Annotated in this window: 37 protein-coding genes and 1 pseudogene; 14 read left to right on the top strand and 24 right to left on the bottom strand. The window is 73.9% G+C overall.

Features of this window, described 5'->3' with window-relative positions; genetic code table 11:
- The 5 genes and pseudogenes from ACIQGV_RS39085 to ACIQGV_RS39065 form a co-directional block, all read right to left on the bottom strand.
- Positions 1–241: pseudogene (locus ACIQGV_RS39085) on the bottom strand (glucose-6-phosphate isomerase); the annotation flags it as partial.
- Positions 234–1,169 carry a glucose-6-phosphate dehydrogenase assembly protein OpcA gene (opcA, locus tag ACIQGV_RS39080; protein ID WP_402504108.1) on the bottom strand — a complete coding sequence of 312 codons (936 nt, stop codon included), beginning with the start codon at positions 1,167–1,169 and terminating at the stop codon, positions 234–236. The gene opcA and the pseudogene ACIQGV_RS39085, both read right to left, overlap by 8 nt.
- Positions 1,166–2,758, bottom strand: coding sequence for a glucose-6-phosphate dehydrogenase (zwf, locus tag ACIQGV_RS39075; protein WP_402504106.1), 1,593 nt, complete (start codon positions 2,756–2,758; stop codon positions 1,166–1,168). Before zwf ends, opcA begins: the two co-directional genes overlap by 4 nt.
- Positions 2,755–3,891 carry a transaldolase gene (tal, locus tag ACIQGV_RS39070; RefSeq protein ID WP_402504103.1) on the bottom strand — a complete coding sequence of 379 codons (1,137 nt, stop codon included), beginning with the start codon at positions 3,889–3,891 and terminating at the stop codon, positions 2,755–2,757. The genes zwf and tal overlap by 4 nt, the downstream gene beginning before the upstream one ends.
- Positions 3,892–4,295: 404 nt before the next feature.
- On the bottom strand, positions 4,296–4,565 hold the full coding sequence (locus ACIQGV_RS39065) for a hypothetical protein (RefSeq protein WP_402504101.1): 270 nt from the start codon (positions 4,563–4,565) through the stop codon (positions 4,296–4,298).
- Between the two features lie 146 nt (positions 4,566–4,711).
- Here ACIQGV_RS39065 and ACIQGV_RS39060 point away from each other — a divergent pair, with 146 nt between their 5' ends.
- On the top strand, positions 4,712–5,614 hold the full coding sequence (locus ACIQGV_RS39060; protein ID WP_402504098.1) for a helix-turn-helix domain-containing protein: 903 nt from the start codon (positions 4,712–4,714) through the stop codon (positions 5,612–5,614).
- A gap of 84 nt (positions 5,615–5,698) precedes the next feature.
- On the opposite strand, the gene ACIQGV_RS39055 is transcribed toward ACIQGV_RS39060, so the two are convergent.
- Together ACIQGV_RS39055 and ACIQGV_RS39050 are read right to left on the bottom strand one after the other, a co-directional pair.
- Positions 5,699–7,090 carry a glycoside hydrolase family 16 protein gene (locus tag ACIQGV_RS39055; RefSeq protein WP_402504095.1) on the bottom strand — a complete coding sequence of 464 codons (1,392 nt, stop codon included), beginning with the start codon at positions 7,088–7,090 and terminating at the stop codon, positions 5,699–5,701.
- A 334-nt stretch (positions 7,091–7,424) separates the two neighbouring features.
- Positions 7,425–9,524, bottom strand: coding sequence for an MMPL family transporter (locus tag ACIQGV_RS39050; RefSeq protein ID WP_402504093.1), 2,100 nt, complete (start codon positions 9,522–9,524; stop codon positions 7,425–7,427).
- A 228-nt stretch (positions 9,525–9,752) separates the two neighbouring features.
- On the opposite strand from ACIQGV_RS39050, the gene ACIQGV_RS39045 reads away from it, so the two are divergent.
- Positions 9,753–10,199 carry a VOC family protein gene (locus ACIQGV_RS39045; protein ID WP_402504090.1) on the top strand — a complete coding sequence of 149 codons (447 nt, stop codon included), beginning with the start codon at positions 9,753–9,755 and terminating at the stop codon, positions 10,197–10,199.
- Here the strand turns inward: ACIQGV_RS39045 and ACIQGV_RS39040 are convergent.
- The 4 genes from ACIQGV_RS39040 to ACIQGV_RS39025 form a co-directional block, all read right to left on the bottom strand.
- A complete protein-coding gene (locus ACIQGV_RS39040; RefSeq protein ID WP_402504087.1) occupies positions 10,196–10,864 on the bottom strand; it encodes a response regulator in 669 nt (222 codons plus the stop codon). The two genes, ACIQGV_RS39045 and ACIQGV_RS39040, sit on opposite strands and share 4 nt — an antisense overlap.
- The gene (locus ACIQGV_RS39035; RefSeq protein WP_402504084.1) at positions 10,861–12,060 is read right to left on the bottom strand and encodes a sensor histidine kinase; all 1,200 of its coding nucleotides are present in this window, start codon (positions 12,058–12,060) and stop codon (positions 10,861–10,863) included. The genes ACIQGV_RS39040 and ACIQGV_RS39035 overlap by 4 nt, the downstream gene beginning before the upstream one ends.
- Before the next feature lie 128 nt (positions 12,061–12,188).
- Positions 12,189–13,871: a carbohydrate binding domain-containing protein gene (locus ACIQGV_RS39030; RefSeq protein WP_402504082.1), complete on the bottom strand. Its 1,683-nt coding sequence runs from the start codon at positions 13,869–13,871 to the stop codon at positions 12,189–12,191.
- 347 nt (positions 13,872–14,218) lie between these two features.
- On the bottom strand, positions 14,219–15,343 hold the full coding sequence (locus tag ACIQGV_RS39025; protein ID WP_402504079.1) for an ATP-grasp domain-containing protein: 1,125 nt from the start codon (positions 15,341–15,343) through the stop codon (positions 14,219–14,221).
- Positions 15,344–15,617: 274 nt separating this feature from the next.
- On the opposite strand from ACIQGV_RS39025, the gene ACIQGV_RS39020 reads away from it, so the two are divergent.
- The gene (locus ACIQGV_RS39020) at positions 15,618–16,481 is read left to right on the top strand and encodes a metallophosphoesterase family protein (protein WP_402504077.1); all 864 of its coding nucleotides are present in this window, start codon (positions 15,618–15,620) and stop codon (positions 16,479–16,481) included.
- Between the two features lie 46 nt (positions 16,482–16,527).
- Here the strand turns inward: ACIQGV_RS39020 and ACIQGV_RS39015 are convergent, their stop codons facing one another.
- The 3 genes from ACIQGV_RS39015 to ACIQGV_RS39005 all read right to left on the bottom strand — a co-directional run bounded on the left by ACIQGV_RS39015 (position 16,528) and on the right by ACIQGV_RS39005 (position 18,120).
- On the bottom strand, positions 16,528–16,764 hold the full coding sequence (locus ACIQGV_RS39015; protein WP_402504074.1) for a hypothetical protein: 237 nt from the start codon (positions 16,762–16,764) through the stop codon (positions 16,528–16,530).
- A gap of 133 nt (positions 16,765–16,897) precedes the next feature.
- Entirely contained in the window at positions 16,898–17,428 is a 531-nt protein-coding gene (locus ACIQGV_RS39010; RefSeq protein ID WP_402504110.1) for a toxin-antitoxin system, toxin component, read from the bottom strand.
- Positions 17,429–17,460: 32 nt separating this feature from the next.
- Positions 17,461–18,120: a helix-turn-helix domain-containing protein gene (locus ACIQGV_RS39005; protein ID WP_402504071.1), complete on the bottom strand. Its 660-nt coding sequence runs from the start codon at positions 18,118–18,120 to the stop codon at positions 17,461–17,463.
- Between the two features lie 223 nt (positions 18,121–18,343).
- Between ACIQGV_RS39005 and ACIQGV_RS39000 the strand changes: the two genes are divergently transcribed.
- Complete coding sequence (locus ACIQGV_RS39000; RefSeq protein WP_402504069.1) at positions 18,344–19,012, top strand: hypothetical protein; 669 nt, start codon at positions 18,344–18,346, stop codon at positions 19,010–19,012.
- A 290-nt stretch (positions 19,013–19,302) separates the two neighbouring features.
- A complete protein-coding gene (locus ACIQGV_RS38995) occupies positions 19,303–21,354 on the top strand; it encodes a phosphocholine-specific phospholipase C (RefSeq protein ID WP_402504067.1) in 2,052 nt (683 codons plus the stop codon).
- A gap of 75 nt (positions 21,355–21,429) precedes the next feature.
- Here ACIQGV_RS38995 and ACIQGV_RS38990 read toward each other — a convergent pair whose 3' ends face one another.
- Together ACIQGV_RS38990 and ACIQGV_RS38985 are read right to left on the bottom strand one after the other, a co-directional pair.
- Entirely contained in the window at positions 21,430–22,560 is a 1,131-nt protein-coding gene (locus tag ACIQGV_RS38990; protein WP_402504065.1) for a hypothetical protein, read from the bottom strand.
- A complete protein-coding gene (locus tag ACIQGV_RS38985) occupies positions 22,557–23,357 on the bottom strand; it encodes a phosphatase PAP2 family protein (protein ID WP_402504062.1) in 801 nt (266 codons plus the stop codon). The genes ACIQGV_RS38990 and ACIQGV_RS38985 overlap by 4 nt, the downstream gene beginning before the upstream one ends.
- Before the next feature lie 240 nt (positions 23,358–23,597).
- Here ACIQGV_RS38985 and ACIQGV_RS38980 point away from each other — a divergent pair, with 240 nt between their 5' ends.
- Positions 23,598–24,209 carry a TetR/AcrR family transcriptional regulator C-terminal ligand-binding domain-containing protein gene (locus ACIQGV_RS38980; RefSeq protein ID WP_402504060.1) on the top strand — a complete coding sequence of 204 codons (612 nt, stop codon included), beginning with the start codon at positions 23,598–23,600 and terminating at the stop codon, positions 24,207–24,209.
- Between the two features lie 174 nt (positions 24,210–24,383).
- Here the strand turns inward: ACIQGV_RS38980 and ACIQGV_RS38975 are convergent, their stop codons facing one another.
- Positions 24,384–25,463 carry a DUF2510 domain-containing protein gene (locus tag ACIQGV_RS38975; RefSeq protein WP_402504058.1) on the bottom strand — a complete coding sequence of 360 codons (1,080 nt, stop codon included), beginning with the start codon at positions 25,461–25,463 and terminating at the stop codon, positions 24,384–24,386.
- Positions 25,464–25,758: 295 nt separating this feature from the next.
- Between ACIQGV_RS38975 and ACIQGV_RS38970 the strand changes: the two genes are divergently transcribed.
- On the top strand, positions 25,759–28,440 hold the full coding sequence (locus ACIQGV_RS38970) for an ATP-binding protein (RefSeq protein ID WP_402504055.1): 2,682 nt from the start codon (positions 25,759–25,761) through the stop codon (positions 28,438–28,440).
- A 10-nt stretch (positions 28,441–28,450) separates the two neighbouring features.
- Here the strand turns inward: ACIQGV_RS38970 and ACIQGV_RS38965 are convergent, their stop codons facing one another.
- Positions 28,451–29,440: a DUF3048 domain-containing protein gene (locus tag ACIQGV_RS38965; protein ID WP_402504053.1), complete on the bottom strand. Its 990-nt coding sequence runs from the start codon at positions 29,438–29,440 to the stop codon at positions 28,451–28,453.
- 188 nt (positions 29,441–29,628) lie between these two features.
- On the opposite strand from ACIQGV_RS38965, the gene ACIQGV_RS38960 reads away from it, so the two are divergent.
- Complete coding sequence (locus tag ACIQGV_RS38960; RefSeq protein WP_402504051.1) at positions 29,629–30,819, top strand: zinc-dependent alcohol dehydrogenase; 1,191 nt, start codon at positions 29,629–29,631, stop codon at positions 30,817–30,819.
- A 211-nt stretch (positions 30,820–31,030) separates the two neighbouring features.
- Complete coding sequence (locus tag ACIQGV_RS38955; RefSeq protein ID WP_402504048.1) at positions 31,031–32,086, top strand: LacI family DNA-binding transcriptional regulator; 1,056 nt, start codon at positions 31,031–31,033, stop codon at positions 32,084–32,086.
- A 339-nt stretch (positions 32,087–32,425) separates the two neighbouring features.
- Here ACIQGV_RS38955 and ACIQGV_RS38950 read toward each other — a convergent pair whose 3' ends face one another.
- Positions 32,426–33,214, bottom strand: coding sequence for a VOC family protein (locus ACIQGV_RS38950; protein ID WP_402504046.1), 789 nt, complete (start codon positions 33,212–33,214; stop codon positions 32,426–32,428).
- Positions 33,215–33,397: 183 nt separating this feature from the next.
- Between ACIQGV_RS38950 and ACIQGV_RS38945 the strand changes: the two genes are divergently transcribed.
- The gene (locus ACIQGV_RS38945; RefSeq protein WP_402504043.1) at positions 33,398–33,643 is read left to right on the top strand and encodes a WhiB family transcriptional regulator; all 246 of its coding nucleotides are present in this window, start codon (positions 33,398–33,400) and stop codon (positions 33,641–33,643) included.
- A 44-nt stretch (positions 33,644–33,687) separates the two neighbouring features.
- Here the strand turns inward: ACIQGV_RS38945 and ACIQGV_RS38940 are convergent, their stop codons facing one another.
- The 3 genes from ACIQGV_RS38940 to ACIQGV_RS38930 form a co-directional block, all read right to left on the bottom strand.
- The gene (locus tag ACIQGV_RS38940; RefSeq protein ID WP_402504040.1) at positions 33,688–34,662 is read right to left on the bottom strand and encodes an acyl-ACP desaturase; all 975 of its coding nucleotides are present in this window, start codon (positions 34,660–34,662) and stop codon (positions 33,688–33,690) included.
- A gap of 215 nt (positions 34,663–34,877) precedes the next feature.
- Positions 34,878–35,654, bottom strand: a complete 777-nt coding sequence (ddaH, locus tag ACIQGV_RS38935) for a dimethylargininase (RefSeq protein WP_402504037.1) — start codon at positions 35,652–35,654, stop codon at positions 34,878–34,880.
- A gap of 107 nt (positions 35,655–35,761) precedes the next feature.
- The gene (locus ACIQGV_RS38930) at positions 35,762–37,375 is read right to left on the bottom strand and encodes an ABC-F family ATP-binding cassette domain-containing protein (protein ID WP_402504035.1); all 1,614 of its coding nucleotides are present in this window, start codon (positions 37,373–37,375) and stop codon (positions 35,762–35,764) included.
- Between the two features lie 343 nt (positions 37,376–37,718).
- On the opposite strand from ACIQGV_RS38930, the gene ACIQGV_RS38925 reads away from it, so the two are divergent.
- On the top strand, positions 37,719–38,555 hold the full coding sequence (locus ACIQGV_RS38925) for an isocitrate lyase/phosphoenolpyruvate mutase family protein (protein ID WP_402504033.1): 837 nt from the start codon (positions 37,719–37,721) through the stop codon (positions 38,553–38,555).
- 18 nt (positions 38,556–38,573) lie between these two features.
- On the opposite strand, the gene ACIQGV_RS38920 is transcribed toward ACIQGV_RS38925, so the two are convergent.
- Positions 38,574–38,990, bottom strand: a complete 417-nt coding sequence (locus ACIQGV_RS38920; protein WP_402504031.1) for an SsgA family sporulation/cell division regulator — start codon at positions 38,988–38,990, stop codon at positions 38,574–38,576.
- Between the two features lie 207 nt (positions 38,991–39,197).
- Here ACIQGV_RS38920 and ACIQGV_RS38915 point away from each other — a divergent pair, with 207 nt between their 5' ends.
- From ACIQGV_RS38915 to mmpA, 3 genes are all read left to right on the top strand, one after another.
- Complete coding sequence (locus tag ACIQGV_RS38915) at positions 39,198–40,388, top strand: WD40/YVTN/BNR-like repeat-containing protein (protein ID WP_402504029.1); 1,191 nt, start codon at positions 39,198–39,200, stop codon at positions 40,386–40,388.
- 288 nt (positions 40,389–40,676) lie between these two features.
- Positions 40,677–41,372 carry an endonuclease V gene (locus ACIQGV_RS38910; protein WP_402504026.1) on the top strand — a complete coding sequence of 232 codons (696 nt, stop codon included), beginning with the start codon at positions 40,677–40,679 and terminating at the stop codon, positions 41,370–41,372.
- A 108-nt stretch (positions 41,373–41,480) separates the two neighbouring features.
- On the top strand, positions 41,481–41,627 hold the full coding sequence (gene mmpA, locus ACIQGV_RS38905) for a morphogenic membrane protein MmpA (RefSeq protein WP_402504024.1): 147 nt from the start codon (positions 41,481–41,483) through the stop codon (positions 41,625–41,627).
- Between the two features lie 15 nt (positions 41,628–41,642).
- On the opposite strand, the gene ACIQGV_RS38900 is transcribed toward mmpA, so the two are convergent.
- The gene (locus ACIQGV_RS38900; RefSeq protein ID WP_402504022.1) at positions 41,643–42,824 is read right to left on the bottom strand and encodes a saccharopine dehydrogenase family protein; all 1,182 of its coding nucleotides are present in this window, start codon (positions 42,822–42,824) and stop codon (positions 41,643–41,645) included.
- Between the last annotated feature and the right edge of the window lie 350 nt (positions 42,825–43,174).

Genomic DNA, 43,174 nt, shown 5'->3' with positions numbered 1-43,174 from the left:
TCGCGTCCCGCAGCCCCGCCACATCCGTCGCCGCCGCCAGCTCCTGCAGCAGCGCGAGCGTCTCGTCGGTGATCAGATGCTTGGAATAGTCGATGCGCAGGTCGCCCACGCGTACGACGTACCGCTCCGCGCGCCCGGGGTCCGCGGAGAACAGCTCGCGCAGAGAGGGCTGCCCCTCGGCGCGGTGGTCCTCCAGGGCGATCCACTCCGGGCGCCGCGTCAGCTTGGGGGAGTCAGACATGGGTGGGGGTCTCCTTGCCGGCCTCGCCGCGCAGGGCGATGGCGTACATCTCGTCGGCGTCGAGGCGCCGCAGCTCCTCGGCGATCAGTTCGGAGGTCTGTCGCACCTTCAGGGCGAGGGTGCGCGAGGGCTGGCCGGGCAGCGACAGCGTGGCCAGCGGGCCCTCGGGACGGTCGATGACGATCTCGCCGTGCTGCGTGCCCAGCTTCACGGCGGTGACGACGGGACCGGCCGTGACCACCCGGTCGACCCGCACGCCCAGGCGTGCCTCCAGCCAGCGGGCGAGCAGCTCGGCGCTGGGGTTGTCCGCCTCGCTCTCCACGGCGGCCGAGGTGATCTGCTCGCGGGCCTGGTCCAGGGCGGCGGCCAGCATCGAACGCCACGGGGTCAGCCGTGTCCAGGCGAGGTCGGTGTCGCCCGGGGCGTAGGACCGCACGCGGCTCTCCAGCGCCTGGAGCGGCCGCTCGACCGCGTACATGTCGGTGATCCGGCGCTGCGCCAGCGCGCCCAGGGGGTCCTTCGCGGGCACGTCGGGGGCGTCCACCGGCCACCAGACGACCACGGGGGCGTCCGGCAGCAGCAGCGGCAGCACGACGGAGTCGGCGTGGTCGGACACCTCGCCGTAGGTGCGCAGCACGACGGTCTCGCCGGTGCCCGCGTCGGCGCCCACCCGGACCTCGGCGTCCAGCCGGGAGGCGGTGCGGTCGCGCGGGGTGCGGGCGTGCCGCTTGATGACGACCAGGGTGCGCGCGGGGTGCTCGTGCGAGGCGTGCTCGGCCGCCTTGATGGCGTCGTAGGCGTTCTCCTCGTCCGTGACGATGACCATCGTCAGGACCATGCCCACGGCAGGGGTGCCGATGGCTCGGCGACCCTGCACCAACGCCTTGTTGATCTTGCTTGCCGTGGTGTCGGTCAGGTCGATCTTCATGGCCTGCGCCAGCTCCGTCCGTCTCGTGCGAGCATCTCGTCGGCTTCCCCGGGGCCCCAGCTGCCCGACGCGTACTGCGCCGGCCGGCCGTTCGTCGCCCAGTGCTCCTCGATCGGGTCGAGGATCTTCCAGGACTCTTCCACTTCCTGGTGACGGGGGAACAGGTTGGCGTCCCCGAGGAGGACGTCCAGGATGAGGCGCTCGTAGGCTTCCGGGCTGGACTCGGTGAACGACTCGCCGTAGGCGAAGTCCATCGTCACGTCCCGGATCTCCATCGAGGTGCCCGGCACCTTGGAGCCGAAGCGGACCGTCATGCCCTCGTCCGGCTGCACCCGGATGACGATGGCGTTCTGGCCGAGCTCCTCGGTGGCGGTGGAGTCGAAGGGGGAGTGCGGGGCGCGCTGGAAGACGACCGCGATCTCGGTCACCCGGCGGCCCAGCCGCTTGCCGGTGCGCAGGTAGAACGGCACGCCCGCCCAGCGGCGGTTGTCGATGTTCAGCTTGATCGCCGCGTAGGTGTCGGTGGCGGAGGCCGGGTCGATGCCGTCCTCCTGGAGGTAGCCGCGCACCTTCTCGCCGCCCTGCCAGCCCTGCGCGTACTGGCCGCGCACGGTGTGCCGGTCCAGGTCCTGCGGCACCTTCACGGCCTTGAGGACCTTGAGCTTCTCGGTGAGCAGCGAGCCCGCGTCGAAGGAGGCCGGCTCCTCCATCGCGGTGAGCGCCATCAGCTGGAGCAGATGGTTCTGGATGACGTCACGCGCCGAGCCGATGCCGTCGTAGTAGCCGGCGCGGCCGCCGATGCCGATGTCCTCTGCCATGGTGATCTGCACATGGTCGACGTACGACCGGTTCCAGATCGGCTCGAACATCGTGTTGGCGAAGCGCAGCGCCAGGATGTTCTGGACCGTCTCCTTGCCCAGGTAGTGGTCGATGCGGAAGACCTGCTCCGGGTCGAACACGTCGTGCACGATCGCGTTCAGCTCGTGCGCGCTCCTCAGGTCGCGCCCGAAGGGCTTCTCGATGACCGCGCGCCGCCAGGAGCCCTCCGGGGCGTCCGCCAGCCTGTGCCTCTTCAGCTGCTGGACGACCTTCGGGAAGAACTTCGGCGGCACGGAGAGGTAGAACGCGTAGTTGCCGCTGGTGCCGCGGACCGCGTCGAGCTGCTCGACCGTGTCGTGGAGCGTCTTGAACGCCGTGTCGTCGTCGAAGTCGCCCGGGATGAACCGCATGCCCTCCGCGAGCTGCTGCCAGACCTCCTCCCGGAAGGGGGTGCGGGCGTGCTCGCGCACGGCGCTGTGGACGACCTGCGCGAAGTCCTGGTCCTCCCAGTCGCGGCGGGCGAAGCCCACCAGGGAGAAGCCCGGCGGCAGCAGACCGCGGTTGGCCAGGTCGTAGACGGCCGGCATCAGCTTCTTGCGGGACAGGTCGCCGGTGACGCCGAAGATGACGAGCCCTGAGGGGCCCGCGATCCGGGGGAGCCGGCGGTCGCGTGCGTCCCGCAGCGGGTTGGACCAGTCCGCAGGCCGGGACGGCAGGCCCAGGGCCGCCGGCACCGCCTCGGTCACCTGTTCGGGACTCTCCTTGCTCATTCCCCGTCAACTCCCTTGCTCATAAGGGACTTCGTCACGGTGTCCAGCAGGTCCTGCCAGGCCACCTCGAACTTGGCAATGCCCTCGGCCTCCAGCCCGGCCACGACCTCGTCGTAGGAGATGCCGAGCCGCTCGACGGCCGCCAGGTCCGCCCGGGCCTGGGCGTAGCCGCCGGTCACGGTGTCGCCGGTGATCCGGCCGTGGTCGGCGGTCGCGTTCAGCGTGGCCTCCGGCATGGTGTTGACCGTGCCCGGCGCCACCAGCTCGTCGACGTACAGGGTGTCCTTGTACGCCGGGTCCTTCACGCCGGTGGACGCCCACAGCGGGCGCTGCTTGTTGGCGCCGGTGCCGGCCAGGGCCAGCCAGCGGTCACCGGCGAAGACCTCCTCGTACGCCTCGTAGGCCAGCCGGGCATTGGCCAGCGCCGCCCGGCCCTTGAGCGCCAGGGCCTCGTCGGTGCCCAGCGCGGACAGGCGGCTGTCGATCTCGGTGTCGACGCGCGACACGAAGAAAGAGGCCACGGACTGGATGCTAGACAGATCGAGGCCCGCGGCCTGCGCCTTCTCCAGCCCGGCGATGTAGGCGTCCATGACCTCGCGGTAGCGCTCCAGCGAGAAAATCAAGGTCACATTGACGCTGATGCCCTGGGACACCACCTCGGTGACGGCCGGAAGGCCCGCCTTCGTCGCCGGGATCTTGATCATGACATTGGGGCGATCCACCAGCCAGGCCAGCTGCCTGGCCTCGGCGATCGTGGCCCCGGTGGCGTGCGCCAGCCGGGGGTCGACCTCGATGGAGACCCTGCCGTCCCGGCCGCCCGTGGCCTCGTGCACCGGCCGCAGGACGTCGGCGGCGGCCCGTACGTCGGCGGTGGTCATCATCCGCACGGCCTCTTCGGTCGTGACCCCCCGCACGGCCAGATCGGCGAGCTGTTCCTCGTAGCCCTCGCCGGAGCCGATGGCGGCCTGGAAGATGGACGGGTTGGTGGTCACGCCCACGACGTGCTTCGTCCCGACCAGCGAGGCGAGGCCGCCGGTCGTGATCCGCCTGCGCGACAGGTCGTCCAGCCAGATGGAGACACCCTCGTCGGAGAGGCGCTTCAGGGCTCCCGCGGCGGCGGTTGCTTCGGTCATTTCGCGATCATCTTCTTTCTGGCGGTCGGACCAACCGCGCGCGGCGGCCGGCGATTCCCGGGCCGCTGCGGCGACGTTCTCGGCGGTGAGGCCGTACTCGGCGGGCAGGGGCTGTGTGCCGGCGGAGGCGCCGGGGCGGTCGAGGGGGACGATGCGTCCTGCGTCACCTACCAACCGGTACCCCGCCGGGCCGATCCCGGTCCCCACCGCGCCGCGGGCTCGCACGGACGGCGGAAGGCCCCGGCCGCGGCAGACGCGCGGCTGCTCCCCGGACCATTCCACGGGCGGCCGTTCCACGGGCGGCCGCTCCTCGGACGGCAGGGACACCGCCCGCGCCGGCCTCCCGGCGGCCCGGAGCGGCTCGCGCGTCCCGGCGGGGAGGCGCGCATCGGCCCCGGTCGCGCTCAGCACGGCCTGCGGGTGCCCGCCCTCGGCCCCGGCAGGCGGCCGGGGGAGGGCACGAACCGGTCGTGGCCGGTCCGGTCCGGGTCCGCCGGGGCATGACGCGTCACCTTCTGAAAAGTCGTGTACGCGGCCGGGGCCGGGCCTGCCGCGGTGCCGGGGCGGCCGCTGCCCGCCTTCCGCACGGCATCGGGCGCCGCAGGACAGGCCGTGTCGACGGCGTGCCGGTCGCGTCCGGTCCGCTCGAAGCCGCCGGGTGGCTGCGTGCTCATCTTCAAGAAGTCCTCTGAAAGCGCGGGATTGCCGGTCGGACGCGTTAGACCTTAAAAGTCTGACTTTTAGGAGGCCAGGTCGGCGTGTGTCAGCCTTTGGTGAAAGTGGGACATCACCCGTACGGACGAGGCGGCACGGATACGACATGGCGGACAGAACCACCCCCCGTCGGGCGGGGACGGGCGACGGCGACGGCATCAGGACCATCGCCTTCCCCGCCGACCGCGGTGTCTGCGGCGTCGGCATGCAGGTCGGCCCGATGGGCGCCGGCCGCGCCTGGCACGCCGACGCACCGCTGGGCAAGGTCCACCGCATCGACTTCCACATGGTGATGCTGTTCTCCGCAGGTCCCGTCCGGCACATGATCGACTTCGCCGAGTACGAGGCCCGGCCGGGCGAGCTGCTGTGGATCCGCCCGGGCCAGGTGCATCGCTTCCCGGCCGACGCCGAGTACCGCGGCACCGTGCTGACCATGCAGCCCGGCTTCCTGCCCCGCACCACCGTCGAGGCCGCCGGGCTCTACCGCTACGACCTGCCGCCCCTGCTCAGGCCGGACGCCGCCGGGCTGGCCGGCCTCACGGCCTCCCTGGAGCAGCTGCGCCGCGAGTACGAGGACACGAGCCTTCCGCCCGGTCCGCACACGGCCGTCCTGCGCCATTCCCTGACCGCGTTCCTGCTGCGGCTCGCGCATCTCGCGGCCAGCTCCGCCGAGGCCGAGCGGCGCCGCTCCGACACCACGTTCACCCTCTTCCGGGACGCGGTCGAGCAGGGCTTCGCCCTCAACCACAGCGTCAGCGCCTACGCCGACGCCCTCGCCATCTCCCGCCGCACCCTGGTCCGCGCGGTCCGCGCCGCCACCGGCGAGACACCCAAGGGCTTCATCGACAAGCGGGTCGTCCTGGAGGCCAAGCGCCTGCTCGCCCACACCGACCTGCCCATCGGCCGGGTCGGCGCGGCGGTCGGCTTCCCCGACGCGGCGAACTTCTCCAAGTTCTTCCACCAGCACACGGACATCAACCCGGCGGCCTTCCGCGCGGAACTCCGCTAGCGCGGCCCGGCCGCCGCCCGGAACATGCCGACGCCCCGAAGGCCCGGGAGAGGGCGGGCCTTCGGGGCGGTCGAGGAGAGGGGCTCAGCGGCCGAAGCTGAACCAGTTGACGTTCACGAAGTCGGCCGGCTGGCCGCTGGTGAAGGTCAGGTACACGTCGTGGGTGCCCGTCACGCCGCTGATGTTCGCCGGGACCGTCCGCCACGACTGCCAGCCGCCGGTGCTGCCCACCGCGAAGCTGCCGATCGGTGTGCTGGTGCGGCTGTCCAGGCGCACCTCGACCAGACCGCTCACCCCGGCGGCCGCGCCGCTCGCCACCCGGCCGTTGAACTGCCTGGCCGCGCTGGATCCGAAGTTCACGCCCCGGTAGAGCGCCCAGTCGCCGTTCGCCAGCGCACCGATGTTCTGGCCGCCGCCCGAGTCCGAGGTGCCCTCGGTCATCACACCGGACTGGGCGTCGTGGGACTCGGCCTGGACGGCGGAGTAGGCGTCGCGGTTGCCGGTCGGCGGCGGTGTGGTGCCGCCCCCGCCGGACGACAGCACCTGCACGTAGTCGACGACCATGGAGTACCCGGGCACGGTGCCCGCGTCCGGGCCGCCGCCGAACGCCGCGGGGAAGCCGCCGCCCATGGCCACGTTCAGGATGACGAAGTAGCCGTGGTTCGTGGCGTTCGCCCAGGTGGTCGCGTCGACCTGATTGGCCCTGACCGTGTGGTAGTTGGTGCCGTCGACGTAGAAACGGACCTCCTCGGGGCTGGTCGAGCGGTCCCACTCCATGCGGTAGGTGTGGAAGCCCGCCTGGCAGCTCGTGCCGGGACAGCTTCTCGAACCGCCGATGCCGGTCGTCTCGTTGCAGGGGCCGCCCGGGCTGGTGCCGCAGTGCATCGTGGCCCATACGGTGTTCAGGCCCTGGACGTTCTCCATGATGTCCAGCTCGCCGACACCGGGCCAGTTCCAGTAGTTGCCCCGGAACGGCGCGCCCAGCATCCAGAACGCCGGCCAGTAGCCCTTGGCCGCGGCGCCCGTCACGTTCGGCATCTGGACGCGCGCCTCGACGCGCAGCTTGCCGCCGGACGGGGGCTGGAAGTCGGTGCGGTTGGTCTCGATGCGGCCCGAGGTCCAGTTGCCGGACGCGTCACGGCGCGGGGTGATGCGCAGGTTGCCGCTGCCGTCGAGCGCCACGTTGCTGGTGCTGGACGTCATCGTCTCGACCTCGCCGGTGCCCCAGTTGGCGGGGCCGCCCGGGTAGGAGGTGCCGGTGGCGTAGCGCCAGTTGCCGGTGTTGACGCCCGACCCGGCCGGCCCGTCGAAGTCGTCGGCGAAGACCTGGGTCCAGCCGGAGGGAGGCGTCGGCGCGTCGGCGCTCGCTGTGGTGGCGGTCGTGGCGGCGGCCGCGGCGAGCGCGAGCGTGCCGACGGCGGCGATCAGGGCCCGCCGTAGCGGGCGGGGTCTGGAGATGCCTGAGGTGCGGCTCATGTGGGGGTGCCTCTCGGGGAACGGATGCGGGGGAGCCTTGCGGACGCTGTTCGGAGCTCCGATTGAGAGCGCTCTCAAGGGTGCGCCCAATGTCCCGTCGGCTGTCGTCGCCGTCAAGAGGTGAAGCAGGTAAATCCCATGGTTCGCGGGCGAGTTCATGACGTGAAGCGGGACAAGCGGTGCGGGCCGCCCACCGGGGACCGGCGAACGGGCCGCCCACCGGGGATCGGTGGGCGGCCCGTGCTCCGGGGGCCGGTGAGCGGCCCGCGCGCCGGGGGAGCGGCCCGTGTTCCGGGGGCCGGTGGGCGGCCCGCGCGCGCCGGGACGGTCCGGCTCAGTGATGCACCAGCTCCCGCTCCGCCGGTGTCTCCTCGCGCAGCCCGATCCGGTCGTGCACCCGGCGCAGCGGGCGCGGGGCCCACCAGGCACGCCGCCCCAGGAGGGCCATCGTCGCCGGGACGAGCAGCATGCGCACGACCGTGGCGTCGATCAGCACCGCCAGGGTCAGCCCGAGACCGATCTGCAGGATCGGGGAGAAGCCCCCGGTCATGAAGGCGCCGAACACCACCGCCAGCAGCAGCGCGGCGCAGGTGACCACCCGGCCGGACCGGCGCAGACCCGTGACCACGGCCTCCGCTTCGCCGGCGCCCTGCTCCCGCGCCTCACGCATCCGGGCCAGGATGAACAGCTCGTAGTCCATCGCGAGACCGAACGCGATCGCGACGATCAGCGGCGGCGCGGTCAGGCTCAGCGCGCCGAGCCCCTCGGCACCCAGCAGCCCCGCCCCGTGACCGTCCTGGAACACCCACACCACCACACCGAGCGCCGCCCCCAGACTGAGCAGGGTCGTGGCGATCGTGCGCAGCGGCAGCAGCACCGAGCCGGTGAACGCGAACAGCAGGACGAAGATCCCGGCCAGCACCGTCAGCGCGGCCCATGGAGCACGGTCGGCGAGCATCTGCCGGAAGTCGACCAGCCGGGCCGCCGTCCCGGTCACCTCCACCGGCTCCGCCCCGCGCATCCGGCGCACCTCGCGCACCAGACCGGTGGCCGCGTCGCCGTCCACGCTCCCGGCCACCGGCAGCGAGACCACGGTGGCACCGCCCGGCAGCTCCCGCGCCGTCGCACCGGGGTGCAGCGCGCGCACCCGGTCGGCCGTCGCCGGGTCGGTGCCGGGCCGCAGCACCACCGTGACCGGGTCGACGCCGCTGCCCGGCGGGAAGTGCGCCCCGACGGTGTCGTACAGCTGCCGGGCCTCGGAGCTCGCGGGCAGCTGCGTGGCGTCGCCGACGGCGATCCGCATCCCCGTCACGGGCAGCGCCAGCACCAGCAGGGCGGGGACCACGACGGCGAGGACGGCGACCCTGCGGCGCGCGGCGAAGCGGGCCACCCGTGCGAAGAACCGGCCCTCCTCCTCGTCCGGCCGCTCCTTCGCCGGAGAGATCCGCCCGCCGAACCGGGCCAGCAGCGCCGGCAGCAGGGTGACCGCGGCCAGCATGTCGAGCACCACCACCGCGGCCACGGCCAGACCCATGCTGCGCAGGAACACGCTGGGGAAGACCAGCAGCCCCGTCAGGCTGACCGCGACCGTCAGCCCGGAGAACAGCACCGTACGGCCCGCCCGTTCGACCGTGCGGCGCACGGCGAGGGCCACGTCGTCGGTGTGCCGCCGTTCCTCGCGGAAGCGGACCAGCATCAGCAGCGCGTAGTCGACCGCGAGGCCGAGCCCCAGCATCGTCGTCACCTGGATGGCGAACACCGAGATGTCGGTGATCTCGCTGAACACGAACAGCGCCAGGAACGCCCCCGCGATGCCGCTCACCGCGATCACCAGCGGCAGCGCGGCCGCGCGCAGCCCGCCGAACACCACCAGCAGCAGCACCAGCACGACCGGCAGGGAGATCAGCTCGGCGTTGCGCACGTCCTCCTGGGCCCGTTCGCCGAGCTGCTGCCCCAGCAGCGGGCCGCCGCTGACGTGCACCTCGGGTGCGTCGATCTGCTGGAGCCGGGCCACGGCCGCGTCCACCGCGGCCTCCTCGGCGTCGTCGTCGAGGCCGCCCTCCAGGGTGACGGGGACGATCAGGGCCCGTCCGTCCTCGGAGGTCAGACCCCGGGTGGTGTAGGGGTCCGGCACCGCGGCGACCCCGGCGACGTCCCGCACGTCGGCGACGGCCCGTCCCACCTGGGCCCGCAGGTCCGGGTCCGCGACGGGCACCCCCTCCACGACCGCGGTCAGGGACTCCCCGGCGGGGTCGGCGCGGTCGAGGTACCGGGCGGCGTGCTCCGACTCGGTGCCCGGTACCTCGGGCACGTTGTCGGACAGTCGTCCGAAGACGCCCGTGCCCAGCCCGAAGCCGAGCAGCAGGAACAAGGTCCACAACAGGATGACGGTCAGCGGGCGGCGGGTCGCCGCCCGGGCGAGCGTGGCGAGCACGGCCCCTCCCGAGTTCGTCCGTTGGCTTTGTCCCAGACTCCCGCCGGACGGGGTACGGGCGGATCGCCGGAGGGAGCGGTTCGCGGGCCTCCGTCGCACGGGGGAGAAGGCGGCCCGGATCACTCGTACGGGGGAGGGGCGAGGGAGTGAGGGAGGGGAAGGACGGAGGGAATCCGGGCACGGGCCCGGTCGTTGAGCCGGTGGATGCCGTGATCACGAAGGAGTGTCATGTCCGACGAACCCGCCGTCCGTGAACTGCGTCTGGTCGTCACCGCCGACGACTACGAGGCCGCCGTGCACTTCTACCGGGACGTCCTCGGGCTGCCCGAACGCGCCGCCTTCTCCTCGCCGGACGGCCGGGTCACCGTCCTGGAGGCGGGCCGGGCCACCCTGGAGCTCACCGACCCCGGCCATGCCGCGTTCATCGACGACGTCGAGGTCGGCCGCCGGGTCGCCGGACACGTCCGGGTCGCCTTCGAGGTCGGTGACTCCGCCGCCGTCACCGCCGAACTGGCCGCGGCCGGGGCCGAGGTGGTCGCCCGGCCGACCCGCACCCCCTGGAACTCCCTCAACGCCCGCCTGGAGGCACCCGCCGGCCTCCAGCTGACCCTGTTCGAGGAACTGGGCGGAGAGGGCTGGGGCCCTTCTGGCGGAGATCCGTCAGACAGGCCCTAGGAGTTGCCCGGCGTGACCAGGCCCGTCTCGTAGGCGGAGATCACCGCCTGCACCCGGTCGCGCAGGCCCAGCTTCGACAGCACGTTGCTGACATGGGTCTTGACGGTGTGTTCGCTGACGAACAGCGTCGTCGCGATCTCGGCGTTGGTCAGCCCGCGGGCCAGCAGCCGCAGTGTCTCCACCTCGCGCGCGGTGAGCGCGTCCAGCGTGCTCGGGGTGACCTCGGAGGCGGCCTCGGCCCTGCGGCGGCGCACCAGGTCGGCGACCAGCCGGCGCGTCACCGCCGGCGCCAGCAGCGAGTCCCCGGCCGCGACGACCCGCACGGCGTGCACCAGGTCGTCCCGGCGCACGTCCTTCAGCAGGAAGCCGCTCGCCCCCGCGCACAGCGCGTCGTACACGTACTCGTCGAGGTCGAAGGTGGTCAGCATGACCACCTTGCAGTCCGACTCGGCGCACACCCGCCGCGCCGCCTCCAGTCCGTCCATGACGGGCATGCGGATGTCCAGCAGCAGCACGTCCGGCTCATGGCGGCGCACCGCCGCGACGGCCTCGGCGCCGTCGCCCGCCTCGGCGACCACCTCGATGTCGGGCTGCGCCTCCAGGATCATGCTGAAGCCGCTGCGGACCAGTTCCTGGTCGTCGGCGACGACCACCCGGACGCTCACGCCGACGCCGTCCGGTCCGCGGCCACCGGCAGCCGTACGACGACCCGGAAGCCCCCGTCCGGGCCGCGCCCGGCCCGTGCCTCGCCCCCGCAGGCGGCGGCCCGCTCCCGGATGCCGATCAGCCCGTGCCCGCTGTGCCCGCCGGGCGCATCGGCCGGGCCGCGCCCGTCGTCGGTCACCCCGATGGTCAAGGCGTCCTCCGCCCAGTCGAGTTCGATCTCCGCGCAGGAAGCGTACGCGTGCTTGACGGTGTTGGTGAGGGCTTCCTGCACCACACGGTAGGCGGCGACCTCGGTGTCGCGGTGCAGCGGCCGCGGGACGCCGAGGGTGCGCAGTTCCACCCGCAGTCCCGCCGACTCCGCCACCTGGCGGACCAGCGCGGGCAGCGCCGCGACCCCGGGCTGCGGCAGCCGTTCGTCGCCCGTCACGGACTGCCCCTGCTTCAGCACGCCGAGGATGCGCCGCAGCTGCGTCATCGCGTCGCGCCCGGTCGCCGCGATCGCGTCGAACGCCGCCTCCGCCCGCGCCGGATCGCTGCGCACCACCACCGGGCCGGCCTCGGCCTGCACCACCATCAGGCTGACCGCGTGGGCGAGGATGTCGTGCATGTCCCTGGCGATCAGGGCCCGTTCCTGCGCCCGGGCCCGCTCGGTGTCCGCCGCCCGCTCCCGCTCCAGCCGCCGGGCCCGGTCCTCCAGCGCGGCCGTGTACGCGCGCTGGACCCGGGCCAGTACACCGACCGCGTACGCGCACACCACGCTCAGCAGATGGAACGCGTACTCGAAGGGCTGGGCGCCCTCCTTCAGCAGCACGGTGAGGAACACGCCGAGCAGCCAGCCCAGCAGCATGAACCGCCGTTCCCAGGGCGGACAGAGCGCGGCGACCGTGTACAGGACGACGAGCCCGCCGTAGATCACGGTCGGCGGCGGGGCGTGGTGGACCGCCATCGCGGTGGTGGCCGCCGACACCGCGCACGCCGTCGCGAAGGGGGCCCGGCGCCGCCACACCAGCGGTACCGCCGTCGCCGCGCCGAGCAGGAAGCCCTGCCAGGTCAGCCGGTCCTCTCCCTCGTCGGGGAAGATCCACTGAAGGGACGCGGCGAACAGCACCAGCGCGGCCAGGGCGCCGTCGACGGCGTACGGGTTCGCCGTGCGCAGCCGGGCGACGGCGGGGGTGATCCAGGACCGGGTGGACATGGGCGGCTCCTCGCGACAAGGACCGTTCCAGTATTCAGGCCGGTCAAGACAGGTGCCTCGCCGGTGAGAGGGATATGCGCCGAGGGCGCCTCCACGGGGGAGACGCCCTCGGGCCGTGCCGTGCACGCTCAGCCGGTGAACCCGGCGGTGATCGAGGTGAACTGCCAGTTGTTCTGGCTGATGCCGGAGCAGTTGCTGGTCACGCCGCCGCCCGGGCAGGGCCGGTCACGGTTGACCGACCAGAAGGCGAGCCGGGCGATGTGGTGCGCGTTCGCCCAGTCGCGGATCTGGGTCCAGGCCGCGGTCGAGGTGAGCTCCTGCTGGTCGGACAGTCCGTTCATGCCGGAGATGCCGATGTGCGCGTACGCCGTGGCGTCGTCCCAGCCGAACGCCGACCTCAGCTTGTTCTTCAGCCCCTCGGTCGCGCTCACGGTGCTGCCGTACATGTCGGCGCCGCCGCCGAAGTCGAACGGCATGATCGTGAAGACGTCGATGTCCGCGTTCAGCGCCCTGGCCTGGTCGATCAGCCGGTTGCCCCAGTACGTGGGGCCGGTCGTCGAGGTGCCGAAGGTGAGGATCGTGCGCAGGCCCGGGTTGTTCGCCTTGACGATCTTCAGCGCGTTCAGGACACGGTCCTGCACGACCGCGTTCTCGAACTCGTCCGTGTTCTCGATGTCGACGTCGATCGCCTTCAGTCCGTAGGCGTCGATCACCCGCTGGTACGCGCCCGCGAGCGCCTCGGCCGTCGAGCAGTTCGGGCCGAGCTTGTTGCCGCTCCAGCCGCCGATCGACGGGACGATGTCGCCGCCGGCCGCGCGGACGGAGTTGATGACGCTCTGGTCGTTGCCGCCGGTCAGCGGCCGGCTGCCGTCCCAGGCGGGATTGCAGCCGCCGGAGGAGAGGATGAACGCCATCGTGTACCACTTGATCCCGGTCGCGCTCATCACCGAGCTCGCGCTGGGCGGGTCGCCCCAGCCGAGGTACAGGTACGGCGCGGCCTGCTTGAAGCCGGTCCCCCCGCCGCCGCCCGGGTCCGTGGTGACCGTCACCGCGTTCGAGGCGGCGGAGCTGTTGCCGGCCGCGTCCCGGGCGCGCACGGTGAACGTGTACGAGGTGCTCGGCGAGAGCCCGGAGACCGTGGCGCTCGTCCCGGACACGCTCAGCACCTGGCCGGCACCGCCGTGGACGTCGTACCCCGTGACCCCGACGTCGTCGGTCGAGGCGTTCCACGCCAGCGACACGCTCGACGACGACTTGGCCGTGGAGCGCAGGTTCCCCGGCACGCTCGGCGCCTGGGTGTCGCCGCCTCCGCCGGGCCCGTCGAGGCTGATGTCGTCGGCCTGGTAGGCCCCTTGGCCGTACCAGCCGTGGACGTACACGCGGGCGCTGGTCTGCGAGGCGCCGGTGGTGAACGACAGGCTCAGCCGGCTGTAGGCCGACGGGGAGTTCGTCCAGGTCGAGGCGGATCCGTCCACCCCGAGGTAGACGTAGGAGCCACGGACCCAGCCGGCCAGCGTGTACGTCGTGTTCGGCTGGACCGCCACGGTCTGACCGCACTTGGCGTTGTCGCTCGCACCGGCGGCGCCCTGGAGCGCCCGCGAGCCGCCGTGCACGGGGGAGGAGACCACCGAACCGAGGTTGCCCGTGCAGGACCACGGGGACAGGGCGCCCGATTCGAAGCCGGGGTTGTTCAGGATGTTGGCCGCGTGAGCGGTGCCGGGAAGAGCGACGGCCCCGCCGAGCGCGAGGCCGACGGCGCCGCACAGCGCGAGGAGTCTGCGTCTGGAGCGACTGAGGAGTGAGGAGCGCACGCGATCTCCCTGGGGAATGTGGGGTGTTCGGGAGTGCACAAGGGGTGCGGAGGTGCGGAGGTGCGCCAACAAAGTTGGTATGGACCAATCGCGGTGTCAAGGGGTGACGCGCGATCGGTCCATACCGGTGGGTGATGCGGGGCCGCGCCCCGGCGGTGCGGGGCGCAGGTGCGGGAACCGCGCGGGCGGCCGTTCGCGCCCGCACCCGGCGGGCGGTACCCGGCAACCCCGGGCCCCCGCCGAGTCTGTGCCGTTCGCGCCCGCATCCGGCGGGCGGTACCCGGCAACCCCGGGCCCCCGCCGAGTCTGTGCCGTTCGCGCCCGCACCCGGCGGGCGGCCCGGGGCCCTAGAGCGGCAGCGCCTGAGCCGCCGCCTCGACGGCCCCGGACGGCGCGGGCACGGCCGGCAGCAGCTCCCCGGCCGCCTCCGCCCTCTGCTGCGGCAGGGAGACGGGCCGCAGCGGCCGGGGCCCCGACACCACCGTGTAGTCCTGCCCGAGGAACGGCGGGGCGACCTCGCCCGGATCCTCGCCGAGCGCCAGCTGCACGGCCAGCCACGGCACGTTGATCCCGCACAGCGACAGCTGGTGCAGCCCTCCGGCGGGCCGTGTGTTGACGTCCATCAGGACGGGCCGGTCCCCGAACATCCGGAACTGGATGTTGGACAGGTACCGCAGCCCGAACCCCTCGGCGATCGCCCGCGCCGGCTCCAGCCACTGCTCGTGCAGCGTGAACCCGCGCCGCCGCCCGTTCTTCGTGCGGCCCACGGCGAGCCTCAGCCGGTCGTCCGCCCCGGTGAGGCAGTCCACCGACACCTCCGGCTGCTCCAGCCGCGGCATCACCAGCCAGTCCACCGGCTCCTCGGCCTGCCGCAGCGCCTCGACGACCAGGTCGAGATGCACGTACGGGCCCGGGAAGCCGCTGAGGTGCACGAGCGAGAAGGGCGCGCGGGTGACGACCCGGAAGCCGACACCGCCGGCGCCCGAGGCGGGCTTGAAGCACGCCTTGTGCCCGGCGTCCTCCAACTCCTCCACCGCCGCGACCAGTTCGTCGGCCGTGCGCACCCGCCACCACGGCGGCACCGGCACGCCGATCGCCTGGACGGCCTCATAGGCGACGATCTTGTCCTCGAAGACGGAGATCGCCTCCGGCGGCGGGGCCAGCAGCGCGGTGCCCACCGCGGCGAAGTCCGCGCGATGGGCCGAGACCGCCTCCTGGTGCAGCCGGGGGACGAACACGTCGATGCCGCGCCGGGCGCACTGGTCGAGGGCGAACTCGACGTACGCGGCCGGGGACAGTCCCTCGGGCTCCAGGTCGGCGGTGTCGGCGGCGGCGAGCACCGGCGAGTCGGGGTCGCCGTGCGTGGCGTGGACCTCGACGGCGCGGTCGCTGGGATTTCGGCGCAGCTGCTCAATGAAGAACACGTTCTCCGCGTACGTGCGGTTGAGCCAGACGCGTACGCGAGAGACCATGCAGGCCGCCTTTCACGGTTCACGGGCACGGCGGATCGGCCCGTGCCCGGGCAGGAAGAAGGGAGGTACACCGAACCGCCCTGGTGAAGGGAGTTTCGTGGCGGTGGTGTCGGGGGGATCATACGGCTTCCGGGGGGTGCCGCGTGCAACGCGCGTGTTAAGGATCCCCCGGCCCGCGACACGGCGCCGCGAGGACGCCCGAGCGGCTTGTCGGGCGCCTGCGTGATGTGCTGTCGTAGGGGCGGACGGTCGATCGCGAGGGGGGAGCGGGCCGGTGGCGTCTGGGGTCGGCGAGGGCGGGCGGCTGCTGGCCATCAGCGACCTGCACATCGGATATCCGGAGAACCGGGAACTGGTCGAGAAGCTGTGTCCGCGGTCGCCCGACGACTGGCTCCTGGTGGCCGGTGACGTGGCCGAGACCGTCGAGGACGTCCGCTGGGCCCTGGAACTGCTCGCGGGCCGCTTCCGCAAGGTCGTCTGGGCGCCCGGCAACCACGAGCTGTGGACCCACCCCCGTGACTCCGTGACGCTGCGCGGCGTGGCCCGCTACGAGCACCTGGTCGCGCTCTGCCGCGAGCTGGGCGTGGTCACGCCCGAGGACCCCTACCCGGTGTGGGAGGGACCGGGCGGTCCGGCCGTGGTGGCGCCGCTGTTCCTGCTGTACGACTACTCCTTCCTGCCGGAGGGCTGCGCGACCAAGGCGGAGGGCCTGGCCTACGCGCACGGGACCGGGGTCGTCTGCAACGACGAGCACCTGCTGCACCCGGACCCCTACCCGTCGCGGGAGGCATGGTGCCGGGCACGGGTCGAGCTGACCGGGCGCAGGCTGGCCGGGCAGTCCGGGGAACTGCCCCTGGTGCTGGTGAACCACTATCCGCTGGACCGGCATCCGACGGACGTGCTGTGGTACCCCGAGTTCGCCATGTGGTGCGGCACCACGCTCACCGCGGACTGGCACCGCAGGTTCCGGGTGGCGGCCATGGTCTACGGCCATCTGCACATCCCCCGCAGCACCGTCCTCGACGGGGTCCCCTTCGAGGAGGTCTCGGTCGGCTACCCCCGCGAGTGGCGCCGCCGCGACCGGCCGCCGGGCGTCCCCCGCTCCGTCCTGCCCCGCGAGACGCTCGACCGGCCCTGAGCGCGGAGCCGGTCCTTCGCGGTCCGCCGTGGCGGGCGAGGGGGGATCACCCTCTCGGCTGCCAGGCCCGGAGCAGACGGAAGAACTCCTCCTCGTCGCCCCGCAGGCCGGCCAGGGTCAGGGCCCGGTCCGCCTCGGCGAGCACGGAGGGCGGGACCACGGGCGGCCGCCGGCCGTCCGGCGGGCCGCCGGCGCCGTCGAAGGCCGCGCGGACGGTGTGCAGCAGACGCAGATATGCCTGGACGGCGGCGCGTTCGCGGTCGGTCGGTACGGACGTGGGCATAGGTCGGCTCTCCCCGTGTCGGATGCGCTGGCGCACCCTCCAGCTTGCCCGCCGCCACCGACGATCCGGTGGGGCCGCACCCCGGTTCGCCCGCTCGGCGGAGGCGGAACCACGCCGACGGCCCGTGCCGCCCTCAGCCCTGCGGTCCCCGGTACCCCAGGGACGCCTCGATCCGGCCGGCCAGCCGGTCGCGCCGCACCGGACCGCGTCCGGCCGAACCGGTCAGCCAGGTCCGGCACTTGCTCGCCAGCAGCAGCCCGAACGCCTCCGCCTCCCGCTCGTCGTCGTGGTCGAAGCGGCTGCGGGCGGCCACCCTCAGCACGGTCGCCTGGAGGTCGGCGGAGTCGTCGAGCAGCCGGGCGGCGACCGCCGCGCCCGCCACATGACGGCCGTGGTGCCCGGCCTGCATGTGCCACAATTCGTGCCCGAGGATGACCAGTTGATGCGCGGGGTCGGTCCGTTCCTCGACGACCACCAGGTCCTGCTCCGCCATGTCGATCCACAGGCCGCTCGCGGTGTCCGCGGGGAAGGCCGCCGTGCGGAAGCGCACCGGGCGCCCACGCCGCCGGCTCATCGCGCCGCACAGCTCGGTGTACAGCTCTGCGGGGACCGCGGGCGCGGGCAGCCGCACCTCCCCGACCAGGTCGCCGCACAGGCGGCGCATCTCCCTGCGGACGCCCACAGTTCTCCCCCGGCTCACGACTCGGGCCGTTTGACGCTCTCCAGAAGCATGTCCAGCCACTCGGCGACCTTGTCGCGGTGCTGGTCGGTGGGCAGTTGGGCGGCCCGCCAGGCGATGCCGCGCACCCCGTGGTCCTGGAGCAGCCGCTCCAGCGGGTCCTTCGGGGCGGCTGCCGCCGCCTCCCGGTCGCGGTCGGCGAGCTTCTGGAGCAGGTCCTGCTCGGTGCGCTGGAGGGCGATGGCGAGCGCCTCGCCGTCCTCGGCGGTCAGAAAGCCGGCGTGCACCCGGAAGAACCGCTGGATGGCGTCGCAGTGCTCCATGGTGGGGCGCCGGTCGCCGTTGATGAGCGCGCCGGCCTGCTGCCGGGACATGCCCGCGCCGTCGGCGATCTCCTGCTGGGTGTGTCTGCGGCCGTTGGGCTTGAGCCGGGTGCGGCGCAGCAGGTCGAGCCGTTGCAGGAAGCGGGCCTGCACATCGGGCTCGCCGGCCGGGCGGCCCTGGAGCAGGTCCTTCACGACGGGCTCGGGGACACCGGAGGCCACGGACAGACGGGCCGTGTCGAACAGTTCCGCGTGCGGCACGCCGAGCCGGTCGGCGAGCGCGGTGACACGAGCGACGACGGCCGGCAGGACAGCCGACGCCGTGCCGCCCGGAACCTCGTAGCCATCCGTCACCGACGTGTCTCCTACGTCTCGCACAGCCATCTCGCATGTGGTCTCCGTGAACTTCCCGGAGCGTAGCGGGTGCTTCGAACTCACATCCAGGTCTCGCCACAACTGTGGCCAATTTCAGCCGTCAACAGTCACGGAATGCCACGATAGTTGACATGCCTGCAGCCGGAGCAGCAGGATCGGTGCGCCGCGAGAAGGCCGCAGAGGCAAGAGGGGTGACCTCCCGATGGCATATCAGGCAGGTGGGCAGCGGCCGGCGCCGCGGCCTGCCCCCGTCAGTCCCCAGGCCCAGGACTACCTGCGGGACTACGCCGCGCTCGTGGAGGCCGTCCCCTTCCCCTCGCTCGTCGTCGACCACCGCTGGGACGTGGTCCTGGCCAACAGCGCGTTCGAGACACTTTTCCGGGCGGTCGGACCGCATCCGACCGCCATGCCCGGTGACAATTTCCTGCGTTTCGTCCTGTTCCATCCGGACGCGGGCTCGGTCCTCGGTGAGCACGAGTCGAGCTGGTGCCTGCCCATGCTGGCGCACTTCGCCGCGTCCCTGGAGCGGCACGGCCACGACCCCGCGCTCCAGGCGGTGCGCCGCGAGATCGCCCAGGACCCCCTCATGGAGGCCGCCTACCGCCAGGGCCTGCCGCACTGGATGCGGGCCATGGGAGAGGCGGCCGTCGAGCACGACGGTGCCGTGCGCCCGCTGCTGCACCCCGACCCGCGCTGGGGCGTCACCGACTGCCGTATCGTCGGCGAGACCCCCAAGGCCCTGCTGGACATGGGCTACACCCGCCTGACGATGGTGCTGCGCGGCCGCCGGCCCGCCACCGCCCGGGGCGTGCGGCCACGGCCCCGCCGCACGGCGGGCCACCTCACCGTGGTCCCCGCCCCGGAGGCCTGACCGGGCACCGCCGGCGTTCAGGTCACCGACGGCGCCGGGTCAGCCTCCGCCCCCGACACGACTCCCCGGACCCCGACACGACTCCCCGGACCCCGGCAGGGCCTCCCGCGGGCGCCCCGTCCGCGCCGGCATGGTCCTCGTCCGGCCGGGCATCTTGCGTACGGACGAGTTTCACGCGCGCGCCACCGGGCCCTTCCCTGCCGTTCGGTGCTCTTGGAACACTCCTTTCGCGCGCATTTCCGTCACGGCCAGGCCGGTTCTGATCCGCGACCAGGAGAGGTCCCTCATCCATGCCCGAAGTCAACCGGCGCCGATTCCTCCAAGTGGCCGGTGCCACGACGGCGTTCACCGCCCTGTCGAGCAGCATCGAGCGGGCGGCCGCGCTGCCGGCCCACCATCGCTCCGGGACGATCGAGGATGTCGAGCACATCGTCGTCCTGATGCAGGAGAACCGTTCTTTCGACCACTACTTCGGCACACTGCGCGGCGTCCGGGGCTTCGGCGACCCGCATCCGGTACGGCTCCCGAGCGGCAGGCCGGTGTGGCACCAGAGCGACGGAACCCGCGAGGTGCTGCCCTTCCGCCCGGAGGCCGACGACCTCGGCATGCAGTTCCTGGAGGGCCTCCCGCACGGCTGGACCGACGGACAGCACGCCTACAACGGCGGCGGCTACGACAAGTGGCTGCCCGCCAAGGGCACCACGACGATGGCGTACCTCACCCGGGAGGACATCCCCTTCCACTACGCCCTCGCCGACGCCTTCACCGTCTGCGACGCCTACCACTGCTCGTTCATCGGCTCGACCGACCCGAACCGCTACTACCTGTGGTCGGGCCACACCGGCAACGACGGCAGGGGCGGCGGCCCGGTCCTCGGCAACGACGAACTGGGTTACGACTGGACCACGTACCCCGAGCGTCTGGAGGAGGCCGGTGTCTCCTGGAAGATCTACCAGGACATCGGCGACGGCCTGGACGCGCCCGGCTCCTGGGGCTGGATCCCGGACGCCTACCGGGGCAACTACGGCGACAACTCGCTCCTGTACTTCAACCGGTACCGCGACGCCCGGCCCGGCGACCCCTGGTACGACAAGGCCCGCACCGGCACGGACGCCAAGGCGGGCGAGGGCTACTTCGACCGGCTGCGGGCCGACGTGAAGGCGGGGAAGCTGCCGCAGATCTCCTGGATCGCCGCCCCCGAGGCATTCTCCGAGCACTCCAACTGGCCGTCCAACTACGGCGCCTGGTACATATCCCAGGTCCTGGACGCGCTCACCTCCGACCCGGCGGTGTGGGCGCGGACCGCGCTGTTCATCACGTACGACGAGAACGACGGCTTCTTCGACCACGTGCTGCCGCCGCTGCCGCCGAGGAACGCCGCGCAGGGCAGGTCCACGGTCGACGTCTCGCTCGACCTCTACCCCGGTGACAGCAGGCGCCCGGCCGGTCCCTACGGTCTCGGCCCGCGGGTGCCGATGCTGGTCGTGTCGCCGTGGAGCAAGGGCGGGTTCGTCTGCTCGGAGACCTTCGACCACACCTCGGTCCTGCGTTTCATGGAGCGCCGCTTCGGGGTGCGCGAGCCGAACATCTCGCCGTGGCGCCGCGCCGTCTGCGGCGATCTGACCTCGGCCTTCGACTTCGCCCGCAAGGACAGCCGCCCGGCGTGCCTGCCGGACACCGGCGCGTACGCGCCGCGGGACCGCGAGCGCCACCCCGACTACCGCCCGACCCCGCCCGCCGACCCCGGCCTGCCCCGTCAGGAGCGCGGCCTGCGCCCGGCCCGGCCGCTGAAGTACGCCCCGGCGGTGGACGGCACCCTCGACCCGGAGACCGGGAGGATCACCCTCACCTTCGCCTCCGGCGCCGCGGCCGGCGCGGCCTTCTGGGTCACCGGCGGCAACCGCACCGACGGCCCCTGGACCTACACCACCGAGGCCGGCAGGACCCTCGCGGACACCTGGGACACGGCGTACTCGAACGGCTCGTACGACCTGACGGTGCACGGCCCCAACGGCTTCCTGCGGGTCTTCCGGGGGCCGGGCGGGACGGCGGGGCCCGAGGTCGCCGCGCGGCACACCGGCGACGACGTCGAACTGACCTTCACCCACGGCGGCACGGGCACCGCCCGGCTGAGGCTCACCGACGGCCGCGGCGGCCGGCCCCGGACGGTGAGGGTGCGCGCCGGCGCGACCGTGAGGCTCACCGTCGGCCTGACGGCGAGCCGCCGCTGGTACGACCTCACGGTCACCTCCGAGGCAGACCCGGCGTTCCTGCGCCGTTTCGTCGGCCATGTCGAGAACGGCCGTCCCGGCGTGAGCGACCCGGCGATCGCCACGGACTGACGCCTCGTCACGCGCAGGTGCCCCGGCCCGTACGGAAGGGGGGCCGGGGCACCTGCGCGTGTCCGGTGGGAGGGGCTACGCCACGAGCCCCGTGTCCACCGGCTCCGTCTGCGGCGCGGGCGCCCGCCTCCGCCGCCGGACCCGCGCGGTCCGCCGGGTCCGCGCGCCGGGCAGCCACGTCGTCCCGGCCGGCCGCGGTCGCCCGCTCCCGCCGGTGACGCCCGTCGGCACCGGCCGGTCCGGTGCGGATGCGGACGCGGATACGGAGGCGGGCACCGGCTCCTCCGGCGGGGGAGGGGGCACGAGTGCGTCCAGGGCCGGAGCGGCACTCCGCTCTCCGGCCCCGGCGGCGGCCGCCGGGCCGGGCACGGCCCGCTCGGTGTCCCGCCGCGTCCCGCGGGACAGCTGCACCACGCCCCACGAGGCGAGGGCGGCCCCCGCGAGGGCGGTGAGGACGCCGGCCGGGCCGCCCCGGAGACGCTCGCCCAGCAGGGAGAGACCGATCAGTGCGGCCGCCACCGGGTTGGCGAGGGTCACCGTGGCCAGCGGTGCGCCGAGGCCGCCCCGGTAGGCCGTCTGCGAGAGCAGCAGGCCGCCGGCGGCGAAGGCGGCGACGAGCACGGCGACGCCGATCACCTGGAGACCGAGAACGGGGCCGGTGCGGTCGGTGGCGGCCACGGTCACCGTCTGGGTGAGCGCGGAGGCAACCCCGGAGGCGACGCCGGACGCGGTGGCGTGCCGCAGGCCGGGCCGGGCGCCGGGCCGGGACAGCAGGCCGATGAGCGCGGCGGCGGTGCCCGCGACGGCCAGCGCCTCGGCCGGGTGCAGCACGTCGTCCGGCGCGGGTCCGGACGCGGCGGCGAGCAGGACGGCTAGTCCGGCCAGGGTGAACGCCGTGCCCCGCCACTCGTCGCGGCTCACCCGACGGCCCGCGACCCGTGCCCCGAGCGGCACCGCGGCGACGAGGGTGAGCGCCCCGAGCGGCTGCACCACCGTGAGCGGCCCGTACCTCAGGGCCACGACGTGCAGCAGCGCGGCGGCGGCGTTGAGCAGCACGGCCCCCCACCAGGCCCCGGTGCCCAGCAGCCGCAGCAGACCGCCCCCGGCGGAGCGGGCGGCGAGCCGTTCCTGGGCGACCGCGGCGGCCGCGTAGGCGACGGCGGAGAACAGCGACAGTCCGACGGCGGCCGTGAACGCGGCGTTCATCGGCCCGCCCCCACGAGCACGCCGTCCCCGGCCGGGGAGAGCCGGGCGGTGCCCCGGCCCGCGGTGCCGGCCGTCCGGCGCGGCGCGTGGACCACGGCCAGCGCGGGGCCGAGCAGCGCGGTCGCGACGATCGCGTCGAGCCAGTAGTGGTTCGCGGTGCCGACGACCACCAGCAGCGTCAGCGCCGGGTGCAGCAGCCAGAGCCACCGCCGCCGTGAGCGGGTGGCCACGATCAGACCGATCGCGACCATCAGCGCCCACCCGAAGTGCAGGGACGGCATCGCCGCGAACTGGTTGGAGAGGTGGTCGGTCTCCGGCGGCCCGTACACCGAGGGGCCGAAGACCCGCGCGGTGTCGACGAGACCGGTCGCGGCGAGCATCCGCGGCGGGGCGAGCGGGAACACCAGATGCACCACCAGCGCGGCCGCGGTGACCGCTGCGAGCACCCGCCGGGCCCAGACGTAGTGCGCGGGGCGCCGCAGATAGAGCCAGACCAGGAAGGCGGCCGTGGCCGGGAAGTGCACGCCCGCGTAGAAGACGTTGGCGGTGTGCACGAGCGTGTCGCCGTGCAGCAGCACGGACTGCACCGAGCCCTCGCCGGGCAGACGGACGGCCCGCTCCAGGTCCCACACGCGATGCGCGTTGCGGAAGGCGTCGTCGGTGTGGCCCGTGGCGAGCTGCCGGCCGAACTTGTAGACGAGGAAGAGTCCCGCGACGAGCAGAAGCTCGCGCAGCAGGGGCGGCCGGGCCCCCGCTTCGGGCGGCTCCCCCCGGTCGGGCTCGGTCGGTGCCTTCATCCCCGGCCCCTTCACTGACGGTGGTGCGTGCATGCGGTCGTACGGCGACGTACCGGTACCAGGACGTACCGGTACGGAGCCGTACCGGTACGAGAGTGTACCGATACGAGGCTGTACCGATACGCGAGTGTACCGATACGCCTCCGTACCGGTACACTGGCGTATCGAAGAATGTGCGTCACACTGGAGCCGTCACAGTGCTGGCAGGGGCTTGAGGGCCGATGGAGAGAAGGAGTGCCGATGACGTCGCAGGCCGCGGACCGACCGGAACAGGTCGCCTCGCGCCGCTCCAAGCTCACCCGGGAACGTGAGCAGGAGTTCTTCGACGCCGTCCTCGAACAGATCCGGACGTGCGGCTACGACTCGGTCACCATGGAGGGCATCGCCAGCAGTACGCGGTGCAGCAAGTCCACGCTCTACCGGGGCTGGAAGACCAAGCCGCAGTTCGTCGCGGCCGCGCTGAGGTCGTGCCGCCAGGTGCGCTTCGCCGGCATCGACACCGGCTCGCTCGCCGAGGACCTCCGCCAGGCCGCACGGGCCGCGGGCCAGGACTCGGACAAGGACCAGAGCCTGCTCCAGGCCCTCGGTCACGCGGTCATGCAGGACCGCGAACTCCAGCAGGCGCTGCGCGAGGCGCTCGTCGACCCCGAGATCGACGCGCTCCGGGAGATCCTGCGGCGCGGCGCGGAACGCGGCGAGATCCCCGCGGACCATCCCGCCCTGGAGTACATCCCGGCCCAGATGTACGGCGTGTTGCGGGCACGCCCCATCATCGAGGGCGAGTACGCCGACTCGGACTATCTGGTCCGTTTCGTGGAGGCCGCGGTGCTGCCCGTGCTCGGCCTCACCTGAAGACCCAGGCCGCCGTCCGCGGGATGACCGGACGGTGACCTGATCGCGCCGCACCGTGGGGACGGGGGCGGCGCGCACCCCCCGGCCGGGTGGAGTGCCTCTGGAGCGGAGAGGCGCCCCACCCGGCCGTCGTGCGCGGGGGAGGGGCCGAAGGGGGGACGGCCGGGGGAGGGCTCAGACGGTCTGCCCGTCGCCGCCGCCCGACGACTCCTTGATGCCCGCGGTGACGTCGTCCATGACCGACACCTTCTGGTCGGTGTCCAGGCCGAAACGGACCACGACCAGCCGGCCGCCCTCCGCGGGCGAGGGGAACGCCAGCGACTGGACGTAGCCGTCCGAGCCCTTGCTGGTGACGGCCTTCCAGCGCACCAGATAGCCCTTCTGGCCGGCCACCGTGACCGCCCTGGAGGCCAGCACCTGGTGCGAGGTGATCTTCCCGTAGCCGCTGCCGTAGGACTCCTCGGCGTTCGCGGCGATGTCCGCCTTCGCGACCGCCTCCGGCGTGGACCCCTTGGTGCCCAGGGCCTCCGCCGGTGCCGAGTACGCGCCGCCCTTGGTGCACCGCTGCGTGGCGTCGTCCGGGCAGTCGTAGGTGGTCTCCGACGACATCTGCGCGCCCGCGGCCATCTGCCGGCCGGACCAGCCGTCGGGCACCGGCATGCTGATCGCGTTGACGGAGTCGTGGAGCGTGCCGCCGCCCTCGACCTCCGGCACCTGTTCCGGCCCGGGGCTCTCCCCGGGGTCCGGCGAGGGCCCGCCGGTGCCGCCGTCGTCGCCGAACGGGCCGCCCCGGCCGTCGTCCCCGCCGTCCGGAGCGCCGTCCCGGCCGCCCCGGTCCTGCTGGGTCCCGGCCCGGTCGGTGCCGCCGTCGTCCTTGGTCAGCGCGAACACGCCGACCCCGATGCTCGCGAGCACCGCGGCCGCCACCGCCACCGCGATGCCGGTGCGCAGTCCGCGCCGCCGCCCGGCCGGCACGGCACCCGGGTGACCGGGGTGGCCGGGATAGGCGGGAAACGCGGCCTGCGTCGGCTGCGCCGCGAACCCGGCCCCGCCCGGCTGCCCGGGGTGCCCGTAGCCCGCCGGCTGCGCCGGGTACGTCCCGCCGGCCGGCAGCGTCGGCGGCCCCCAGGCGGCCGCGCCCGCCGGACGGGTCTGGTCCGTCCAGGCCCTGCCGTCCCACCAGCGCTCGGTGGCGGGACCGTCACTTTTCTGCCCGGGGTCGGGGTACCACCCGGGGGGAGTCACCTGCGTCATGCCCCCACCGTATGAGGCAACCGTGAAAGCCCGATGAGAGGGAGGGGGACCGGACCTTCCCGATCGGGAGAAAACGGGGCACAAGGGTGTGTTGTCCGCCGGAACGGAACCAAGTCACCGCCCACCGGCGCCCGGTGGCACCGCGACGCGCTGCCGCGCGCCCCTTGCGCGTCGCCCTCGCGCGCTCGGCGTCACCCGTCACGGGAACAGGTCCCCCGACCCGCCACCACCGGGGCCACGAGAGGGATACGCTCAAGCTCTGTACGTCGTCCGGGCGACTTGGGGAGGTAGCGGGATGACGGAGGTACGGCCCACGGCGGCCGTCTCGGCTTCCCTGTGGGAGCGCGACGAGGAAGTCGCCGCCATCGCACGGGCGGTCGACACCCTGTGCGCGGACCGCGCGTCCGCGGGCAGCCTCATGGTGTTCCGCGGCGAGGCCGGCCTCGGCAAGACCGCCCTGCTGAACGAGGCACGCCGCATCGCCGAGACACGCGGCTGCACCGTCTGGTCCGCACGCGGCGGCGAGACCCTCAGGTCCGTCCCGTTCAACGTCGTACGGCAACTGCTCCAGCCCGCCCTCGTCTCGCTGCTGCCCGAGGAGGCGCGCGAGTACCTCGGCGACTGGTACGACATCGCCGGACCCGCCCTCGGCATAGCGGATCCGACCGAGCGTCAGGCCGACCCGCAGGGCGTGTGCGACGGACTCGTCGCCGCCGTGCGCCGCCTCGCCCGGCGGGACTGGCCGCTCGTCCTGCTGATCGACGACGCCCACTGGGCCGACCAGGAGACCCTGCGCTGGCTCGCCGCCTTCGCCGAGCGCCTCGACGACCTCTCCGTCCTCGTGCTCGTCGCCCGCAGGCCCGGCGAGGTCGCCGGCGACAGCGCCCGCCACCTCGACCAGATCGCCGCCGCGGGCCGGGCCGTCACCAGCCTCAGCGCCCTCACCCCGGACGCCGCGGCCGGCATCACCCGCGCCACGCTCGGCGGCCACGCCGACGCCCCGTTCTGCCGCGAGGTCTGGGCCGTCACCGGCGGCAACCCCTACGAGACCGTCGAGCTCCTCGCCAAGGTCCAGGACAGCGAACTGGACCCCACCGACGCCTCGGCCGGTGAACTGCGCGCCCTGAACCGCTCCGCGCGCGGCGGCGGGCTGGTCGCCCGTCTGGAAGGACTCGGCATCGAGGCCACCCGGTTCGCCTGGGCCGCCGCCATCCTCGGCACCGGCATCTCCGTGGACCTCGTCGCCCGCCTCGCCACCATGCCGCACGACGAGGCCACGCGCTGCGCCGAACTCCTGCGCAGCGCCCGCATCCTGACCGAACCCGACCCGGCCGCCACCCGGCCCGTCGCCGGTGAGCTGGAGTTCGTCCACCCGCTGATCGCCAGCGCGGTCTACAACTCCATCCCCGACGCGCTGCGCACCGCCATGCACGGCATCGCCGCCCAGGTCGTCACCGACTCCGGGCTCGGCGCCGCGGCCGCCTCCCGGCATCTGCTCCAGGTCCACCCCGACGACGACGCGGAACTCGTCGAGCAGTTGCGCGAGGCCGCCGCCGAACACCTCGCCGTCGGCGCCCCGGACGCCGCCCGCCGCTGTCTGGAACGCGCGCTGGAGGAACCGCCCCGCCCCGACGTGCACGCACGCGTGCTCTACGAACTGGGCTGCGCCACCCTGCTCACCGCACCCGCCACCACCATCGGCCACCTCCAGACCGCGCTCGCCATGCCCGGCCTGGACGGCGCCGAGCGGGTCAGCGCCGTCTTCCGCCTCTCCCAGGCCCTCCTCCACAACGACCAGCTGGAGCAGGCCGTACGCACCGTCGAGGCGGAGGCCGCCCGGCAGGAGGACGGCCCGGCCAGACTGCGGCTCCAGGCGGTGCAGTACATGTGGGAGGGCATCTACGCCGGGGAGTCCGCCTCGCCCGGGCGCTCCGAGCGGCTCGCCGGCCTCGCCCGCACCTGCACCGGCCGGGACAACTCCGAGCGCGCCCTGCTCATCCTGCGCGGCTTCGACGCCATGACCCACGGCGAGAGCGCCGAGGAGGTCGTCGAGCTGTGCGACCGCGCCCTCGTCAACGGCCGCCTCGCACCGGGCCTCGGCTGGACCGACACCGAGTGGGGCATCGAACTGCTGATGATGCTCGGCAGTTCCTACGCCTACGCGGACCGGCTCGACCGCGCGGAGAGCCTGTTCGCCGAAGCCCTGCGCGCCTACACCTCGGCCGGCTGGAGCGGCGGCCATCTCGCCCTGGCCAACGCCTTCCTCGGGCTCGCCTACCGCCGCCAGGGACGACTGCGCGACGCCGAGGCATCGCTGCGCGAGTCGCTGCGGCTGGCCGAGCGCGTCGGCCGCGGCCTGCCGCTGTACTGGTCGGCCACCTGCGGCCTGGTCGACACCCTGCTGGCGCGGGGCCATGTCGAGGAGGCATGGGCGCTCGCCGAGCAGTACGGCTTCGCCCCGCCCTACCCGTCCACCATCGTGCTGCCGGACACCCGCTCGGTGCGCGGCCGGCTGCTGCTCGCGGTCGGCCGCACCAAGGAGGGCGTCAACGAACTGGGCGAGGCGGAGAAGGCCGCAGCCGCCCGGGGCGGACACAACCCCGTCCTCGCGCCCTGGACGCTCGACCTCGCCCGCGCCCTCGCCGCCGAGGACCCGGCACGTGCCGCCCAGCTGGTCGCCGACGCCCGCCGCCAGGCCGAGCGGTTCGGCACCGACACCGCCATCGGCGAGGCCCTGCGCTGCGCCGCCGCGCTGGAGTCGGGACAGAGCAGGGCACGCCTCGCCGCCCGGGCCGTCGCCTATCTGGAGGCGTCGCCCTGCCAGTACGAGCACGCGGCCGCCCGCATCGAGTACGGCATCGCCTCGCACTCCGTGGCCGAGCTCAACCGGGGCCTGTCCCTGGCCCGTTCCTGCGGTGCCGACGGCCTGGTCGCCCAGGCCCGCCAGGCCCTGGAGAACGAACAGCGGCAGAGCTAGACCGGCGGCGCTACGCCTTGGCGAACACCACCCACACCTGGCCCGGGGCGAAGGCGACCGGCCTGCCGTCGCCCGTGGTGAACCGGGTGCCGTCGGCGGCCTTCGGCCGGGACCAGTTCACCTCGTAGGCCCGGCCGTCGCGCAGCACCTTCGCCCGGCCGCTGCCGACCGTCTCGGTGAACGGGGTGTTGTTGCCGAGCGAGTCGTGGAAGCCGGACCTGCGCAGTTTCACGTACTGCACCACGACGGTCGCCGGGGCCGTCCGCCCCGCGTCGGTGGTCGTCGCGGCCGAGCCGTCCATCGCCACCAGCCAGCGGCCGCGGCTCGCGGACCAGGTGAAGGTGAAGCGGGCCGCCGGGAAGTCCACGGTCTCCGAGGTGTCCGGGGCGCCGCCCGCGGGCGCGGCGCCGTAGCGGAAGCCGGTGGTCAGGGCGGCGGCGCCGGGCGCCTCGGGCAGCAGCGCCCCGGGGCGCAGATAGAGGTTGTGCGGGGCGGGCCGGTCCGTGCCCCGGTGGTACGCGCCCGACGTCCGCCCCGGCGGCTCGGCCCGCACCGGCGCGTTCTCGATCAGCGGCAGCAGCTTGCGCTGGGCCCCGGAGTAGGCGAGCGTCGGCCGGTCGAACTGGCCCAGCAGCTCCAGATCGGACTCGCGGGCGCTGCGCACCGGTCCGACGGCCCGCGGCAGCCGGGTCGCGTACACCGCCATCAGCCGGCTCAGCCCGCCCTCGACCTGTTCGACGTACACGATGTCCGCGCTGTTCAGACCGGTGTGCGGCCGGGCCCGGCGGGAGTTGTCGATCTTCACCGCGAGCACGGGGCCGGCCGGGGCCGCCGTCGTGGGGCTCCGCCCCGGTTCCCGGGCGGGGCCGCGTCCGTCGTCGTGGGAGCCGCTTCCCGGGGAACAGCCCGCGGCCAGGGCGGCCGCCACCGCGGCGGCCAGCAGCGCCGTCGTTCTGCCGCGCCGCGCGCGTGCCCTGCGTACCGTGCTCACCGTCGCCACCCACCCTGTCCCGTGCTCTCGATTGTCCGCTCATCAGGTCATGGCAGGCCATACCCGCCCGGACGGGACGCGGGGCCGGGCGTCCCCCGCCTGCCACCCGGAATGGGCCGGTCGGAGCATCCCGGTTCACCGCGGGTGCCCCGGGTACCCGGGCGGCGGCCGTCCCGGACGAGCAGAGAGGACCGGCGATGAAGGCTGTGACCTGGCAGGGCAGGCGGGACGTGCGGGTGGAGGACGTGCCCGATCCCCGGATCGAGGAACCGACGGACGCCGTCATCCGCATCACCTCCACCGGGCTCTGCGGCTCCGACCTGCATCTGTACGAGGTGCTGACCCCGTTCATGACACCGGGCGACATCCTCGGGCACGAGCCCATGGGCATCGTCGAGGAGGTCGGCGCGGCGGTGCCGGACCTCATGGCGGGCGACCGGGTCGTGGTGCCCTTCCAGATCGCCTGCGGCAACTGCTGGATGTGCCTGAACAGCCTGCCGACGCAGTGCGAGACCACCCAGGTCACCGGCGAGGGCATGGGCGCCGCCCTGTTCGGCTACACCCGGCTCTACGGCGCGGTGCCCGGCGCCCAGGCCGAGTACCTGCGGGTGCCGCAGGCCCAGTTCGGCCCCATCAAGGTGCCCGACGGCCCGCCCGACGACCGGTTCGTCTATCTGTCCGACGTCCTGCCCACCGCCTGGCAGGCGGTCGCCTACGCGGACGTCCCGCAGGGCGGCAGCATCGCCGTCCTCGGCCTCGGGCCGATCGGCGACATGGCCTGCCGGATCGCCCGGCTGCGCGGCGCCGACCGGGTGTTCGGCGTGGACCTGGTCCCCGAGCGGCTGGAGCGCGCACGGGCGCGGGGCGTGCAGACGTACGACCTCAGGGACTTCGACGACGAGAAGGCCCTGGTCGCGGCGATCCGTGACGAGACCGACGGCCGCGGCCCCGACGCCGTGATCGACGCGGTCGGCACCGAGGCCCACGGGAGCGCGGCCGCCCGGCTCGTGCAGCAGGCCGCCACGCTGCTGCCCCGGAAGATCGCAGGGCCCCTCGCCGAGCGTTTCAGCGTGGACCGGCTGGCCGCCGTGTACACCGCGATCGACCTGGTGCGCCGCGGCGGCACGCTGTCCCTCGTCGGTGTCTACGGCGGCACGGCCGACCCGCTGCCCCTGCTCACGATGTTCGACAAGCAGCTCCAGATCCGCATGGGCCAGGCGAACGTACGCCGCTGGACCGACGAGATCCTGCCGCATCTCACCGACGAGGACCCCCTCGGCGTCGAGGACTTCGCCACCCACCGGGTGCCGCTCGCCGAGGCGCCGCACGCGTACGAGATGTTCCAGCGCAAGCAGGAGGGCGCGGTGAAGGTGCTGATGACCCCCTGAGCCGGCCCCGCCCGGGACCCTCGGCCGGGAGCACTCCCCGAGGATGATCCCGGCGAGGCCGTGGCGCACCGGCTCCTGCGGCTGGGCGCGGGCACGGGCGCGCGCCTCACGGTGGAGGCGCCGGCGGGGTGAGCGGGTTCCGGCCGGGACCGGTCCCGGGGAGGGGCCGCCCGTCCGCTCCGGGCTGGCTATCCTGATCGGCAAGCCGTCGATGAGGAGTCCGACCGTGTCCGAGGCCGAGCCGCGCCCCACTCTCGAGGCCGTGGCCGCGCGGGCGGGGGTGTCCCGTGCGACGGTCTCCCGTGTGGTCAACGGCGGCGACGGGGTGCGCGAGCCGCTCGTCCAGCGGGTCATGCGGGCCGTGGAGGAGCTGGGCTACGTCCCCAACCAGGCGGCGCGCAGTCTGGTGACCCGGCGGCACGACGCCGTCGCGGTCGTCGTCGCCGAACCCGAGACGCGCGTCTTCGCCGACCCCTTCTTCGCCCACCAGCTGCGCGGCATCAGCAAGGAGCTGACCGCCCACGACAACCAGCTGGTCCTGCTGCTGACCGAGGACCGTGAGGACCACGCCCGGGTCGGCCGCTATCTCGCCGGCGGCCATGTCGACGGGGCGCTGGTGTTCTCCCTGCACCTCGACGATCCGCTGCCCGCTCTCATCCGGCGTGCCGGGGTCCCGGCGGTGTTCGGCGGACGCCCCTGCTGGGACGGAGGCACCGGCGCGGACGCGGCGACGGTGTACGTCGACTGCGACAACCGGGGCGGCGCGAGGGAGGCCGTACGTCATCTGGCGGGCCTCGGCCGCACCCGGATCGCCCATGTCACGGGGGCGCTCGACCAGACGTCCGCGGTCGACCGTCTCGACGGCTACCGGGACGGGACCGGCGACGCCGATCCCCGGCTGATCGCGGAGGGCGACTTCTCGCACGCGGGCGGGGAGCGGGCGATGCGCGAGCTGCTGGACCGCTGCCCGGACCTGGACGCGGTGTTCGTGGCCAACGACCTGTCCGCCTCGGGTGCCCTGAGGGTGCTGCGCGAGCGCGGCCTGCGGGTGCCCGAGGACGTCGCCGTCGTCGGCTTCGACGACATGCTGCCGATCGCCGAGCAGACCGACCCGCCCCTGACGACGGTCCGGCAGGACATCGAGGGCATGGGCCGCCTGATGGCCCGCCTCCTGCTCTCCCGCCTCGCGGGCGAGCCCGCCCCGGCCGGCGACGACCCGAGCGGCGTGATCCTGCCGACGACGCTCGTCCGCAGGGCCAGCGCGTAGGCACCGGCCCTGGGCGCGTGCCCCTGGGGGCTGTCGTTCGGATCAGGCCGGCGGCCCCTTTCAGCCGGCCCCGAGCGGGCGAAGCCGAGCGTGGGGGCGGCGACGACGCGGCAGACGTGCGGGCCGGACCCCGCCAGGGCCTGTCCGGCCCTTCGCGTCGTCGCCCGAAGGGCGGCCGCGCGCCGTCAGGTGCGTGCTCTCGGCGTGCCGGCTCCAGGCCCTCGTACCGGACGTACCCGGGTCCGGGGCCGGTGCGGCGAGAGTGCGTGCACGGCGTCGCGCGGCAGACGGGAACGGTCAGACAGGCCCCAGGGGCCGGCATGATCCCGCCGACGGGTCCTAGCCGCGTGGAGCGCTCGTGATGACGGCGAACCGGGCACCGTAGGGGTCGGTCAGTACGGCGACGCGGCCGACGTACGGCACGTCGGCGGGAGCCGTACGGAGCGTGCCGCCCAGCCGCTGCGCCCGCGCGGTGACCTCGTCGGTGTCCTCCACCTCGATGTGGACGAGCCAGTACGGGGCGCCCGCGGACTCCGAGGGGTCCTCGTCCTGCGGGGCCAGGCCGCCGAACATCGCCTCCTCGCCCTCGCCGGCCGGGTTGACGCAGGTGTGGAAGCCGCCCGGGAAGGTGACCGAGGAGGTCTCCCAGCCCAGCACCTTGTGGTAGAAACCGGCCGCGGCCGCGATGTCCGGTGTGTACAGCTCCAGCCAGCGCAGCGAGCCGGGCGCGCGCACCAGGTCGAGCCCCTTGTCGCGGTCCGGCTGCCAGATGCCGAACGACGCCCCTGCCCGGTCGCCGAGGACGGCCGTGCGGCCCCGGTCCGTCACGGTCGTCGGTTCGAGCAGGACCGATCCGTGCGCCTGGCGGACGGCCGCGGCCGTGGCGTCGGCGTCGGAGCTCCGGAAGTACACCGTCCAGGACGGCGGGCCCTGCCCGGGCGTCGTCCGCGTGCTCCCGGCGACGGTCAGGCCGTCCAGCCGGAAGAAGCCGTGTCCGCCGGACTCAGGGCCGCCCGGGACGTGCTGCCAGCCGAACAGACCGCCGTAGAAGGCGCCCGCACCGTCGACGTCCGGGGCGCCGACGTCGATCCAGTGGGGGGCGCCGTGGACGAAACGGGTGGTGAGCATCGTGCCCTCCTCGAAAGGGGCCCGTTGTCTGCACTGCCGAGTCTGGCACCGCCCACCGGCGACCGCGCGCCGCCGTGCGCGGCACGGCCGCCGAGGGCATCATCGTCCGGTCGGCGGGCCCGCGTGACGCGCGTTGATCCCGCGTTGATCGAACGTTTTTCGCCGCACGGCACGATCTCGTCCATGCACAACGACACCCTGACCCCGGCCGCCCCTTCCTGGCAGGCCCAGGCCCTGTGCGCGCAGACCGGGGCGGACTTCTTCTTTCCCGAGCCGGGCAGCTCGGTCCGCGAGGCCAAGCGCATCTGCGCCCTGTGCGAGATGCGCCCGGCCTGCCTGGAGTACGCCCTGGCGAACGACGAGCGCTTCGGTGTGTGGGGCGGTCTGTCCGAGAAGGAACGCCTGCACCTGCGCCGCACCTCGCGCTGAGCGAGGTGCGGCGGTGAGGTGAGGTGCGGCGGTGAGGTGCCGGGTCAGCCGGCCGCGCGGGCGGCCATCCGGGCCTTGCGGGCGGCGAGCTTCTCGTCGAACTTCAGCGCCTCGGCGTCCAGGCCGCCCATGAACAGACCCAGCTCCTCCTGCGCCGCGGCGCCCTCCGGGCCGAGGCCGTCGATCTCCATGATCTTCAGGAAGCGCAGGACGGGCTGCAGGACGTCGTCGTGGTGGATGCGCAGGTTGTAGACCTCGCCGATGGCCATCTGGGCGGCGAACCGCTCGAAGCCGGGCATGCCGTGACCGGGCATGCGGAAGTTCACCACGACGTCCCGCACGGCCTGCATGGTGAGGTCGGGGGCGAGTTCGAAGGCGGCCTTCAGCAGGTTCCGGTAGAAGACCATGTGCAGGTTCTCGTCGGTCGCGATGCGCGCCAGCATGCGGTCGCAGACCGGGTCGCCGGACTGGTGGCCGGTGTTGCGGTGCGAGATGCGCGTCGCCAGCTCCTGGAAGGCGACGTAGGCGACCGAGTGCAGCATCGAGTGCCGGTTGTCCGACTCGAAGCCCTCGCTCATGTGGGCCATGCGGAACGCTTCCAGCTTGTCCGGGTCGACCGCGCGCGAGGCGAGCAGGTAGTCGCGCATCACGATGCCGTGCCGGCCCTCCTCGGCGGTCCAGCGGTGCACCCAGGTGCCCCAGGCGCCGTCGCGGCCGAAGAGCGAGGCGATCTCGTGGTGGTAGCTGGGGAGGTTGTCCTCGGTCAGCAGGTTCACGACCAGGGCGATCCGGCCGATCTCGGTGACCTTGGACTGCTCCTTGTCCCAGGCTTCGCCGTCCTCGAAGATCCCCGGGAAGTTGCGGCCGTCGCTCCACGGCACGTACTCGTGCGGCATCCAGTCCTTGGCGATCTTCAGATGCCGGTTCAGCTCCTTCTCGACCACTTCCTCCAGTGCGTACAGCAGCCGGGCGTCGGTCCAGACGGAGGGGCTGCCGAGGTGGGAGGAGGTGATCGTCACGGGTACTCCAGGGGGACACTGGGCGAAACTGAACGCTCCGGCGAGCGGCGCCGGAACCTACGGGATCGTAGGCTACGAATCCGTAGGTTACGAAGCCGTAGGTTAAGTTCGAGGTAAAGAAGAGCCTCAAGGTCCCTGGTCAGCGGCCTCGTACGGGTATGCGAAAGCCCTGGGAGCCGCAGGTCCCGGGACTGTCCGGGTGAGCCGGTCACCCGTCAGGCGTACAGGTCGCGCAGCCGGACCGAGAGGCACGTCACACATCCCTCCAGCTTCTCGAACTCCGAGATGTCCACGACGACCGGTTCGTGGCCCAGCGAGGCGAACAGCTCGGCCGTCCTCGGCGCGCTCGCGGCCATCAGCAGCCTGTTCCCACCGAGCAGCACCACATGCGCCCCGGACTCCTCCGGGACCGGCAGGAAACGCCCGAACAGCGACGGCGTGTCCACCACGGGGACGTGCCCGACGACCGTCCCGTCGGGCAGCGCCGTGACCGCCGTCTTCAGATGCAGCACCTTGGTCACCGGCACGGCGACCACCCGTGCGCCCAGCGGCTCGAACGCCGCGCGCAGCTGCTGCACCCCGGCCGCGTCGGTGCGCCCGCCCCGGCCGACGTAGATCGTGTCGCCGACCTTCAGCACATCGCCGCCGTCCAGCGTGCCCGGCTCCCGGATCCGGTTCACCGAGCAGCCGAGGGCCACCACCGCCTCCTCCACGGCGGCGGTCTCCGCGCGCCGGGACTCGGCACCGGGGCGCGCGATCAGCGCCACGTTCCGGTGGACCACGACGGTGTCCTCGACGAACACCGCGTCCGGGCAGTCGTCGGCCGGGTCCACCTCGACGGTCTCCCAGCCGTTCTCGCGCAGTGCCCGCGCGTACGCCTCCCACTGCTCCACGGCCAGGGCGGCGTCCACCTCGACGCGCTCGATGTGGGTGACGAGGCCCTCGGCGAGACGGGGGCCGGGGCGACGGACGAGAGCCTTCTTGCCGGGCACGAGGAGTCCTCCGTTTCGGACGGGGCCGGCCGGCGCCCCTGTCGCTGCGCCGGCCCTCACGCACTCCCGATCCCTTCCCGGTCCGGGCGGACGGAACCCCCTCGCCGCTACCCCACCTCCTCCGGGGTGACCTCGGTGAGCGCCCCGTCCAGCAGCAGCCAGCGGGTGATGCCGACCGACTCCAGGAACGGCAGATCGTGACTGGCCACGATCAGCGCGCCCTCGTAGGACTCCAGGGCCGTGGTGAGCTGCCGCACGCTCGCCATGTCCAGATTGTTCGTCGGCTCGTCCAGCATCAGCAGCTGCGGGGCCGGTTCCGCCAGCATCAGCGCGGCCAGCGCCGCCCGGAAGCGCTCGCCGCCGGACAGGGTGCCGGCCTGCTGGTCCGCCCGGGCGCCCCGGAACAGGAAGCGGGCCAGCCGCGCCCGGACCCGGTTGTTGGTGGCACCCGGCGCGAACCGGGCCACGTTCTCGACGACCGTCAGCCCGTCGTCGAGCACGTCCAGCCGCTGCGGCAGGAACCGGTGCGGCACATGCGCCCGCACCTCGCCCGACACCGGCGCGAGCTCGCCGGCGATCGTGCGCAGCAGCGTGGTCTTGCCCGCGCCGTTGCGCCCGATCAGCGCCACCCGCTCCGGGCCGCGCAGCTCCAGGCCGCCCTCGATCCGGGCGCCGTACGCCAGGGACAGGTCCTGGAGCGTGAGCACGGTCCGGCCCGGCGGCACGGCCGTGTACGGCAGGTCGACACGGATCTCGTCGTCGTCCCGTACGGCCTCCACCGCGTCGTCGAGCCGCCCCCTGGCCTCGGCGAGCTTCTCCTCGTGCATGATCCGGTGCTTGCCGGCGGACTCCTGCGCCGCCCGCTTGCGCGCACCCATGACGATCTTCGGCTCGCGTTTGCTGTCCCACATCTTCTGGCCGTACCGCTTGCGGCGGGCCAGCTTGAGCTGGGCGTCGGCCAGTTCCCGCTTCTGCCTGCGCAGGTCGGCCTCGGCCACGCGCACCATGCGCTCGGCCGCGTCCTGCTCGGTGGCGAGGGCGTCCTCGTAGGCGGAGTAGTTGCCGCCGTACCAGGTGACCTCCCCGCCGCGCAGGTCCGCGATCTGGTCGACCAGTTCGAGCAGTTCCCGGTCGTGGCTGACCACGACCATGACGCCCGGCCAGGACTCCACGGCCTCGTACAGCCTCCGGCGCGCGTACAGGTCGAGGTTGTTGGTCGGTTCGTCCAGCAGCAGCACGTCCGGCCGGGCGAGCAGCAGCGCGGCCAGCCTCAGCAGCACCGACTCGCCGCCCGACAGTTCACCGATGGTGCGGTCCAGCCCGATGTGGCCGAGGCCGAGTTCGCCGAGCGCGGCGAGGGCGCGCTCCTCGACGTCCCAGTCGTCGCCGACCGCCTCGAAGTGCCGCTCGGACACGTCACCGGCCTCGATGGCGTGCAGCGCGGCACGCCGCCCGGCGATGCCGAGGACCTCGTCGACCCGCAGACCGGTCTCCAGCGTGACGTTCTGCGGGAGGTGGCCGACCTCGCCCGCGACGCGCACGGTGCCGTCGGCCGGGGTCAGTTCACCGGCGATGAGTTTCAGAAGAGTCGACTTCCCGGCTCCGTTGACGCCGACGAGCCCGGTGCGGCCGGGGCCGAAGGAGATGTCGAGGCCGTCGAGGACGGACGTGCCGTCGGCCCAGGAGAAGGACAGGGAAGCGCAGGTGATCGAAGTATGCATACGGGGCCTCCGCGATTGCGTGATGGGGTCAGGGCAAACGCGTGTCGAGACACCGGAAGGCGGCGACCGTCCCGGGAACGGGAAAGCGGCGGGAACGAGAAAAGCCCTGTCGCACAAGGACGGCTCGTACGCCGAGGTCGCACGCTACGCACACACCTCAGGGGGTGTGGCGCGGTGTCTCAGGACCTCAGACGAGCAACGTCCTTCTCCGATCGGCGGCAACAGAAGCGTTGTACAACGTACGGGGGCCCCGGAGAGGTGTCAACGGATTAACGCGCGGGGCCCACGGTGATGTCGGATTCCTGCCAGACCCCGTACGCCGACGGCTGGTTGAGTGATCCGCATGACGAACCAGCACCCCCTCCACGACCGCGCCCTCGCCTTCCGCGCCCTGCACGTCCCCGGCCGTCCGCTCGTCCTGCCCAACGCCTGGGACCTGGCCAGCGCCCGTCTCGTCGAGGACGCCGGTGCCGCCGCCGTGGCCACCACCAGCGCCGGGCTCGCCTGGGCCCTGGGCACCGCGGACGGCGACCGGCTGGAGCGCGACCGCGCCCTCGGCGCCGTCGCCGGCATCGCGGCGGCCGTGCGGGTGCCGGTCTCCGCCGACGTCGAGAGCGGCTACGCCGCCGACCCCGCAGGAGTCGGCGACACCGTCCGCGCGGTGCTCGCGGCCGGCGCGGTCGGCATCAACATCGAGGACGCCCTGTACGAACCGGGCACGGACCCGCTGCGCCCGGTCGCCGAGCAGGCCGAGCGGATCGCCGCCGCACGCCAGGCCGCCGACGCCGAGGGCGTACCGCTGTTCGTCAACGCCCGCGTCGACACCTTCCTGCGGGGCGCCGGGGGCGTGGACCTCACCCTGGAGCGGGCGGCCGCGTTCGTCGCCGCGGGCGCCGACGGCGTCTTCGTCCCCGGGGCCGTCGACCCGGAGACCGTGAAGCTGCTCGCCGACGGCATCGACGCGCCGCTGAACATCATGGCCGGACCCGGTGCGCCCGCCGTCGCCGAACTGGCCGCGCTCGGCGTCGCCCGGATCAGCGCGGGGGCGAGCCTGCCCCAGGCCGTGCACGCGCTGACCCGCCGGGCCGCGCGGGAGCTCCTGGAGCACGGCACGTACGACGCGCTGGCCGGCGGCCTGGACTACGGCGACCTCAACGCGCTGTTCGGCCGGGAGCGCTGACCGGGCCCGGCGGACGCCTCAGCAGGCGTCGCGCATCAGCTGGGCCAGGTCGCCGTCCAGGTCGACCATGAGGTGCTCGCGGCCCACCGGCACCAGCTCGCCGGTGGCGGCCAGGAAGCGCCGTACGTCGGCCGAGTGCAGATGCACCACGGCGGTGCCCTCCGGGGCACGGAACTCCAGCTCGGTGCGGTCGTACCCGTACGGCCGCACCCGGACGTCACCGAACCCCTCGGCTTCCTGGAGGCCGGCCGCCAGCAGTTCGCGGGCGAAGGCCCAGCACACCTCGACCCCCTCCAGGGTGGCCTGGGCGGGGAAGGTCATACGGACGGCGAACGGGTCGCTCCGGTCGTAGTGCAGCGTCGCCGGGATGCGCTGCATCCGAGGTGCGGCGGCTACCAGGCGGGCCTCGACGGGCTGCTCGATCACGGTGGACAATGCCTAGCTCCCTTGCGACGACGGGACGGAACTCCGGGCGATGAGGCGGGTCACAGAGGGAGACGTAGGAATCGGCCGCGGCGTGCACAGGAATCCTCAGTGACCTCTGTCACCGTGTTCCATCACTCGCCCGACTCAGTCCTGCCTCCTTCCCGGCGTCCGAGGCCCTCTGGACGGCTTCACGGCGGTCGGCTAGCTTCGCGCGCCATGAGGCGTACGGTGAGCACGCGAAGGACGGGACGACAGGGAAGAGCGGGCCGGGCGGCGGCCGCGGCACTGGCGTGCGGGGCGGCGCTGGCCGCCCTGACCGCCGTACCGGCGCAGGCGCGGCAGGAACAGGAACAGAAGGAACCGCAGGCGCGGCAGGAACAGCGGGCGCCACAGGCACCGCAGGACCGGCGGGCGCAGCGGCCGCGGCACGGGGCGCCGCACTGGGAGCTCAAGGACACGGGCACCCCCGAGGTCCGCTTCCGGGGCCTGGCCGCCGTCGGCCGGAAGGTCGCCTGGGTGTCCGGCAGCGCCGGCACGGTCCTGCGCACCACCGACGGCGGCGCGAGCTGGCGGAACGTCTCGCCGCCCGGCGCCGGAGAGCTCCAGTTCCGTGACATCGAGGCGTTCGACGCCCGGCACGCGGTGGTGCTGGCCATCGGCGAGGGCGACGCCTCGCGGGTGTACCGCACCGACGACGGCGGAGCCACCTGGACGGAGTCCTTCCGCAACACCGACGCGCGGGCCTTCTACGACTGCCTCACCTTCTTCGACCGGCGCCACGGCCTCGCGATGAGCGACCCCGTCGACGGCAGGTTCCGCATCCTGTCCACCGGCGACGGCGGCCGTTCCTGGAAGGTGCTGCCGGCCGACGGCATGCCCGCGGCGCTGGAGGGCGAGGCCGGTTTCGCGGCGAGCGGGCAGTGCCTGGTCGCCTCCGGGCCGAGGGACGTCTGGCTCGCCACCGGCGGAGCCGCACGCGCGCGTGTGCTGCACTCCGCGGACCGCGGACTGACCTGGACGGCGGCCGACAGCCCCGTCCCGGCCGGCGACCCCGCGCGCGGGGTCTTCGGGCTGGCCTTCCGCGACCGCACCCACGGCCTCGCCGTCGGCGGCGACTACCGCCCGGACCAGACCTCTCCGCGGGCGTCGGCGCGCACCTTCGACGGGGGCCGCACCTGGCGGCCCGCCGGCGTCCCCTCGCCCGCCTACCGTTCCGGTGCGGCCTGGCTGCCGCACAGCCGCGTCGCCGCCCTCGCCGTCGGCCCCACCGGCACCGACCTGACCACCGACGGCGGCCGCACCTGGCGGACCGTCGACACCGGCTCGTACGACACCGTCGACTGCGCCCCCGACCGCGCCTGCTGGGCCTCCGGCGAGAAGGGCCGCGTGGCCCGGCTGGAGCGCTGAGGCACCCGCGCGTGCCGTCGCCGGGGTGTCCGGGGCCGCCCGGACAGGGACGGGGCCCGGTCGCGGCGCGCGCCCGGCGGCGGCAGGGCCCCCGAGCCGGACCCGGCCGGGCGTCCCGCGCGGTGCGGTCCCGCGCGGTGCGGTCCTGCGCGGTGCGGCCCCGCGCGGTGCGGCCCCGCGCGGCGGCTTCCGGCGGCGCGGTGCGGGCCGGTTGCGCCACGAACATGATCGCGAGCCCGGCCCCGGCCCGGCGGCGTGCGGCCGCCGGGCCGTACGCTCGTGCCCATCATGACGACGGTACGCATTCCCGCGGGCTGGCCCGCGACCGAGGAGCAGGCCCGCGCGGTGCAGGACGAGTTGCGCGCGCGGGTGGTGCTGGACGAGCCCGGGCCGCCGCCCGGTGCCGGGCACGTCACCGGGGTCGACGTGGCCTACGACGACGAGCGCGACCTGGTCGCGGCGGCGGCCGTGGTGCTGGACGCGGGCAGCCTCGACGTCGTCGCCGAGACGACCGCGGTGGGCCGGATCTCCTTCCCGTACGTGCCCGGTCTGCTCGCCTTCCGGGAGATCCCCACCGTGCGTGCCGCGCTGGACGCCCTGCCGTGCCCGCCCGGAGTGGTCGTCTGCGACGGCTACGGCCTGGCCCACCCCCGGCGGTTCGGCCTGGCCAGCCATCTCGGCGTGCTGACCGGGCTGCCCACGATCGGCGTCGCGAAGAACCCGTTCGCCTTCACCCACGGCGACCTCGCCGCCCCGCGCGGCTCCGCCGCCGCGCTGCTGGCCGACGGCGACGAGGAGGTCGGCCGCGCCCTGCGCACCCGTGCGGGGGTGAAGCCGGTGTACGTGTCCGTCGGCCACCGGATGTCCCTCGACGCGGCCTGCGCCCATGTCCTGCACCTCACCCCGCGCTACCGCCTCCCGGAGACCACCCGCCGGGCGGACGCCCTGTGCCGCAGGGCACTGAAGGAGGCGGCGGGGGAGTGAGCCCGCGGCGGGCGGTCCCGGTGAGAGCGCCCCGGCACAGGTGATCGGGCGTCCGGCCGGGCACGCGTACGGACGGCCCGGCATGCGCCCGCCCGGAAGGCCGGGCACATGCCGGCCCGTCGTGCACCGAAGCCCGTCGTCGGCCCCGCCCGGCCCGTCGAGCGCGCCGTGACGGCCGCGCCGGTCCTCGCCGCTCCCACGGGCCTCGCGTGGCTCGCCGGGATGATCTGCACCCCGGTGGAGCGGCCGATGTGACGGCCGGCCGCTCCGTCAGCGTGTCGCCGCCACCCGGAAGGTGATCCCCGCCCGGGTCAGCCGGCCGATCAGCGCGTCGCCCATCGCCACCGCGGTCGTCACCTGCCCGGCCGTCGGCGGCAGTTCGTCGAAGGCCAGGGACAGCGCGGCCTCGGCGAACATCTTCGCCGTCTCGCCGTACCCGGGGTCACCGCCCGCGACCTCGGTGAACACCCGCCGTCCGCCGCCCTCGCCGACGAACCGCACGGAGAACCAGCTGCGGGCCCGCTTCTCGGCGCTCGGGCCCTCGCCGGGCCGGAGCCGCCCGGAAAGCCAGCGCCGCGCGGCCGGCACCTGGGCGGCCGCGAACAGCGCGGCGACGGCCGCGACACCGCCCACCGCGACCGGCAGCCGGCGTACGGCCGCGTAGTGGCGGTAGCGGAAGTCGGGCCCGTAGCGGTCCAGCGCCTTCGCCGAGCGGCGCACGATCTGCGGGTCGATGGTCGGCAGGGGCAGGGCCCATGCGCCGACCTCCCCGGCGAACCGGGGGGCGCCGGCGGGCGTCGTCGCCCGGCGGCCCATCAGCCTCGGCTCGTGCCGTCGCCGGTCCCGGGCGGCCGCGGCCATCTGCCGGCCGCGCGCGAACTGCCCGAGGGCGGAGGCGAAGGTGCCGCCGGAGAAGGTCGCGTCGGCCGTGACATAGCTGTCCACGGTCAGCGGCACGCCCTCGGGCAGCTGCTTGACCGTGAAGTACGCGCCCAGGTCGTGCGGTACGGAGTCGAAGCCGCAGGCGTGCACCAGCCGCGCTCCGGTCTCCCGCGCGCGGGCGTCGTGCCGGACGTACATCAGGTCGACGAACTCGGGCTCGCCGGTGAGGTCCAGATAGTCCGTGCCGGCCTCCGCGCAGGCGGCGACCAGTTCCTCCCCGTACCGCACGTACGGGCCCACGGTCGAGGCCACCACGCGCGCCTGCTCCGCGAGGGCGCGCACGGAGGCCGGGTCGGCCACGTCGGCCCGCAGCACCCCCACCTCGGCCCCCTTGCCGGGCAGGCTCTCGCGCAGCCGCTCCAGCCGGGCCTCGTCACGGCCGGCGACCGCCCAGCGCAGTTCCTCGGGCGCGTGCGCCGCGAGGTACTCCGCGGTGAGTCTGCCGACGAAGCCGGTGGCTCCGAAGAGCACGATGTCGTACGGGCGTTCCGTCCCTTTTAGCCTGCTCATGACACCTCTCGATCCCGCGGCCCGCGCCGTTGTCGGTGGCTGAGGCTAGCGCGAGGAACGCGGAGCCACGACGGCGAGCCCGCAGGTGTGCGGGGGGTGTGGCCGGAAGTGCCCTGACCAAGTGGGAAAAAGTGCGCCAGTCCGCCCGCCGGGCCGTCCGCCGGTCCGCCCGCCGGGCCGTCCGCCGGTCCGCCCGCCGGGCCGTCCGCCGGTCCGCCCGCCGGGCCGTCCGCCGGTCCGCCCCCGGGCCGCCCGCCGGTCCGCCCCCGGGCCGCCCGCCGGTCCGCCCCCGGGCCGCCCGCCGGTCCGCCCCCGGGCCGCCCGCCGGTCCGCCCCCGGGCCGCCCGCCG

The organism is Streptomyces sp. NPDC093094 (assembly GCF_044754345.1).
Classification (GTDB): Bacteria; Actinomycetota; Actinomycetes; order Streptomycetales; family Streptomycetaceae; genus Streptomyces.
Note: the sequence above shows the minus strand (reverse complement) of the source record. Positions and strands in the feature narration are given on the sequence as shown.

Bases quoted from the DNA above. Each gene is read 5' to 3' on its own strand.
- opcA (WP_402504108.1), bottom strand. From the start codon at position 1,169: ATGAAGATCGACCTGACCGACACCACGGCAAGCAAGATCAACAAGGCG.
- zwf (WP_402504106.1), bottom strand. From the start codon at position 2,758: ATGAGCAAGGAGAGTCCCGAACAGGTGACCGAGGCGGTGCCGGCGGCC.
- tal (WP_402504103.1), bottom strand. From the start codon at position 3,891: ATGACCGAAGCAACCGCCGCCGCGGGAGCCCTGAAGCGCCTCTCCGAC.
- ACIQGV_RS39065 (WP_402504101.1), bottom strand. From the start codon at position 4,565: ATGAGCACGCAGCCACCCGGCGGCTTCGAGCGGACCGGACGCGACCGG.
- ACIQGV_RS39060 (WP_402504098.1), top strand. From the start codon at position 4,712: ATGGCGGACAGAACCACCCCCCGTCGGGCGGGGACGGGCGACGGCGAC.
- ACIQGV_RS39055 (WP_402504095.1), bottom strand. From the start codon at position 7,090: ATGAGCCGCACCTCAGGCATCTCCAGACCCCGCCCGCTACGGCGGGCC.
- ACIQGV_RS39045 (WP_402504090.1), top strand. From the start codon at position 9,753: ATGTCCGACGAACCCGCCGTCCGTGAACTGCGTCTGGTCGTCACCGCC.
- ACIQGV_RS39035 (WP_402504084.1), bottom strand. From the start codon at position 12,060: ATGTCCACCCGGTCCTGGATCACCCCCGCCGTCGCCCGGCTGCGCACG.
- ACIQGV_RS39025 (WP_402504079.1), bottom strand. From the start codon at position 15,343: ATGGTCTCTCGCGTACGCGTCTGGCTCAACCGCACGTACGCGGAGAAC.
- ACIQGV_RS39015 (WP_402504074.1), bottom strand. From the start codon at position 16,764: ATGCCCACGTCCGTACCGACCGACCGCGAACGCGCCGCCGTCCAGGCA.
- ACIQGV_RS39010 (WP_402504110.1), bottom strand. From the start codon at position 17,428: ATGCGCCGCCTGTGCGGCGACCTGGTCGGGGAGGTGCGGCTGCCCGCG.
- ACIQGV_RS39000 (WP_402504069.1), top strand. From the start codon at position 18,344: ATGGCATATCAGGCAGGTGGGCAGCGGCCGGCGCCGCGGCCTGCCCCC.
- ACIQGV_RS38995 (WP_402504067.1), top strand. From the start codon at position 19,303: ATGCCCGAAGTCAACCGGCGCCGATTCCTCCAAGTGGCCGGTGCCACG.
- ACIQGV_RS38990 (WP_402504065.1), bottom strand. From the start codon at position 22,560: ATGAACGCCGCGTTCACGGCCGCCGTCGGACTGTCGCTGTTCTCCGCC.
- ACIQGV_RS38985 (WP_402504062.1), bottom strand. From the start codon at position 23,357: ATGAAGGCACCGACCGAGCCCGACCGGGGGGAGCCGCCCGAAGCGGGG.
- ACIQGV_RS38980 (WP_402504060.1), top strand. From the start codon at position 23,598: ATGACGTCGCAGGCCGCGGACCGACCGGAACAGGTCGCCTCGCGCCGC.
- ACIQGV_RS38975 (WP_402504058.1), bottom strand. From the start codon at position 25,463: ATGACGCAGGTGACTCCCCCCGGGTGGTACCCCGACCCCGGGCAGAAA.
- ACIQGV_RS38970 (WP_402504055.1), top strand. From the start codon at position 25,759: ATGACGGAGGTACGGCCCACGGCGGCCGTCTCGGCTTCCCTGTGGGAG.
- ACIQGV_RS38960 (WP_402504051.1), top strand. From the start codon at position 29,629: ATGAAGGCTGTGACCTGGCAGGGCAGGCGGGACGTGCGGGTGGAGGAC.
- ACIQGV_RS38955 (WP_402504048.1), top strand. From the start codon at position 31,031: ATGAGGAGTCCGACCGTGTCCGAGGCCGAGCCGCGCCCCACTCTCGAG.
- ACIQGV_RS38950 (WP_402504046.1), bottom strand. From the start codon at position 33,214: ATGCTCACCACCCGTTTCGTCCACGGCGCCCCCCACTGGATCGACGTC.
- ACIQGV_RS38945 (WP_402504043.1), top strand. From the start codon at position 33,398: ATGCACAACGACACCCTGACCCCGGCCGCCCCTTCCTGGCAGGCCCAG.
- ACIQGV_RS38930 (WP_402504035.1), bottom strand. From the start codon at position 37,375: ATGCATACTTCGATCACCTGCGCTTCCCTGTCCTTCTCCTGGGCCGAC.
- ACIQGV_RS38925 (WP_402504033.1), top strand. From the start codon at position 37,719: ATGACGAACCAGCACCCCCTCCACGACCGCGCCCTCGCCTTCCGCGCC.
- ACIQGV_RS38915 (WP_402504029.1), top strand. From the start codon at position 39,198: ATGAGGCGTACGGTGAGCACGCGAAGGACGGGACGACAGGGAAGAGCG.
- ACIQGV_RS38910 (WP_402504026.1), top strand. From the start codon at position 40,677: ATGACGACGGTACGCATTCCCGCGGGCTGGCCCGCGACCGAGGAGCAG.
- mmpA (WP_402504024.1), top strand. From the start codon at position 41,481: ATGCCGGCCCGTCGTGCACCGAAGCCCGTCGTCGGCCCCGCCCGGCCC.
- ACIQGV_RS38900 (WP_402504022.1), bottom strand. From the start codon at position 42,824: ATGAGCAGGCTAAAAGGGACGGAACGCCCGTACGACATCGTGCTCTTC.